The sequence below is a fragment of the Rheinheimera oceanensis genome (assembly GCF_018831085.1).
Taxonomy (GTDB): Bacteria; Pseudomonadota; Gammaproteobacteria; order Enterobacterales; family Alteromonadaceae; genus Alishewanella; species Alishewanella oceanensis.
Genome location: NZ_JAGPNM010000014.1, coordinates 1 through 55,085 on the forward strand (window position 1 = coordinate 1; position 55,085 = coordinate 55,085).

General features: G+C 49.2%; 51 protein-coding genes. 27 read left to right on the forward strand and 24 right to left on the reverse strand.

Going from position 1 to position 55,085, the window contains the following annotated elements; translation table 11 throughout:
- Window positions 1–71: 71 nt before the first annotated feature.
- The 9 genes from J3B89_RS19535 to rpmH form a co-directional block, all read right to left on the reverse strand.
- Window positions 72–1,385 carry an ORC-CDC6 family AAA ATPase gene (locus tag J3B89_RS19535; protein ID WP_215399317.1) on the reverse strand — a complete coding sequence of 438 codons (1,314 nt, stop codon included), beginning with the start codon at window positions 1,383–1,385 and terminating at the stop codon, window positions 72–74.
- A complete protein-coding gene (locus J3B89_RS19540) occupies window positions 1,382–2,293 on the reverse strand; it encodes a phosphoribosyltransferase-like protein (protein ID WP_215399318.1) in 912 nt (303 codons plus the stop codon). The genes J3B89_RS19535 and J3B89_RS19540 overlap by 4 nt, the downstream gene beginning before the upstream one ends.
- 9 nt (window positions 2,294–2,302) lie before the next feature.
- Window positions 2,303–2,959 carry a dUTP diphosphatase gene (locus J3B89_RS19545; protein ID WP_215399319.1) on the reverse strand — a complete coding sequence of 219 codons (657 nt, stop codon included), beginning with the start codon at window positions 2,957–2,959 and terminating at the stop codon, window positions 2,303–2,305.
- 707 nt (window positions 2,960–3,666) lie between these two features.
- Window positions 3,667–4,806 carry a tyrosine-type recombinase/integrase gene (locus tag J3B89_RS19550; protein ID WP_215399320.1) on the reverse strand — a complete coding sequence of 380 codons (1,140 nt, stop codon included), beginning with the start codon at window positions 4,804–4,806 and terminating at the stop codon, window positions 3,667–3,669.
- A gap of 176 nt (window positions 4,807–4,982) precedes the next feature.
- Window positions 4,983–6,359 (reverse strand): tRNA uridine-5-carboxymethylaminomethyl(34) synthesis GTPase MnmE, encoded by a 1,377-nt coding sequence (mnmE, locus tag J3B89_RS19555; RefSeq protein WP_215399321.1) that lies wholly within the window; start codon window positions 6,357–6,359, stop codon window positions 4,983–4,985.
- Window positions 6,360–6,561: 202 nt separating this feature from the next.
- Window positions 6,562–8,199, reverse strand: coding sequence for a membrane protein insertase YidC (yidC, locus tag J3B89_RS19560; RefSeq protein WP_215399322.1), 1,638 nt, complete (start codon window positions 8,197–8,199; stop codon window positions 6,562–6,564).
- Window positions 8,200–8,202: 3 nt separating this feature from the next.
- The gene (yidD, locus tag J3B89_RS19565; RefSeq protein ID WP_215399323.1) at window positions 8,203–8,466 is read right to left on the reverse strand and encodes a membrane protein insertion efficiency factor YidD; all 264 of its coding nucleotides are present in this window, start codon (window positions 8,464–8,466) and stop codon (window positions 8,203–8,205) included.
- On the reverse strand, window positions 8,421–8,789 hold the full coding sequence (gene rnpA, locus J3B89_RS19570; RefSeq protein WP_068237135.1) for a ribonuclease P protein component: 369 nt from the start codon (window positions 8,787–8,789) through the stop codon (window positions 8,421–8,423). Before rnpA ends, yidD begins: the two co-directional genes overlap by 46 nt.
- Before the next feature lie 18 nt (window positions 8,790–8,807).
- Window positions 8,808–8,945, reverse strand: a complete 138-nt coding sequence (gene rpmH / locus J3B89_RS19575; RefSeq protein ID WP_068237138.1) for a 50S ribosomal protein L34 — start codon at window positions 8,943–8,945, stop codon at window positions 8,808–8,810.
- A gap of 439 nt (window positions 8,946–9,384) precedes the next feature.
- Between rpmH and dnaA the strand changes: the two genes are divergently transcribed.
- From dnaA to gyrB, 4 genes are read left to right on the forward strand one after another with little or no spacing between them, the layout of a single operon-like run.
- On the forward strand, window positions 9,385–10,755 hold the full coding sequence (gene dnaA, locus J3B89_RS19580) for a chromosomal replication initiator protein DnaA (RefSeq protein WP_215399324.1): 1,371 nt from the start codon (window positions 9,385–9,387) through the stop codon (window positions 10,753–10,755).
- Between the two features lie 12 nt (window positions 10,756–10,767).
- Entirely contained in the window at window positions 10,768–11,871 is a 1,104-nt protein-coding gene (gene dnaN / locus J3B89_RS19585) for a DNA polymerase III subunit beta (RefSeq protein ID WP_215399325.1), read from the forward strand.
- A gap of 2 nt (window positions 11,872–11,873) precedes the next feature.
- Window positions 11,874–12,992 (forward strand): DNA replication/repair protein RecF, encoded by a 1,119-nt coding sequence (gene recF / locus J3B89_RS19590; protein ID WP_215399326.1) that lies wholly within the window; start codon window positions 11,874–11,876, stop codon window positions 12,990–12,992.
- The gene (gene gyrB / locus J3B89_RS19595; protein ID WP_215399364.1) at window positions 12,976–15,393 is read left to right on the forward strand and encodes a DNA topoisomerase (ATP-hydrolyzing) subunit B; all 2,418 of its coding nucleotides are present in this window, start codon (window positions 12,976–12,978) and stop codon (window positions 15,391–15,393) included. Before recF ends, gyrB begins: the two co-directional genes overlap by 17 nt.
- Window positions 15,394–15,442: 49 nt before the next feature.
- Here gyrB and J3B89_RS21550 read toward each other — a convergent pair whose 3' ends face one another.
- Window positions 15,443–15,985, reverse strand: coding sequence for a winged helix-turn-helix domain-containing protein (locus J3B89_RS21550; protein ID WP_215399327.1), 543 nt, complete (start codon window positions 15,983–15,985; stop codon window positions 15,443–15,445).
- A 162-nt stretch (window positions 15,986–16,147) separates the two neighbouring features.
- Here J3B89_RS21550 and J3B89_RS19605 point away from each other — a divergent pair, with 162 nt between their 5' ends.
- The 6 genes from J3B89_RS19605 to glyS all read left to right on the forward strand — a co-directional run bounded on the left by J3B89_RS19605 (window position 16,148) and on the right by glyS (window position 22,290).
- Window positions 16,148–16,900: a flagellar basal body L-ring protein FlgH gene (locus J3B89_RS19605; RefSeq protein WP_215399328.1), complete on the forward strand. Its 753-nt coding sequence runs from the start codon at window positions 16,148–16,150 to the stop codon at window positions 16,898–16,900.
- Entirely contained in the window at window positions 16,888–17,346 is a 459-nt protein-coding gene (locus J3B89_RS19610) for an LPP20 family lipoprotein (protein ID WP_215399329.1), read from the forward strand. The genes J3B89_RS19605 and J3B89_RS19610 overlap by 13 nt, the downstream gene beginning before the upstream one ends.
- Window positions 17,346–18,515, forward strand: coding sequence for a flagellar assembly protein T N-terminal domain-containing protein (locus tag J3B89_RS19615; protein WP_215399330.1), 1,170 nt, complete (start codon window positions 17,346–17,348; stop codon window positions 18,513–18,515). Before J3B89_RS19610 ends, J3B89_RS19615 begins: the two co-directional genes overlap by 1 nt.
- Window positions 18,505–19,155 carry a hypothetical protein gene (locus J3B89_RS19620; RefSeq protein WP_215399331.1) on the forward strand — a complete coding sequence of 217 codons (651 nt, stop codon included), beginning with the start codon at window positions 18,505–18,507 and terminating at the stop codon, window positions 19,153–19,155. The genes J3B89_RS19615 and J3B89_RS19620 overlap by 11 nt, the downstream gene beginning before the upstream one ends.
- A gap of 157 nt (window positions 19,156–19,312) precedes the next feature.
- A complete protein-coding gene (gene glyQ, locus J3B89_RS19625) occupies window positions 19,313–20,233 on the forward strand; it encodes a glycine--tRNA ligase subunit alpha (RefSeq protein ID WP_215399332.1) in 921 nt (306 codons plus the stop codon).
- Complete coding sequence (gene glyS, locus J3B89_RS19630; protein WP_215399333.1) at window positions 20,233–22,290, forward strand: glycine--tRNA ligase subunit beta; 2,058 nt, start codon at window positions 20,233–20,235, stop codon at window positions 22,288–22,290. The genes glyQ and glyS overlap by 1 nt, the downstream gene beginning before the upstream one ends.
- Window positions 22,291–22,359: 69 nt before the next feature.
- On the opposite strand, the gene J3B89_RS19635 is transcribed toward glyS, so the two are convergent.
- Window positions 22,360–23,412, reverse strand: coding sequence for a GGDEF domain-containing protein (locus J3B89_RS19635; RefSeq protein WP_215399334.1), 1,053 nt, complete (start codon window positions 23,410–23,412; stop codon window positions 22,360–22,362).
- Between the two features lie 380 nt (window positions 23,413–23,792).
- Here J3B89_RS19635 and nirB point away from each other — a divergent pair, with 380 nt between their 5' ends.
- From nirB to cobA, 3 genes are all read left to right on the forward strand, one after another.
- On the forward strand, window positions 23,793–26,354 hold the full coding sequence (gene nirB / locus J3B89_RS19640) for a nitrite reductase large subunit NirB (RefSeq protein ID WP_215399335.1): 2,562 nt from the start codon (window positions 23,793–23,795) through the stop codon (window positions 26,352–26,354).
- 1 nt (window position 26,355) lies between these two features.
- Complete coding sequence (gene nirD, locus J3B89_RS19645) at window positions 26,356–26,718, forward strand: nitrite reductase small subunit NirD (protein WP_215399336.1); 363 nt, start codon at window positions 26,356–26,358, stop codon at window positions 26,716–26,718.
- Between the two features lie 68 nt (window positions 26,719–26,786).
- Window positions 26,787–27,656, forward strand: coding sequence for a uroporphyrinogen-III C-methyltransferase (gene cobA / locus J3B89_RS19650; RefSeq protein ID WP_215399337.1), 870 nt, complete (start codon window positions 26,787–26,789; stop codon window positions 27,654–27,656).
- On the opposite strand, the gene J3B89_RS19655 is transcribed toward cobA, so the two are convergent.
- A complete protein-coding gene (locus J3B89_RS19655; protein WP_215399338.1) occupies window positions 27,653–29,380 on the reverse strand; it encodes a bifunctional protein-serine/threonine kinase/phosphatase in 1,728 nt (575 codons plus the stop codon). The two genes, cobA and J3B89_RS19655, sit on opposite strands and share 4 nt — an antisense overlap.
- Before the next feature lie 2 nt (window positions 29,381–29,382).
- Window positions 29,383–30,237 (reverse strand): formate/nitrite transporter family protein, encoded by an 855-nt coding sequence (locus J3B89_RS19660; protein ID WP_215399339.1) that lies wholly within the window; start codon window positions 30,235–30,237, stop codon window positions 29,383–29,385.
- 439 nt (window positions 30,238–30,676) lie between these two features.
- Between J3B89_RS19660 and J3B89_RS19665 the strand changes: the two genes are divergently transcribed.
- The 3 genes from J3B89_RS19665 to J3B89_RS19675 all read left to right on the forward strand — a co-directional run bounded on the left by J3B89_RS19665 (window position 30,677) and on the right by J3B89_RS19675 (window position 32,967).
- Window positions 30,677–31,957 (forward strand): nitrate regulatory protein, encoded by a 1,281-nt coding sequence (locus J3B89_RS19665; RefSeq protein ID WP_215399340.1) that lies wholly within the window; start codon window positions 30,677–30,679, stop codon window positions 31,955–31,957.
- A 202-nt stretch (window positions 31,958–32,159) separates the two neighbouring features.
- Window positions 32,160–32,408: a hypothetical protein gene (locus J3B89_RS19670; RefSeq protein ID WP_215399341.1), complete on the forward strand. Its 249-nt coding sequence runs from the start codon at window positions 32,160–32,162 to the stop codon at window positions 32,406–32,408.
- A 103-nt stretch (window positions 32,409–32,511) separates the two neighbouring features.
- Window positions 32,512–32,967, forward strand: coding sequence for a hypothetical protein (locus tag J3B89_RS19675; protein ID WP_215399342.1), 456 nt, complete (start codon window positions 32,512–32,514; stop codon window positions 32,965–32,967).
- Window positions 32,968–33,014: 47 nt separating this feature from the next.
- Here J3B89_RS19675 and tusA read toward each other — a convergent pair whose 3' ends face one another.
- The 3 genes from tusA to fadB form a co-directional block, all read right to left on the reverse strand.
- Complete coding sequence (gene tusA / locus J3B89_RS19680) at window positions 33,015–33,263, reverse strand: sulfurtransferase TusA (RefSeq protein ID WP_215399343.1); 249 nt, start codon at window positions 33,261–33,263, stop codon at window positions 33,015–33,017.
- Between the two features lie 521 nt (window positions 33,264–33,784).
- Window positions 33,785–34,948 carry an acetyl-CoA C-acyltransferase FadA gene (gene fadA / locus J3B89_RS19685; RefSeq protein ID WP_215399344.1) on the reverse strand — a complete coding sequence of 388 codons (1,164 nt, stop codon included), beginning with the start codon at window positions 34,946–34,948 and terminating at the stop codon, window positions 33,785–33,787.
- Between the two features lie 16 nt (window positions 34,949–34,964).
- Window positions 34,965–37,118 (reverse strand): fatty acid oxidation complex subunit alpha FadB, encoded by a 2,154-nt coding sequence (fadB, locus tag J3B89_RS19690; RefSeq protein ID WP_215399345.1) that lies wholly within the window; start codon window positions 37,116–37,118, stop codon window positions 34,965–34,967.
- A 199-nt stretch (window positions 37,119–37,317) separates the two neighbouring features.
- On the opposite strand from fadB, the gene J3B89_RS19695 reads away from it, so the two are divergent.
- The 3 genes from J3B89_RS19695 to J3B89_RS19705 are packed head-to-tail and all read left to right on the forward strand — an operon-like array spanning window position 37,318 to window position 42,067.
- Window positions 37,318–39,222, forward strand: coding sequence for a transglycosylase SLT domain-containing protein (locus J3B89_RS19695; protein WP_251372594.1), 1,905 nt, complete (start codon window positions 37,318–37,320; stop codon window positions 39,220–39,222).
- A 45-nt stretch (window positions 39,223–39,267) separates the two neighbouring features.
- On the forward strand, window positions 39,268–40,593 hold the full coding sequence (gene pepQ, locus J3B89_RS19700) for a Xaa-Pro dipeptidase (RefSeq protein ID WP_215399346.1): 1,326 nt from the start codon (window positions 39,268–39,270) through the stop codon (window positions 40,591–40,593).
- 22 nt (window positions 40,594–40,615) lie between these two features.
- Window positions 40,616–42,067 carry a TrkH family potassium uptake protein gene (locus J3B89_RS19705; protein ID WP_215399347.1) on the forward strand — a complete coding sequence of 484 codons (1,452 nt, stop codon included), beginning with the start codon at window positions 40,616–40,618 and terminating at the stop codon, window positions 42,065–42,067.
- Here J3B89_RS19705 and trkA read toward each other — a convergent pair.
- From trkA to def, 4 genes are read right to left on the reverse strand one after another with little or no spacing between them, the layout of a single operon-like run.
- Window positions 42,064–43,440 carry a Trk system potassium transporter TrkA gene (gene trkA / locus J3B89_RS19710; RefSeq protein ID WP_215399348.1) on the reverse strand — a complete coding sequence of 459 codons (1,377 nt, stop codon included), beginning with the start codon at window positions 43,438–43,440 and terminating at the stop codon, window positions 42,064–42,066. The two genes, J3B89_RS19705 and trkA, sit on opposite strands and share 4 nt — an antisense overlap.
- Window positions 43,437–44,753: a 16S rRNA (cytosine(967)-C(5))-methyltransferase RsmB gene (gene rsmB / locus J3B89_RS19715; RefSeq protein ID WP_215399349.1), complete on the reverse strand. Its 1,317-nt coding sequence runs from the start codon at window positions 44,751–44,753 to the stop codon at window positions 43,437–43,439. The genes trkA and rsmB overlap by 4 nt, the downstream gene beginning before the upstream one ends.
- The gene (gene fmt, locus J3B89_RS19720; protein ID WP_215399350.1) at window positions 44,750–45,706 is read right to left on the reverse strand and encodes a methionyl-tRNA formyltransferase; all 957 of its coding nucleotides are present in this window, start codon (window positions 45,704–45,706) and stop codon (window positions 44,750–44,752) included. The genes rsmB and fmt overlap by 4 nt, the downstream gene beginning before the upstream one ends.
- Before the next feature lie 12 nt (window positions 45,707–45,718).
- Window positions 45,719–46,234 carry a peptide deformylase gene (def, locus tag J3B89_RS19725; protein ID WP_215399351.1) on the reverse strand — a complete coding sequence of 172 codons (516 nt, stop codon included), beginning with the start codon at window positions 46,232–46,234 and terminating at the stop codon, window positions 45,719–45,721.
- A gap of 123 nt (window positions 46,235–46,357) precedes the next feature.
- On the opposite strand from def, the gene J3B89_RS19730 reads away from it, so the two are divergent.
- From J3B89_RS19730 to J3B89_RS19745, 4 genes are read left to right on the forward strand one after another with little or no spacing between them, the layout of a single operon-like run.
- Window positions 46,358–47,467, forward strand: a complete 1,110-nt coding sequence (locus J3B89_RS19730; RefSeq protein WP_215399352.1) for a LysM peptidoglycan-binding domain-containing protein — start codon at window positions 46,358–46,360, stop codon at window positions 47,465–47,467.
- Between the two features lie 23 nt (window positions 47,468–47,490).
- On the forward strand, window positions 47,491–48,582 hold the full coding sequence (dprA, locus tag J3B89_RS19735) for a DNA-processing protein DprA (RefSeq protein WP_215399353.1): 1,092 nt from the start codon (window positions 47,491–47,493) through the stop codon (window positions 48,580–48,582).
- 2 nt (window positions 48,583–48,584) lie between these two features.
- On the forward strand, window positions 48,585–49,058 hold the full coding sequence (locus tag J3B89_RS19740; RefSeq protein ID WP_215399354.1) for a DUF494 family protein: 474 nt from the start codon (window positions 48,585–48,587) through the stop codon (window positions 49,056–49,058).
- A 15-nt stretch (window positions 49,059–49,073) separates the two neighbouring features.
- Complete coding sequence (locus J3B89_RS19745; protein ID WP_215399355.1) at window positions 49,074–49,613, forward strand: DNA topoisomerase family protein; 540 nt, start codon at window positions 49,074–49,076, stop codon at window positions 49,611–49,613.
- 16 nt (window positions 49,614–49,629) lie between these two features.
- On the opposite strand, the gene J3B89_RS19750 is transcribed toward J3B89_RS19745, so the two are convergent.
- Window positions 49,630–50,763, reverse strand: a complete 1,134-nt coding sequence (locus J3B89_RS19750; RefSeq protein WP_215399356.1) for a 5-(carboxyamino)imidazole ribonucleotide synthase — start codon at window positions 50,761–50,763, stop codon at window positions 49,630–49,632.
- Window positions 50,760–51,251 carry a 5-(carboxyamino)imidazole ribonucleotide mutase gene (purE, locus tag J3B89_RS19755; protein WP_215399357.1) on the reverse strand — a complete coding sequence of 164 codons (492 nt, stop codon included), beginning with the start codon at window positions 51,249–51,251 and terminating at the stop codon, window positions 50,760–50,762. Before purE ends, J3B89_RS19750 begins: the two co-directional genes overlap by 4 nt.
- A 119-nt stretch (window positions 51,252–51,370) precedes the next feature.
- Between purE and tsaC the strand changes: the two genes are divergently transcribed.
- On the forward strand, window positions 51,371–51,925 hold the full coding sequence (gene tsaC / locus J3B89_RS19760) for an L-threonylcarbamoyladenylate synthase type 1 TsaC (RefSeq protein ID WP_215399358.1): 555 nt from the start codon (window positions 51,371–51,373) through the stop codon (window positions 51,923–51,925).
- A gap of 1 nt (window position 51,926) precedes the next feature.
- Window positions 51,927–52,859 (forward strand): oxygen-dependent coproporphyrinogen oxidase, encoded by a 933-nt coding sequence (gene hemF / locus J3B89_RS19765; protein WP_215399359.1) that lies wholly within the window; start codon window positions 51,927–51,929, stop codon window positions 52,857–52,859.
- Here the strand turns inward: hemF and J3B89_RS19770 are convergent.
- Window positions 52,856–53,278 carry a group II truncated hemoglobin gene (locus J3B89_RS19770; protein ID WP_251372591.1) on the reverse strand — a complete coding sequence of 141 codons (423 nt, stop codon included), beginning with the start codon at window positions 53,276–53,278 and terminating at the stop codon, window positions 52,856–52,858. The two genes, hemF and J3B89_RS19770, sit on opposite strands and share 4 nt — an antisense overlap.
- A gap of 29 nt (window positions 53,279–53,307) precedes the next feature.
- Between J3B89_RS19770 and aroE the strand changes: the two genes are divergently transcribed.
- Both aroE and J3B89_RS19780 read left to right on the forward strand, forming a co-directional pair.
- Entirely contained in the window at window positions 53,308–54,126 is an 819-nt protein-coding gene (gene aroE / locus J3B89_RS19775) for a shikimate dehydrogenase (RefSeq protein ID WP_215399361.1), read from the forward strand.
- The gene (locus J3B89_RS19780) at window positions 54,123–54,359 is read left to right on the forward strand and encodes a DUF1488 family protein (RefSeq protein WP_215399362.1); all 237 of its coding nucleotides are present in this window, start codon (window positions 54,123–54,125) and stop codon (window positions 54,357–54,359) included. The genes aroE and J3B89_RS19780 overlap by 4 nt, the downstream gene beginning before the upstream one ends.
- Here the strand turns inward: J3B89_RS19780 and J3B89_RS19785 are convergent.
- Complete coding sequence (locus J3B89_RS19785) at window positions 54,356–54,889, reverse strand: gamma carbonic anhydrase family protein (protein WP_215399363.1); 534 nt, start codon at window positions 54,887–54,889, stop codon at window positions 54,356–54,358. The genes J3B89_RS19780 and J3B89_RS19785 overlap by 4 nt on opposite strands.
- Window positions 54,890–55,085: the final 196 nt, after the last annotated feature.

Genomic DNA, 55,085 nt, shown 5'->3' on the forward strand with positions numbered 1-55,085 from the left:
AATTCAACGATGGTGTGCCACCGGCAAAAGCGGAAGATCTATCTAATTTACTGTCCGGAATTAGTTGACCACTACACAAGCAGATACCTAATATTTCCATTGGCCAGCGAAACAAAGGTATCCCATCCACAGTAGTGTTTTCTAATTCCCCGCTTTCCTTTCTTTATAGAGTATAAAGAAGCATGAAAGTGGTTATCGAGCTTTTGCCGCCATTCCGAAGAACTAAGTGTCCAACTATTTACATCTTCATAAAATTTATCATTAATACCCTTATTCAAGTACCTAATAAACTGAAGGTAGGCTGGTCTTATTTTCTTAGCTTCCAGAGCCGCTTCCTTAGCTAAACCAGTCTCCAGTGCTTCAATTAATTGCTTCTTATCCTCGCTTCCAAGTAGTATTTCTGCTTCATCAAGCTCTGATAGTGAAGGAAGCAAATTTTGAGGTGTGGATATTTTATCTGGCACATCTGGAAAAGCACTTTCAATCCGTCGTGAAACTACTTTCTCTGCAAATACATTAAAGCGAGAGTCATTAAGCCAATCTGCGATACTAATTCTGGCGTAGTCTGCAGGAGATGTTAATTGCTCATTCGGATTTAAGGTCGCTCTCTGCCGCCAACCTAATTCTCTGACACCAATTTTAAAGGTGTAATGGTTATTAGCGTGTTTTATAATAGTGTTGAGTACACGTTGTTGATAATCTTCGAAATTCTCGAATTCATCGATGAGAAAGAAAAACTTTTTACCTGAAAGCGCCTCTGACGAGACCAGTAAATCAGCTAATACATCTAACGGTGCAGCCAGTGCGGATATTTTATGTGGCCGTGAGTCTGCAATTGTATTTATTGAAGCTTCAAAATCAAGAATGTTGTATTCAATCTCATCAATTAGTTCGTTGATTGAGCTGACTTCTTCAATTCCAAGTGATGCGGTTATTTTTCTTAAACCTTTTTTGGGGATAGTTACGACCTTACCTGTGTGCTTCTCAAACCATTCAACAAAATCTAACAATAACTGACAGAAACTCAAATTTATATAGTGTCCAAAATATGCACACCATTTATCCTCAGAGATTTCTCCGCCCCTGAATGCAGTTACACGGTTTGTGTTTACCCTGTAATAAATTCCGTAATAGTTCCATTGCTCAATTGCGTCGACGCCCCCAGATAAAGCTAGCTGCCCTTCATAGGATAGCCCTCGTAGAACAGTCGTTTTCCCGGTCCCTCTTCCGCCTATGAGGACACATGGTCGGTATGTTCTAAGCTGATCAAAATAAGATGGTTCATCGAATAAGGAATACAATTCTTCATTTAGCCATTCGGCTTTGTATAGGCCAAGAGTTTTGCTAAGGCGTCTGGCTGCATCATTAGTTTCTATTTCGGTCATAACGCCCCCTTTCTAATTAGGGGTTTCCACCCTTTATCTGATGAATAAAAAATTGGTAATGTAGCATCAGGAAATCCATGAGAGAATGCTAAAGCTAACCCGAGCTTATAAAACCCCTGCCAACATCCAACTTGGCCATTTAAATCTGGTATCCCTGCGCGAATACTTGCTTCTTTAACAAAGTTTGGGCCTTCGGTTCTCATGTCGTCACGCCATATGGCCGAATCTGCCGTCAGAGCACTTTGCTTGGAACCAAAATAATGAGCTGGAAGTATTTTTACAGACGAGCATTCTTGATTAATTTTTGATTTTCCTAAATCAGTACAGATTACTGGGCAGTAGAAGAATTTAGTTCTGTTTCTTATTGCGCTACTAATTTCCTTAAATGAGACTGTTCCATTTGACGTTGTGTATGGCCTTTTCCATGTTTCGCAAAACTGATTTCCTGAGCCAACAAAATCGTCTACAAAAAGCACATCCCCTGTACCACCACGCATAAAATAGTCCAGTGCTGTTTCAGGGGAAACAATTCTGCCTTCTGGTAACATTAATATGTCTCTTGCCAAACGTGAGAATGCATAGCCGCTATCAGCGTCGTTTGGTTGTTCGCCCGTAACTCGGACAACCACTAATGAATCGACGAAGTTAATCCAAGACGTTTGGGCAGAGTTTTTGCTTGGTTTATCTCTGACTATTTCTTGTGAAATATTGATAAAAGCGCTTCTAAACATCTGCTTTACCAATTCATCAGAAAAAAAGGTAAAGCCGTCTAGAAGCCTTAATGCCAGCGGGATTTCTTCATCGTGAAAATTAGACATCCAAGATGTTGGATCAAAATTTCCACGTTTGGGCCACAGGCCAGTAGTGACCATATATCGCCATTTGTCTGTTGGCAATTGCGTAGTCATTGCTTGCCCTTAAACTTTTTCAATGTTTTTATAAATATCTTCTAAGCTATTATAAATATGTGTCGGAAAACCGCTAATATTTAAAGGCGTAGATTCTATCAGTGAGGAAAGCCAATAATTATCTTCTTTGCCATCCCAAGTTTTTTGATAGCTACCATCTTTATATCCATGCAGCTGCCTAAATTTATTTAGGATATTTTTTCCAATATATGTTTTATACAGCTCATCAAATGTCATTCCACTTGCTTTTGCTGCTTCAAAAAAACTGCGGCTGTTAAATCCTAGATCAGCTAAAGCGTGCTTTGAAAGGCTTTCAACAGATAAGAGTATTTTTTCTTCATCAATATCATCTTTTATTTCTAAGTGACCGATATTATTTGCTACTTCTTTTATATGTTGTTCTATTGAATCTGCTTTTTCTATCATGTCACTCAGCGCAAAATGCCATATATCCACAAGTTCTAACTTAACCTGAGATATATCAGCTTCTTGAAATTTCCACCATTTCCAGCCTACGTGATCCATTAACTCCGCACACTCAATCCATATAGCTCGATACCATTTATTACCGGCACTTTTCCAATTTGGATTGATAATGCTATTTATCTCATCTTGGAGATTAGCCATTTCCGTAATTTTATTTTCAAAGTATTCAGTCGTATTCATGGTAGTCCCGTCGGAGTGTTAATAATTCGTGGGTACTCGATGGCTTTCTGCTAAAGAGACGCTGATTAACGAACATTTTTTGAGTATTCATTTCGGATCCAACGTTAAAATACCCCAAAATCGCTCGCTATGTCACGACTAAGTTCATAATCACAAATCGTTAGTAGCTGATATTTAGTATTTCAATGGCCCCCTTTAAACCACTCCGTTCAAATCCAGTAAAGCCATAAATCGGAACCCCACGCGGTGGGGCCCCCTTGCTGCGCAACCCTGCGGGCGATTTATAGCTTGACTGGCTTTTCTCTGCGTAGTGCATGTTGGTCATGTGGTATGGCGGGCCTCTAGGCGACAAGCGCCTAAAGGCTCACCAACCACATTTCCATAAGGGGCTAACATGACAAAATCTGAGTTTATTAAAAGAGCTAAAAAAACAAGTTTCAACCAAATAGTCAGGAATGAAGAACCTGTCAGCCAGGTACTGCTAACTCAGGTACTAACCACAGACCGGTGTTACTTGGTTCAGTCAGGTGAAAAGCATCAGTTCTGGATCACCCGAAACAACAAGCTGTGTTTGGTTACTTCAACACTGAAATCAAGTTTTTGTGTAGTAGCCTAAGCCAATTAATGGGAAGGGGAGACAGATATAAAGCTTTAAATTACTGATATTTAAAATACTTCCCTGTTTCCCTATTTTCCCAATTTAATTGCTAATGCCACAGGCTCGGTAACGACTCCATGGCCTCTTTGCGTTTGCTTTCAATAATGTCGGCATATATCTGAGTCGTTTTAAGCTCGGAATGGCCGAGGAGTTTTGATACGGTATAGATATCAGCGCCGTTAGTTAGTAGTCTTACTGCAAAGGTATGGCGGGCACAGTGAAAAGTAATATGCTTGGTGATTCCTGCACGAAGCATCCACTGCAGAATTGCGACGTTTGTATACGTTGAGTATTTAAGCCCCTTGAATACCCTTGTCTCAGGTGCTTCCGGTTCACCCATGAGTTTAATGGCGTCTTTCGGCAGATCCAAATATTGAAGTTTTCTGTTTTTCTTGTGGTTGAATGTGATCCTGTTCACGCCATCACTTAGAAAGACATCCTGCCATTTCAGCTTCTGGATATCGCTCCAGCGAAGGCCTGTAGTACACCCAAAGAGAAAAGCGCGTTTTAGTACGTCGTAGCGGCAATCAGCCTGATAAGCGGCTCTCAGTTCATCCTCAAGTAAGTACTGCCGTTTATTTTGCTCTGGCTTAATAGTTTTAACTTCATTAACAGGGTTTCGGCGAATGATCCCCTCGTGAAATGCTTGGTTTAGCGCCGCTCTTACTTTATTAAAGTACGTAGATGCTGTATTGGAGGATAGTTTTTTACCAGATTTAGTAACAGCTGTTGTTGTCAGGTAAATTCGGAAGTCTTGTAGCAATGTTGTATCAAAGTTGGCAAAGGACAATTGGTGGCCACCGGCAAAACGCTGTAAATGAATCAGTACCGACTCCCAGGTAGACACGTTGGATTTGCCATCAGTTTTCCTTTTCTCCTCGATAATTTGCTGCATAAAGTCGATGAAGCTTTGTTGTTGTTTGGCTTCGTCTTCAAAGTGATATTTGTTATTAGCTAGGTCAACAATTGCCTGAGCCTGAATACGCTCTGCGAGTTCCAAAGTCTTTTTATTGTAATCTCGCTGAGCCTTATCTTTGGGTGTGGCATAGATGAACAGGTCTAAGGATTGGCGCTTGCGCTTTTTAATGCGCTTACCTGATTCGTCGGTATAGGAACCATAGTTACGGGTTAATAGCAGTTGTTGACGACCGGCACGATCTGCTGGTTTTTTCTCAATTGATAACTTCATATGTTACTCCTGTGTAGTGGGCCACTGGTGGCCCACACAAACACAAGTGGTGGGCCATCTAAGGCCCACTTTTAGCAACTATAGGAAAGTAAGGAAAGAGATTTTTAAGCTTAAATATATGAATATATTAGAAATATTTCCTTTTGTTGGATGATTCTTTCCTTTGTTTTACCGTGCTATTTACCGATACAAAACGAGCTGAAAATCCTACCGAGTAAGTCATCTGAGCTAAATTCACCGGTAATTTCATTTAAGTGTTGTTGGGTTAGTCGCAGCTCTTCCGCGAGTATTTCGCCGGCGATAAAGCTGTGCAGCTGCTCCTGACCAATAGCAAGGTGCTCGGCTGCCCGGTCCAGTGCATCTAAATGGCGGCGGCGGGCGAGGAAGCTGTCTTCGACACTGCTGTCAAAGCCAATACATTGCTTTAAGTGCTCGCGCAGCGCATCGATACCGGCACCGGTTTTGGCCGATAAACGGTATACCGGTGCTTTCTGGCTTAAGTCTGCGGTCGACTCCGGATTGAGCATCTCGCCGGTGATATCGGCTTTATTGCGGATAACCGTTACGCCCAAATTGGCGGGCAGGCGGTCAATAAAATCCGGCCAGATATCGTGTGGGTCGGTGGCGTTGGTGGTGGTACCGTCAACCATAAACAATACGCGGTCGGCTTGCTCTATCTCTTTCCACGCCCGTTCTATACCGATTTGCTCGACCTGATCGGTGGCCTCACGTAGACCGGCGGTGTCGATAATATGCAGCGGCATGCCGTCGATATGAATATGTTCGCGCAATACATCACGGGTGGTACCGGCTATTTCGGTCACTATGGCAGCTTCTCGGCCGGCTAAGGCATTTAGCAGGCTGGATTTACCGGCATTAGGCCGGCCGGCTATTACTACCTTCATGCCTTCGCGCAAAATACTGCCCTGGGTGGCCTGCTTTTTTACCGTTGCCAGATAATCAATAATCTCAGCTAAATCAGCAGCGACTTTGCCGTCGGATAAAAAGTCGATTTCTTCATCGGGGAAATCAATAGCTGCTTCAACATACATGCGCAGGTGAATGACTTTTTCTACCAGTTGATGAATACGGTTAGAAAATTCGCCCTGCAGTGATTGCATAGCACTGCGGGCCGCCTGTTCGCTTGAGGCATCAATTAAATCGGCAATGGCTTCGGCCTGGGCTAAGTCGAGTTTGTCATTTAAAAAGGCGCGCTCTGAGAACTCGCCCGGCCGGGCAATACGTACATTCGGCTGGGCTAATACCTGCTTTAACAGCATATCGAGTAATACCGGGCCGCCATGGCCCTGCAGCTCTAATACATCTTCGCCGGTAAAGGAATTGGGGCCGGGGAAATACAGCGCTATGCCCTGATCCAGCACCTGTTTGCTGCTGTCAAAAAACGGCAAATACTCGGCGTAGCGTGGCTTGGGTAGCTTGTGCAGAATAGCCTGGGCAACCGCTTTGGTGTGCGGGCCGGAGATACGGATAATACCGACACCGGCGCGGCCGGGGGCGGTAGCGAGTGCGGCGATGGTGTCGGTAGTAAACATGGGTTGCCTCTTAATAGAAAAAGCCTGTCAGCATTATGCGACAGGCTATTGGTATTGTTCAGGGCATGAACCGGGAAATTCCTGCTTCGCCGCCTTCGACAGCACGTCGCCGCTTTTCGAAACCACGGTGCTGTCTCAGCCTGCGCGGCATCCCTGCCGCTGCTGCGCAGGAACACCCGGTTCACACCTAATGGTGTTCCAATTAAGCTTTCTTGGTATGTAAGCCTTTCTTTTCCATACCTTTGTAGATGTATAACATCTGTGCCAGTGAAATCAGGTTACTGACAAACCAGTACAGTACCAGGCCACTTGGGAACCAGAGGAAGAATACTGAGAACGCCACCGGCATCCACATCATGATCTTCTGCTGCATTGGGTCAGTTACCTGCATTGGCGTTAGCTTTTGCATTAAGAACATACTGGCGCCGAATAGCACTGGTAATACGTAGTACGGATCTTTTGCCGATAAGTCATCAATCCACAGCATAAAGGGGGCGTGGCGCAGCTCTACGCTTTCCACAAATACCCAGTACAGTGCCAGGAAAATCGGCATCTGGATCAGCATTGGTAAACAGCCACCCATAGGGTTAACTTTTTCTTTGCGATACAGTTCCATCATCGCCGGGCCCATTTTTTGCCGGTCGTCTTTGTAGCGTGCCTGCAGCTCTTCAATTTTGGGCTTTAAGTTACGCATCTTCGCCATAGATTCGTACTGCACTTTAGTCAGTGGGTACATAACACCTTTAACGATGATGGTGATACAGATAATCGCCAGCCCCCAGTTCACCACAAAGCCCTGAATGGTTGTCAGTAACCAGAACAGTGGCTGTGAAATAAACCACAGGAAGCCGTAATCTACGGTTAAATCTAAACCGTTGGCCAGTTTTGCCAGATTGTCCTGGTTTTTCGGGCCGGCGTAAAAGGTGCTGCTTAAGGTAGCTTCGGCACCCGGTTCAATATTTACTGTCGGGCCCTTAGAGCCGATAACGCCCTGGCCGCTACGCACCATGCTGTATAGCTGATTGTCAGCTTGTTGATCCGGTACCCAGGCAGAAACAAAGTAGTGTTCCAGCATGGCAACCCAGCCGCCGTTAGTGGCTTCAAGCAGGTTCTTTTTCTGCATATCACCAAAGTCGTACTTAGTATAACGCTCAGAGGTAGTACCAAAGGCTGCGCCACGGTAAATCGGCATCATCATGCTGCTGCTTTCACCGTTATCGATGGTTTGCACCAGGTGCTGGTATGGCTGCACCGTTTTTACTTCGTCACTTTGGTTTTGAATAAAATATTCTACCCGGACATCATATTGGCCAGCGGTAAAGGTAAAACGTTTTTCAATTTGCAGGCCGTTGTGGTTAAACAGTAACGGTACTACTAACTCGGTTGCACCTTCGGCCAGGGTATAGCTATTTTGTGCGCTGCTATAAACCGGGCGAGGGTTGCGGCTGTCGTCCGGGCCATCGCGGCCAATCAGGCCACTTTGTGCCACATACTCAAAACCCGGCAGGCGGCGCATTAAGGGGTAAGCGTCACCGGCACCTTTGTTTAGCTCAAAGGCGGGCAGTTGCAGATCAATAATATCGCCACCACGGCTGTCAATGCTCAGTTGCATCACGTCAGTGCTGATACGGATAGTGCGTGCAGCTGCGGCTACAGCAGTAGCCGGTTGTTCGGCATCAGCGGTGGTTAGCTGTAAATCAGCTGAACTACTGCCAACGCTCTGGCTTTGCTGTGTTACCGGGGCGACTGGTTTTGGTGCAGTGTAAATATTCCACTGCTGCCAAAGTAAAAAACTGACCAGTGCCAGGCCAATAACTAATAAACTACGTTGTGATTCCATGGCTTAGCTTTTCTCATTGTGCTTTTCAGGAACAGGATCATCACCGCCTGCATGAAAGGGGTGACATTTTAATAAACGTTTCGCTGCTAACCAACTGCCTTTTACTATGCCAAAGCGTTCTATCGCAGTAATAGCGTAATGTGAACAGGTTGGATGAAAACGGCAGCTAGGCCCGAACAGTGGGCTAATCAGTCTCTGGTAACCGCGCAGCAGCGTTAACGCTATGCTGACAGCGAAGCGGTGTACTGGCGAGCGATTTTGCGCCATAACTTTTCCAGTTGCCTCTGTAATTCATCATTAGCTGTGTTGCTAATATCACCTTTTACCATCAGTACCAAATCGACACCAGGCAACTCATGTTGATGCAAACGAAAGCTGTTACGCACGCAGCGCTTGATGCGGTTGCGTTGCACGGCTAATTTAACACGTTTTTTTGCGATAGTAAGGCCTAATCGGGGATGAGGCAGATGATTGGCTTTTGCCAGGATGGTGAACAGCGGGGAAGAAACCCGAAAAGGAAGTTGGAAAACGTTATCGAATTGACCGGGAGTTAACAGTCGTAACTCCCGGCCGAATTTCAAGCTGACCACGCAGCGGTTAACAGCTAATTAAGCTGATAAACGCTGACGGCCTTTAGCACGACGACGCGCTAATACCTGACGACCACCTTTGGTAGCCATACGTGCACGGAAACCGTGATTACGCTTGCGCTTTAATACGCTTGGTTGAAAAGTTCTTTTACTCATAATTTCATCCGTCCGGTCGAAATATTTACTAAAGGTTTCTGTGTTTTAGTAAATATACCAAAACGCAGCTGACAAAAATGAGCGCGAATTTTAAGTAGTCTGTAGCTTAAAGTCAATCTGATCCTGTGTTTTATTGCGCTGCGATCATTGTCGATCCTGTTTTTCTTAAAGTTTTCCACAGGTAAGTTGGGGTTACCTGAATAAAGTGTGGGTTATTTTGCTTTTAGCTTAAATTATTTGGGCAAAAAGCAGGGGTATTATGAAAAGGTATAAGAGAAATTAGCTGATATATAACAATGTATTACAGTTATTTTTTTTGCCAATGTGCTAATTTGCAAAAGTCAATATTGAAGTTGTGGATAAGATAGTACCATAATGTGCGCTTCGTTAACTTACGCCAGCCTTTTTAATCATAATAACTAAGGCTTCAGGAGATATGGTGTATCAGTCCGTTTGGCAAAATTGCCTGCAAGCGCTGCAAGCCGAGTTACCCGCGCAGCATTTCAGTATGTGGATCCGCCCACTGCAAGCTGACAGTTCTGACACAGGGCTTACCTTATACGCGCCAAACCGCTTTGTGCTGGATTGGGTGCGCGAGAAGTACCTAAACCGGATCATGGAGCTGATCCACGACTATTGCGGTGATGACGCGCCACGCCTGAAGTTTGACGTAGGTTCAAGCCAGGCTAATAAAGCCCGTTCAAGCACCCCGGCACCGGCACTGGCCGTTGCACCTCAGGCTGAAAGGGTTGTTAAAGAAGTGCCGGAACCGGCACCTAAAACCATTGTTACCAGTAATGTACGTGCCAATTACACCTTTACGAATTTCGTTGAGGGTAAGTCTAACCAACTGGCACGCGCTGCAGCCAGCCAGGTAGCCGATAACCCCGGCACGGCTTATAACCCGCTGTTTATTTACGGTGGTACCGGTTTGGGTAAAACCCACTTATTACATGCGGTAGGTAATGGCATACTGGCAAAAAAACCGGATGCCAAAGTGATTTATATGCACTCTGAGCGCTTTGTGCAGGATATGGTAAAAGCCTTACAAAACAATGCTATAGAAGAGTTTAAGCGTTATTACCGTTCGGTAGATGCCCTGCTTATCGATGACATTCAGTTTTTTGCCAATAAAGAGCGCTCACAGGAAGAGTTTTTCCATACCTTTAATGCGCTGCTTGAAGGTAACCAGCAAATTATCCTTACCAGCGATCGTTATCCGAAAGAAATAGATGGCGTGGAAGACAGGCTTAAATCGCGTTTTGGTTGGGGCTTAACTATTGCTATCGAACCGCCGGAGCTGGAAACCCGGGTGGCGATCCTGATGCGAAAGGCGCACGAAAACCAAATTCGTTTACCCGAAGAAGTGGCATTTTTTATTGCCAAGCGCTTACGCTCTAACGTGCGCGAACTTGAAGGCGCGTTGAACCGGGTTATTGCTAACGCCAACTTTACCGGCCGGCCTATTACTATCGACTTTGTTCGTGAAGCTCTGCGCGATTTGCTGGCATTGCAGGACAAACTGGTTACCATCGAAAATATCCAGAAAACGGTGGCTGAGTATTATAAAATCCGCGTTGCCGATTTACTGTCAAAGCGCCGTTCGCGCTCGGTAGCACGGCCGCGGCAAATGGCGATGGCGTTGTCAAAAGAGCTGACCAACCACAGCTTGCCGGAAATTGGCGATGCTTTTGGCGGGCGCGACCATACCACAGTGCTGCATGCCTGTCGTAAGATCGAGTCGCTAAAAGAAGAAACGCACGAAATAAAAGAAGACTTCCAGAATTTAATCCGTACTTTGTCATCGTAAAGGGACGTGGTCATGCAATTTACTATCAACAGAGATGCCTTACTTAAACCCTTACAAATGGTGTCTGGCGCTATAGAGCGCCGCCATACGCTGCCTATTTTATCTAACGTATTACTGGAAGTAACCGAAGCAGCCTTGTCGCTTACCGGCACCGATTTAGAAGTAGAACTGGTTGCTACTACCGACGCCCTTACTGTACAAAGCCCTGGCCGCATTACCGTGCCGGCAAAAAAGTTGCTCGATATATGTCGCAGCCTGCCGGAAGGTTCGGATATACGGGTACAGCTGCAGGGCGATAACTGCATTCTTACCTGCGGTAAAACCAAGTTTACCTTATCTACCTTAAGTGCCTCGGAGTACCCTAACCTGGAAAGCTGGCAGGGGGAGGTAGATATTCAGCTAACGCGGATGCAACTGCGCAAGTTATTAGACGACACCGCCTTTTCAATGGCGAATCAGGATGTAAGGTATTACTTAAACGGTTTGCTGTTTGAGGTAGATAACGGGGCAGTAAAAGCAGTAGCTACCGATGGCCATCGTTTGGCGTTAAGCGGCCTTGATTTACCGGGCCTGACGGCGCAGCAAAAGCAAATTATTATACCGCGCAAAGGCGTGCTTGAGGTTATGCGTTTACTGGCCAGCGATGACCAGCTTATTACGTTGAGTTTAGGCCAAAACCATATTCGCCTGACAGACAGCAACTATGTATTTAGTAGCAAGCTGATTGATGGCCGTTTCCCCGATTATCGCCGGGTATTGCCGCGTAACAGCAATAAGCTGGTTACCGCGCACCGCAGCGTATTAAAAGATGCCTGTACCCGGGCGTCTATTTTATCGAATGAAAAATACCGCGGTGTGCGTTTTACGCTAACCAGTGGCGAGCTGCAAATTGTAGCCAACAACCCCGAGCACGAGCAGGCCGAAGAAATTATTGAAGTAGAATACCAGGGCGACAACCTGGAAATAGGCTTTAATGTTGGCTACCTGCTGGATGTACTCAATACCTTAGCTACTGATTTAGTGGTGCTACACCTGAATGATGCTAACTCCAGCGCGCTGGTTGAGGGCGTTGGTAATATTGGGGCTTCCTACGTTGTTATGCCAATGCGCCTGTAATTATGTCACTGTTGTCAGTTAGCGCCAGTCAGTTTCGCAATCTGACGGCAGTGTCGTTAAGCGCGCATGCTCAGTTTAATTTAATTATTGGTATGAACGGCAGCGGCAAAACCAGTTTGCTTGAAGCCATTTATTATTTGGCTCATGGCCGCTCATTTCGTACCAGCCGGGCACAGCGTTTAGTGCAGCACGATGCCGAAGCTTTTGTTATTCATGCTAAGGTGTCTGCACAGCAACAGGTGCACAGTTTAGGTTTACAGCGTGATAAGCAGGGTGAGTTGGTATTGCGGCTTAATGGTGCTAACGTAAACCGGCTGGCCGAGTTTGCCAGCTTGTTGCCGGTGCAGCTCATCACACCAGACAGCTTTCGGTTATTTTTTGGTGGGCCAAAAGAACGGCGGCAGTTTTTCGATATGGGATTGTTCCACGTGGAACCTGCTTTTTTCGACAGCTGGCTGCGTTTTAATAAAGTGCTCAAACAACGCAATGCGTTACTGAAAACCAGCCGCCAGTACGACAGCCAGTTCGAGTTTTGGGATCAGCAGTTTGTATTACTGGCGTTTGAACTGCAGCAGCTGCGCCTACAATATGTCAGCCAGCTGGAAGCTGCGTTTCGGCAGCTTACCGGCAGTGATGAATTAATGCAGCAGCTTAGCTTTCAGCTGCAGCAGGGCTGGCCAGAAAAGATAAGTCAGCCTGCAGAACTACTGCAGTTATTGCAACAAAGCTTTAGCCAGGACAGCCGTATGGGGTTTACCCAATACGGGCCGCAGAAGGCTGATTTAAAGATTAAGAAAGACCAATGGGCAGCAGAAGAAGTGTTATCCCGTGGTCAGTTAAAAGTGTTATTATTTGCGCTTAAAATTGCGCAAAACAACGTAATTCGTGACAACGGCCAAAAGCAACCGCTGTTGTTAATCGATGATTTGGCGTCGGAGTTAGATCAAGAATCAACCCGGCAGATTTTTAGTTACTTACGCGATATAAACTCACAGGTTTTTATTACTGCAATTAACGCTGAACAGGTTTCACCTTTTATCACCGCCGGACAATTGGCGATGTTTCACGTGGAACATGGGCAGCTAACAGCACGGACAGATGATGATGGCCGAACAACATAACTACGATTCCTCGAGCATTAAAGTATTAAAAGGACTGGATGCAGTTCGTAAAAGACCAGGCATGTACATCGGCGACACCGATGACGGCTCTGGTTTACACCACATGGTATTTGAAGTCGTTGATAACTCTATCGACGAAACACTGGCTGGCCACTGTTCCGACATCTGGGTAACCATTCACAGCGATGGCTCAGTATCAGTACGTGATAATGGCCGTGGTATTCCAACCGACATGCACGAAGAAGGGGTATCGGCCGCTGAAGTTATTATGACAGTGCTGCACGCCGGTGGTAAGTTTGATGACAACTCTTATAAAGTGTCCGGTGGTTTACACGGCGTAGGTGTATCGGTAGTAAACGCGCTGTCTGACAAACTGGAACTGACCATTCGCCGCAAGGGACAGGTACACCAGCAAATTTATCATCTGGGCGTGCCGCAAGCGCCACTGGCGGTAATTGGTGAAACCGAAGATAAAGGCACTACCATCCGTTTTTGGCCCAGCCCGTCAGTATTTAGCGATATTAACTTCCACTTTGACATCCTGGCCAAGCGCTTACGCGAGCTATCGTTTTTAAACTCAGGTGTTAGCATTATTTTGGCTGACGAGCGCAGCGATAAAAAAGATCACTTTAAATACGAAGGTGGTATTGAGGCCTTTGTACAGTACTTAAACCGCACTAAAACCAGCGTGCACCCTAAGGCATTCTATTTTACCGATCAGCGCGACGACGGCATTTCAGTAGAAGTGGCGATGCAGTGGAACGACAGTTATCAGGAAAACGTATTTTGTTTTACCAATAACATTCCACAACGTGATGGTGGTACTCACTTAGCTGGCTTCCGTGGTGCTTTAACACGGGTATTAAATACCTACATTGAGCAGGAAGGCTATGCCAAAAAAATGAAGGTACAGGCTTCTGGCGACGATGCCCGTGAAGGCCTAACCGCAGTTATCAGCGTAAAAGTACCCGATCCCAAATTCAGCTCGCAAACCAAAGACAAGCTGGTTTCCAGCGAAGTACGCTCAGCAGTAGAAAGCGCAATGGCAGAGCGGTTAAACGAGTACCTGCTGGAAAACCCCGGCGATGCCAAAATTATCGTTGGCAAAATTGTTGATGCTGCCCGCGCCCGCGATGCTGCACGTAAAGCGCGTGAAATGACCCGCCGTAAAGGCGCGCTGGATATTGCAGGCTTGCCGGGAAAACTGGCCGACTGCCAGGAAAAAGACCCGGCGTTATCAGAACTGTATATAGTAGAGGGTGACTCTGCGGGTGGTTCTGCCAAGCAGGGCCGCAACCGCAAAAACCAGGCAATATTGCCGCTGAAGGGTAAAATTCTTAACGTAGAAAAAGCCCGTTTCGACAAGATGCTGTCATCGCAAGAAGTTGGCACTTTAATCACGGCTTTAGGCTGCGGCATAGGCCGTGAAGAATATAACCCGGAGAAAACCCGCTACCACAGCATCATCCTGATGACGGATGCTGACGTCGACGGCTCGCACATTCGTACGCTGCTGTTGACCTTCTTCTACCGTCAAATGCCGGAGCTGATCGAGCGCGGTTATATCTATATTGCCCAGCCTCCGCTGTATAAAGTGAAAAAGGGTAAGCAAGAGCAATATATTAAAGACGAAGCTGCCTTAACCGAATACCTGACCACCCTGGCTCTGGACGAAGCATCACTGCATGTTAATGCGGATGCGCCAGGCATTGGTGGCGCCGCGTTGGAAACTCTGGTACGCCAGTACCACAAGGTGTCGGCCACTATCGTGCGTTTAACACGGAAAATTCCTTATAATCTGTTAAACGAGCTGATCTATGTACCGGCGTTAGATGTCGCCCAGGCCAAGTCGGCCGAGTACAGCGAGCAGTGGGCCAAGACACTGGTACAACGTTTAGATGACAAAGAAGGCGACGGTTCAAGCTACAGCTATGTGGTGCATGAAGACCGCGAGCGCCAGTTATTTTTACCAAAAGTGATTATTCGTCAGCACGGCATCGACAACGAATACCTGCTGCACTACGACTTCGTTACCTCGCGTGATTACCTGAGTATTGCAGCTTTAGGCGACGCCATCCGTGATTTAGTAGAAGAGGGTGGCTATGTTCGCAGGGGTGAGAAGATCAAGCCGGTAGAAACTTTCCTGGAAGCACTGGACTGGCTGATGAGCGAATCAAAACGCGGCCTGTATATTCAGCGTTATAAAGGGCTGGGCGAGATGAACCCGGAGCAGCTGTGGGAAACCACCATGGACCCGCAAAGCCGCCGTATGCTGCAGGTAACCATTGAAGACGCCATCGGCGCCGATCAGTTGTTTGCCACGCTAATGGGCGATCACGTAGAACCACGCCGCGCCTTTATTGAAGAAAACGCGCTCTACGTAGCTAACCTGGATGTATAATCAGATTGTAATCTGATATGTAATCGAAAACGGGCCTGTGGGCCCGTTTCTATTTCTGTCCGATGGTAACTTCGGGTTCGGCGTAGTAATAACCCACACCGTACATGGTATGAATAAACTGCAGTTTGGGATAGAGCTGGCGGTGTTTGGCGCGTAGTTTGCGGATATGGCAATCTATGGTGCGCTCGCAAATATCTGGGTAGTCGCTGTAGCTGCTGTCAATCAGATGGCTGCGGCTAAACACCTGCCTGGGGTGGGTGGCCATTAACTGATGAAAGTTAAATTCCAGTTTGGTTAGCTTTACCGATTGCTGTGGCGAACTTAGCGTAAAGCGCAGACTGTCCATCACCAGCAGTGGTGGCGGTTGTTGGCTGCCGGGTGCAACAACCACTGCAGCCGGGCCTGTCAGAGATTTTAAGTGTGAGCTTAAATCGCCAAGTACACCGTTTAATTCAGTGATTTGTGCTGCCATGCGCTGATAGAGATCTGGCGGAATATCAGATTTACGTACCTGTTGTTCCAGCAGCGAAACCAGCAAAAACGCTTTCTGTGAAAGCTGCGCGCCTTCATGATTATCCGTTTTATCTGTCACTATCATCACACCTCCGGAAAACAACACTATGAACGAAAACTGAATAATGTGAAGGCTATTTTACCTTTATTAACGCTTTTCCCTGATCTTTCCATAATTTTTCCATATTGTTTCGCTAACCTGACACTGGCTGAATACGGCTTGGGTAAGGTACTAATAGCGATGAACAAATATCTTGTTAGCTTAATGCTAAGCATAAATACATTAACGGCGTGCTCTGCTTTTAATGACACAGCACCACCTGCCGGTTTGGAAGACAGAGTAAAGCCTGAAGCCGGCTTGCCAGTGTCAAAACTGGACAAACCGGACCCGGATGATCCTTACTATGCTGCGCTGGAGCCTGAGCCGGAAGTTATGCCGCTAAAAAGAAATGGCTCGTTGTTTAACCCCGACCGGCTGCACAGTTTATATGTTGAGCGCTCGCATTTTAAGGCTGGCGATATAGTGTCAGTGCAGTTGTCGGAATCTACCCGGGCGACCAAAAAAGGCAATACCGAACTAAAGAAAAGCTCAGACTATAACCTGGACCCAATCCAGATCCCCGGTGGTAACCTGAAAATTGCCGGTAAAGAAGTAAACCTGGGCCTAAGCCAGGACCAACGCTTTAAAGGTGATGGCTCAGCCAGCCAAAGCAACGACTTTGAAGGCGAGCTTACGGTAACGGTAATGCGAGTGCTGAATAACGATAACCTGCTGGTGCGCGGCGATAAGTGGATGCTTATTAATAATGGTAAAGAATTCATAAGGTTAACTGGAATAATTCGGGCAAAAGATGTCGATAAAGATAATAAAATTAAATCGACCAAAATTGCCAATGCCCGTATTGAATATTCTGGCACCGGTGCACTGGCTGATAGCCAGCGCCTGGGCTGGTTAACCGAAAAACTGAATAATCCTGAGCTATGGCCATTTTAAACCGTTGCCTGTTGCTGGCCTTAGCGTTGGTACTGCTTAGTGCTTGCAGTTACGAGCGCACGATCAGGTATACGCTGGAGCCACCGGAGCAAACCCTGATACTGGAAGCCACCGGTTATGCCGTGGTGGAATCACAACCTGGTGCCAGTTACGAAGACAAGTTACTACAGGCTATGGCCGCATCGCGCCAGGACGCGTATCGCCAACTGGCCGAGCAGCTTTATGGTAAAAAATTAACGGCCAGCTCCAACGCCGAGCAGTCAGTGCTGCTGGAGGATACAGTGCAAAGCCAGGTGCAGGGTGTAATAAGAGGAGCTGAGCTGGTAGACGCGGCAATTGACGGTAAGTTGTTTGTTACCCGGCTAAAACTGGATACAGCGAATCTGATCACGCTACCGCAAGCCGGGCTGGCTCCGGCCGGCCCCCGGCAGAAGTGGTGGCGCTGATGCGTATAATAGGGTTGCTGCTGGCAGTGTTACTGGCATTTGAAGTTGATGCTGAATGGTATAGCGGCAGCGGCACGGCTGTGGTTTTTGATGATAACCGTCAGTTAGCGCGGCAACAGGCAGCAAAGCTGGCTCTGCGCGAAGTGTTGCTGCAGGCTGATGTATCACTGGCCGCTATGGAGTTGTTTCGCCGGCAAGATCTGGCCGAAGAGTTGTTTACGCTGCATTCTTCGGTACCGGTATCGCAAATTATTATTCAGGAAGAGCATGAGCGTGATGGTCAGTTATCAATAACACTGAAAGCCGATGTCTGGCCGCAGGTAAATTTATGTGACGATCGCAGCATAGCAAAAGCGCTGGTGCTAACGCCGTTTAGTTTGTCGGCCGGTGCAACTCAGGTTGCGTTGGGTAACAACGAACTGAATAAAGAAATAAACAGCCGCTTTCATACCGCTATTCAGCGCAGCCCGGCCGATTTTCTGGTGAAGGCAATCAGTAACGAACCGCTATTTGCCCCTGAACAATTTCAACACAGCAGTGCCCAGCACCAGCTACGTTATATGGCGGAATCAGCACAGGCGCAGTTTATTATCGCCGGGCGGTTACGCAACCTGGCATTTGGCCGTCAGGCGGCGGGCTTGCTAAAAAAAGAGCGCTGGGTACGCCAGTTTGCACTGGAAGTCAGCGTACTTGACGGCGCCAGTGGCCGGCTGATCCAAACTAAACAATATCAAACCCGTGTGCTGTGGCCCTTTGCAATTACCACCGAAGTAAACCCTGCCAGCGACCAGTTGTGGCGTGCTGACTTTGGTGTTGAAGTGCAACGCCTGGTATATGAAGCAGTAGACGATATTGCTGCCGCACTTAGCTGTGTGCGGGTAAAAGCTCAGGTTATCCGCGTGGCGGGCGGCAACGTAACTATCAGTGTTGGCAGCAGGCAAGGGGTAAAGCCAGGAGATACATTCAGCCTGTTACACAGCGACAGCTTTACTGACAGTTGGGGTAACAGCTACGCGGTAACGGCAGAAAATGACAGCCAACTTGAGGTGGTGCGGGTGTATCCGGACCATGCAGAAACACGCCCGGTTAAGGCAAACTATCTGGCTCCGGTGCAGGTGCGGGACCTGGTACAACTAGACAGTGTGAGGGAGAGACAATATGCAAATTAACGGCAATATGTTTAACACCATGACCGACTGGTTAAATGACGGCACAGCAGAAAGCGATAACAATGCTGACTTTATGCAAACCCTGAATTCGGCGCTGAACCCTGACAGCGAAAACGCAGAGCAGCAGGTTGGCCAACTGGTAAGCATACTAAGCGGCCAGACCGATACCACCGCAATGAGCGGCCCGGATGCAATGTTTGCAGCGTTAACACAGAATATGATGCAAAGTATGGTGCAGGCGGCACTGGAACCCACACCTGAGCAAGCTGCAGCAACAGCGGCAGAGCTGGAAAACCCAACCGCTACAGCCTTTGCTAATGGCAGTTCGCCTGGCCTTGCCGACGCGCTGGATATTATTAACCCGCTGCAGCATATACCGCTGGTAAGCCAGTATTACCGCGACTGGACCGGCGATGATATGGGGTATATTTCACAGGTGGCCGGGGGCGCATTCTGGGGTGGCGGTGTGGGTGTTGCTACCTCTTTTGTTAACCTGGGCCTTACCAGTGTAATGGGTAAAAGCCCGACGCAGTACATTCAGCAGCTATTTGCCTCTGACGATGTTACCGACGCAAGTGCTGGCAGCAGCACAACAACAGCTGCAAAAGCAACGGCTACAGTACGCCCGGTTAGCAGCTAACAACGGTTAATTATACTGATTGGGGCCATTATGGCCCCCAATCCTGCACTAACAGCAACCGGGCGGCTAACATTTTTGCCAAAAGCCGGTTCTGACCCTACAGATCGCCGCCACAACCAAGTATACTTTCCAGTCATTTTTTCAGTGAGTCACTCGCATGCATAAGTACGATATTAAAACCTTCCAGGGGTTAATACTGGCCTTACAGGATTACTGGGCGCGGCAGGGCTGTGTATTGGTGCAGCCACTGGATCTGGAAGTAGGTGCCGGCACTTTCCACCCTATGACCTTTTTACGCTCACTGGGGCCGGAACCCACTAATGTGGCCTATGTGCAACCGTGTCGCCGGCCAACAGACGGCCGCTACGGTGAAAACCCGAACCGGTTACAGCACTATTATCAGTTTCAGGTAATTTTAAAACCATCACCGGACAATATTCAGGAACTGTACTTAGGCTCGCTGCGTGAACTGGGTATTGATACCCTGGTACACGATATCCGCTTTGTCGAAGACAACTGGGAATCGCCGACATTGGGCGCCTGGGGCCTGGGCTGGGAAGTATGGTTAAACGGTATGGAAGTTACCCAGTTTACTTATTTCCAGCAGGTGGGTGGCTTAGAGTGCCGCCCGGTTACCGGCGAAATTACCTACGGCTTAGAGCGCCTGGCAATGTATATTCAGGGCGTTGATTCTATTTACGATCTGGTCTGGACCGACGGCCCATTGGGCCGGGTAACCTATGGCGATGTCTTTCACCAGAATGAAGTAGAACAAAGTACTTACAACTTTGAACACGCCGACGTTGCTGCATTGTTTAGTTACTTTGACCAGTGTGAAAAAGAAAGCCAGTACTTAATTGAGCAAGGCCTGGCTTTACCTGCCTACGAAAAAGTGATGAAGGCCTCACACGCTTTCAATATGCTTGATGCCCGCCATGCTATTTCGGTAACCGAGCGCCAGCGCTATATTCTGCGGGTACGGGCACTGGCTAAGGCCTGTGCAGAAGCCTATTACGCCACGCGTGAGAAGCTGGGCTTCCCACTATGCAATAACAACCAGCACAGCAAGGAGGCATAATGTCGGTGCAAGATTTTTTTGTTGAAATTGGCACCGAAGAGCTGCCACCTAAGTCATTAAAAACGCTGGCCAGCGCCTTTGCTGATAACCTGAGTACTGAGCTGGCCAAACTGGAATTAAGCCACGCTGACGTTCTTTGGTATGCCGCACCGCGTCGTTTAGCCGTGCGCATTAATGCGTTAACTGCGCAACAAGCTGATAAGATTGTTGAAAAACGCGGCCCGGCATTAAGCAGTGCCTACGATGCTGATGGCAAACCGACTAAAGCAGCCCAGGGCTGGGCTGCCGGTTGCGGTATAACGGTAGAGCAAGCCGAAAAGCTGGAAACCGATAAAGGCGCCTGGCTGCTGCATAAAGCCAAAGTAGTGGGCGCTGCTACCGTAACGTTATTACCTGAAGTGGTGCAGCAGGCACTGGCTAAATTGCCAATTGCCAAACCAATGCGCTGGGGTAACTCTACGGCTGAATTTATCCGCCCGGTACATACCATTATTATGTTGTACGGCAAAGATGTGGTACCGGCCACTATTCTGGGCCGCGCTAGTGGCAACCAAACCCATGGCCATCGTTTTCATGCGCCGGAAAAAGTCACGGTTAACCATGCTGATGACTATCTGGCAAACTTGCGCAAAGCTTTTGTGGTGGCAGATTTTGCCGAGCGCAAAGCCTTTATTACCGCAGAAGTAGCGAAAACCGCTGCCACGCTTAACGGCCAGGCACTGATGGACGATGCTTTGCTGGAAGAGGTTACCGCCCTGGTAGAATGGCCGGTGGTGTTAGTGGGCAGCTTTGAAGAAAGCTTTCTGCAGGTACCGGCCGAGCCGTTAATTTCTACCATGAAAGACAACCAGAAGTACTTCCCGCTACTGGATCAAAACGGCAAGCTGCTGAACAAGTTTATCTTTGTCGCCAATATTGCCAGTAAAGATCCGCAGCAAATTATCGCAGGTAATGAGAAGGTGGTGCGGCCGCGGCTGTCTGACGCGCAGTTCTTCTTTAATACCGATCGCAAGCAAAAGCTGGAGCAGCGCTTAGACAGCTTAAAAACGGTACTGTTTCAGCAGCAATTGGGCACGCTGGCAGAAAAGTCAGAGCGTATCAGTACGGTCGCCTGTTTTGTTGCTTTGAAAATTGATGCTGACATTCACGCAGCTGGGCGTGCCGGTTTACTGTCCAAGGCAGACTTAATGACCAATATGGTTGGTGAGTTCCCCGAAGTACAGGGCATTATGGGCATGCACTATGCCCGGCTGGATGGCGAAGGCGAAGCCGTAGCACTGGCGTTGAATGAACAGTATATGCCGCGCTTTGCCGGTGACCAACTGCCAACACGGTTAGAAGGTGCCGCCGTGGCCATTGCCGACAAGCTGGATACCTTAGTGGGTATTTTCGGCATCGGCCAGGCGCCGAAAGGCGACAAAGACCCGTTTGCATTGCGCCGCGCCGCCATAGGTGCACTGCGCATTATGGTAGAAAAACAACTGCCGCTGGATCTGGTGGATATTATTGCTGTTAGCCAACAAACCTTTGGCAATAAGTTAAGCAACGCCAAAGTGGCAGAAGAAGTGCTCGACTTTATGCTCGGCCGTTTCCGTGCCTGGTATGAAGCCGAGGGTTACAGTGTAGATGTGATCCAGGCGGTATTAGCACGCCGGCCAACTAACCCGGCAGACTTTGACCGCCGCGTTAAGGCGGTAGCAGAGTTTGGTAAGCTGGACGCTGCAGCAGCCTTAGCCGCCGCCAATAAGCGGGTGGCCAATATACTGGCTAAAGTAGAGGGCGATATTGCCAGTAGGGTAAATAGCGCTTTGCTGCAGGAAAAAGCCGAGCAGGCACTGCACAGCGCCATAGTAGCCGAGCAGGCGTATCAGGCTGGCCGGCACAGCTATGCCGAAGGTCTGGCGCACTTAGCCTCAATGCGTGAGGTTATCGACAACTTCTTCGACAAAGTAATGGTAAATGCCGATGACGCCGCCGTGCGGGCCAACCGCCAGGCGCTGTTAAAGCAATTGCGCGAGTTGTTTTTACAGGTGGCCGATATTTCTGTACTGCAATAAAGCATTGAAATAAATCTGGAAAAGCCAGCATTTAGCTGGCTTTTTTATTGCTGAGAGCCAACGGTTAACTTAATTTACCTGATTGCGGCCATTGTGCTTAGACAGGTACATTTGCTGATCAGCCAGTTTAACCGCGTCCTGAAAGCTGCCGGCGCTATCGCACACAGCGACACCAAAGCTGGCGCTGACCTTATACTCAGGATTATTCGCCAACATGCTGCTGCGCTCAAACTGCAGGCGGATTTTCTCGGCTACTAAAAAGGCATCAGCACGGCTGGTATGCGGTAAAACCAGCAGAAACTCCTCGCCGCCGGTGCGGCTGGCAATATCGTTTTGCCGCAGGTTACGATCAAACAAAGCGGCCACCGCTTTTAATACTTCATCACCGGCGTTGTGGCCAAAGCGATCATTGAGCTGCTTAAAATGGTCGATATCGCACATTATCAGCGCCAGCGGAAAAAACTGACCTGGTTGCTGTGCCAGGCTTGGCAGCAGGCTTGAGTCAATAAAGCGGCGGTTGGCTAATCCGGTCAGGGAGTCAGTATTGGCTTGTATCTCTTTGCTTTGTTGCAGTAAATCCATGGCCTGATGGCTACGCTCACGGTAATGATCGTTAATCCAGCATACGGTAATAACAATTAGCAAAGAGGCAATAAAGCGGCTGGCTTCAGCATCTTTATACTGCGCCAGAATAAGTTCGGGCACAAACAACATTACGCTTAGCACCAGCAGCAACAGCGCATTACTCAGCAGGGCATTACGTACACCCAGTAAACCGAACAAAATAGCCGGAAACGGAAATACCCAGTACAGGGCGGTATTATTAAAACCGCCCTGATATACCAGGCTAAGCACAAAACTGCCCACCAGAACGGCCTCAATGATACAGGCGCGCTCAAGATTATGGCTAAGATGAAACAACAGAATATTCAGCAAAAATGCCAGAGCGGTGCCAAACAGAATAACAGGTAGCAGTGCTTGTTCGGCATGAATGTTTTTAATGCCATAAACAAACATGATAGCGCTGGTGATATAGCTGACAAAAGCCAGAATATAATGCCGTCTGCGGTCGTCAATATTCTGCGCTTGTTTCGTGTAATGCTTACCTGACGATGTTTGCAACTACAGCCCCTGACTTCGGGTTTATATATGATGCTAGCACAAATTTTCGCCGGGTAGTTGGCGAGGCTAGCCCCAATCTGGTGCTTGTTTGCACTATTGCAAGGCAATATAAGTATAAGAAAGTAGCTGGTTAAATATTATGCTAAGTAAATCAATTATATAAAAACTGGCATTCTTTGTGCTGTGCTTGTATGAGTGTTTGATCAGCAATATCAACCCGGGTTGATGCTGAAACAATTTAAATTGAAGTGTCAGGCTTTGCCTGATACGGGCAACGAAGCCCAGGATCTGACCGCCTTTTTTGGTGGCTCAGGCCTGGGTTTTTTTATGGGCAAAATTTACCGGTAGTAATAGCCGCTAAACGCCTTAAGGACTTAAAAATGCAGCAGACCAAACAAATTCTGGTGATTGGCAATGGCATGGTGGGGCACCATTTTGTTGATCAGTTACGCGCTAAAGACCCGTTAGCGCAGATCACCGTGCTTTGTGGCGAAGCTCAACTGGCTTACGACAGAGTGCATTTATCCGGTTATTTCAGCGGCACCAGTGCAGAGCAACTGGCGTTAACTACAGAAGAGGCCTACCAGGCAGCCAATATTCAGTACTGCCTGAACTGCTGGGTGGAGCAAATTAACCGCGAGCAGCAATTGGTAGTGACCAGCCAGGGCGGGCAGTTTTATTACGACGAGCTGGTGCTGGCAACGGGTTCTTATGCTTTTGTACCGCCAATTGCCGGTAATGACCAGCCGCATTGTCTGGTGTACCGCACGTTGCAGGATTTAGAGGCCATAGCGCAAAGCGCTGCGCTCAGCAAAGTAGGGGTGGTTATTGGCGGTGGCTTACTGGGGCTGGAAGCGGCTAACGCACTAAAACAACTTGGCTTACAAACTCATGTGGTGGAGTTTGCACCACAACTGATGGCAGTGCAGCTGGATCAAAGCGGCGGCCAGATGCTCAGGCAGAAAATTACTGAACTGGGTGTACAGGTACATACCGGCAAAGCGACTCAGGCAATAGTAGCTGGCGCGCAGTGCCGTTATCAGTTGCAGTTTGCTGATGGAGACAGTTTAGAGACAGACTTAGTGCTGTTTTCCGCTGGGATCCGGCCTTATGATCAGTTGGCGCGTAGCTGTGGTTTAGCTGTGGGTGAGCGCGGCGGCATAGTGGTTAATAACCGGTGCCAGACTTCCGACCCGCATATTTATGCCATAGGTGAATGTGCTTTGTGGCAGCAAAAGATTTTTGGCCTGGTGGCACCTGGTTACCAGATGGCACGGGTGGTGGTAAGCCAGCTTACCGGTGGCGGGCTGAGCTTTACCGGTGCAGATATGAGCACCAAGCTGAAATTGCTGGGGGTAGAGGTTGGGTCTATTGGTGATGCGCATGCCAGAACGCCCGGCGCGTTAAGTTATGTGTTTATCGACCCTCGTGCCCAGGTGTATAAAAAAATGGTGGTAAGCTTTGACGGTAAGCGTTTGCTGGGTGCTGTGCTGGTAGGCGATACCAGCAACTACGACAACCTGCTGCAATATGCCTTAAATGATATGCCGCTGCCCAAACAACCGGAACAACTGATTTTACCTGCAGCTTCCGGCGCGCCTATAGCCGCGTTAACCTTACCTGACAGCGCCACTATTTGCTCCTGCCATAACGTCGCCAAAGGCGACATAGTCGCGGCGATGGACAGTGGTTGCTGTGATTTAGCCGGTATTAAAAGCTGCACCAGAGCCAGCACAGGTTGTGGCGGTTGTACGGCTTTGCTGAAATCTGTGGTGGATGACGAGCTGAAAAGCCGTGGTGTTGAGGTGAAAAATCATCTGTGTGAACACTTTGCTTATTCGCGTCAGGAGTTGCTGCATCTGGTGCAGGTGGGCGGCATTAAAACCTTTGCTGAACTGTTAAGCCGCCACGGGCAGGGGTTAGGCTGCGATATTTGTAAGCCGACAGTAGCCTCTATTCTGGCATCGAGCTGGAATGATTATGTGCTGAAAAAACCACATGTCGGTTTGCAGGACACCAACGACGCTTTTCTCGCCAATATGCAAAAAGACGGCTCTTATTCAGTAGTACCGCGTATTGCCGGTGGCGAAATTACTGCCGAAAAACTACTGGTAATAGGCCAGGTGGCGCTGGATTTTAACCTCTACACCAAAATTACCGGTGGCCAGCGTATCGACTTATTTGGTGCCCGTTTAGAGCAACTACCTGCCATATGGCAGCGTTTGGTTAATGCCGGTTTTGAAACCGGCCATGCTTACGGTAAGTCGCTGCGCACGGTAAAGTCTTGTGTCGGCAGCACCTGGTGTCGTTATGGCGTGCAAGACAGTGTTGGCCAGGCCATAGCGATTGAAAACCGTTATAAAGGTTTACGGGCACCGCACAAAATTAAAATGGCGGTGTCGGGTTGTACCCGCGAATGTGCCGAAGCACAAAGCAAAGACATTGGCATTATTGCCACCGAAAACGGCTGGAACCTGTATGTTTGTGGTAACGGTGGTATGAGACCACGCCATGCTGACTTATTTGCCACTGATCTGGATACCGAGACGTTAATCCGCTATATCGACCGCATTCTGATGTTATACATCCGCACGGCCGATCGCTTGCAGCGTACGTCAGTCTGGATGGAAAAGCTCGATGGTGGCCTGGAGTATCTGCGCAAAGTTATTATCGATGACGAGCTGGGTATAGCAGCTGAGCTGGAAAACCAGATGGCAGCACTGGTAAATACTTATGCCTGTGAATGGAAAGCCACTTTGCAAGACCCGCAGGCACTAAAACGCTTCCGCCAGTTTGTAAACAGCCCGGATGCCGACGAAAACATCGTTTTTGTTGAAGAACGCTCGCAAATCCGCCCGGCTACAGCAGCAGAAAAACGCCAGTGGTTACAACAAATCCCCATCACAGAACTGCCTGTAAAGGCTTTAGCCGAGGAGAACTAATATGGCCTGGACGGATATTTGTGCTGTTGAAGATTTAGTCGAAAACAGCGGCATTTGCGCTTTGCTCAATGGCCAGCAAGTGGCTGTGTTTTTGCTGGAGTTGCAGCTTCAAGAACGAAGGGTATTCGCTGTGGGTAATTATGATCCGATTGGCGGTGCTAACGTGCTGTCCCGGGGGATTTTAGGCTCTGTAGGTGAGCAGATAGTGGTCGCTTCACCTTTGTATAAACAACACTTTAGCCTGACTACAGGCCGGTGTTTAGAACAACCTGACGTAGTGATCCCGGTTTATCGGGTAAAGCTGCAACAGGGCAGAGTGTGGTTGAATGCCGGACAACAAAATCAACAGGCATCAGCTGCCTGATTAACTAACCTGACATAAAGGGCTGGTTAAAAGGGCAAAGGACAAGGTTAACTGGAAAGGTAAACATAATGAGTGTGATGAGCTATTTTTTACGTTCACCACTAAGCCGTTCTGTAGTATCCGGCTGGAACTGGCGCAGCGCTAAAGCTGAATTACAACAGCCTGATAGCAAGGGCCGGGTAGTACTGATAGGTGCCGGGCCTGGCGATCCTGAACTGTTAACAGTGAAAGCCTTGCGATTATTGCAGCAGGCTGACGTGCTGCTGTTTGACAGTTTAGTATCGGCTGAGCTGCTGGCGTTGGCACCACGGCGTTGCAAAAAGGTATTTGTTGGCAAAAGAGCCGGGCGGCATGCTATGTCACAGCAAGATATAAACCAATTGCTGGTAAAGTACGGCCAGCAAGGTGGTTTAGTGGTGCGGTTAAAAGGCGGTGACCCGGCGATTTTCGGCCGGGTATCTGAAGAGGCCGCCGCTTTGCAACAGGCCGGTATTGCCTTTGCCATAGTGCCGGGTATTACCAGCGCCTGCGCTGCTTCTGCCTATTGCGGTATTCCGCTAACTGTCCGCGGCAGTGCTACATCCGTGCAGTTTTTAACCGCGCAGTTTGCTGATCCGGCCAAACAGCCCGACTGGTCTGGTTATCAGTACCGTATTAACGGTACTAATCCAACGCTGGTGGTGTATATGGGGTTAAACCGCTTGCAGCAATTGTGTGGCGGTTTGGTCTCTGCCGGCTGGCCGGATAATACCCCTATAGCGCTGTTGGATCAGGTCAGTACCACTCAGCAACAGCAGCTACAGGGCACGCTGGCTGATATCAGCCAGCGCTTAGCGGCCAGCCCGCTATGCGGCCCGACCCTGATTGTGATTGGCGAGGTGTTACACCAGCGTATGACAGTAGATGTAAGTTTGCTGCAGGCTAAGGCTGTCGCCTAGCTTGCCAGCAACCATAATATAAGCAGGCATTGCAGCAGACAGCAGCTTTGCCAGAACCACAGCGGATGCAGCTCTATCAGGCTTTGCGGCGTTTGAAACTTAGCATTGGGGTGGCGTAAATCATATAAAAACTCAGACAATGCCTGATACCGCTGGTTGGGGTCAGGCTGCAGGGCTTTTTCCAGTGTCTTATCCAGCCAGGCGGGCAGTTCGCTGTCGGCAGATAACACAGACTGATACTGCAACCTTTTCTGTGCTGTTAAACTTCTGCGCCGGGCAATCTCAGGCCCGTAAGGAAAGCGCCCCGACAGCAGCTGATAGGTTAGCACCGCCAGAGAGTACAGATCTGAGCGTGTACTGCCTGGTGCTCCCAGAAAATATTCCGGTGCACTATATAAAGCGGTGCCCGGAATGTCGCCGGCTACTTCGTCATCTGCTTGTAAACCGGCCAGCCGGGCCGCGCCAAAGTCGATAATGATAGCGCTGCCCTGAGGCGTAACCATAACGTTTTGTGGCCGTAAATCCTGATGCAATATTTCACTGCGGTGCAACGCCTGTAAGCCTTTGCCAATTTGTTCTGTCAGGCTGCGTATTTGCTCCAGTGTGGCTTTGGGATGGTCCAGCTGCCATTGGCGCAGGGTTTGGCCATCAATATATTCAAACAGCGTATACAAGGCGGTGCGTGGTCTGTTGATGCTGGCCGGGCGCAATACGTTAGCACTGTTCACCCGCTTGGCTATCCACTCTTCGCGCAGCAGCCGCTCCAGATAATCGGGCTGCCCGGCTAAATCTATCGACGGTGCTTTTAGCACCAGCAGTGTTGCTGTTGGATTGTCCTGCACCAGATACACATGGCTGCGGTTGCTTTGTTGCAGTGGCCGTATTATTTGCAGACCGTCCAGCGTATCGCCTGGTTGCAGCACCGGCGGTACCGGCAGTTGCTGATCTACGCAGGCCGGTAAACGGCTGTCGGCAGGCAGGGTGTTAATACGCACCAGCTGCAGAGTAATATTATCTTTGCTGCCTGCGGTTAAAGCGGTGTCGGCCAGTTGCTGCGCCAGTTCTGCTAAATCTGCTTGTTCTGCACCCGGTAACTCTGGATTAGGCTGCAAGGGTTCAAGCAGCGCCATTAGCTGCGGCTGTGATAACACTTCAAATAAGCCATCTGTCGCCAGCAGAAATACATCACCTGCCAGCAACGGCAGGCTATGGTAATCGGGCTCCAGCACTGCGCCAGCCCCAAGTGCCTGGCTTAAAAAACTGCTGCTGCCACGCCATACCCGGTGATCCCGCGTCAGTTGTTCCAGTTGCTGGTTGCGCCACAGATAAATCCGGCTGTCACCCACATGCAGTATATGTGCATGGCGTTGCCTCAGGATCAGCGCACTAAAAGTACAAACATAGCCTTTATCCGGATCTGAGCAAAAAGGGCCATTGCGGTTTTGCGCATATAACCAGTTATGGCTGGCCTTTAACACCTGCAAGGCGGCATGCGGCACTGACCAGGCGTCGCTGGTGCAGTAGTAGTCGCTGAGAAAGCTTTTTACCGCCGTTTCGCTGGCAATCTGGCTAACGGTACTGCTACTGATACCATCGGCAACCGCCAGCGCTATACCTTTATTACTTAACTGTGGCTCTGTGGGCAGGCAAGCACCAAACCAATCCTGGTTCAGCGTTTTACGGCCAGCACTACTGTACTGGCCAATGGATACTTGCAATGACATGGTCAGACTTTGGCCAGATCTGTAGTGCTGCGGTTTGCTGCAGTTGGCAGCAGATTACGTTTAGGCGCTGTTTTATAGTGCGTGCTGTACAGTGTCAGGCCGGTAAAAGCCAAACCGCCAACCAGATTACCTAGCGCCGTAGGTATTTCGTTCCAGATCATATAATCCATGATAGAGAAATCACCGCCCATCATCATGGCGAAGGGGAACAAAAACATATTCACCACTGAGTGCTCAAAGCCCATAAAAAAGAACAACATAATTGGCATCCACATGGCAATGGCTTTGCCACTGACATGGGTGGAGATCATGGCGCCAACCACGCCCATTGACACCATCCAGTTACATAACATGCCGCGCAAAAAAATGGTCAGCCAGCCCACGGTGCCATGTTCAGCATAGCCTAAAGTGCGGGCTTCACCGACACCGGCCAGTTTCTGGCCTACTGCATCGGGCTCTAAATGAAAGCCCATGGTTAAAATAAACGCCATCATGGCAGCTACTGTTAAAGCGCCGGCAAAGTTGCCGGTAAATACCAGCCCCCAGTTGCGTAATACCCCTTTGACTGTAACACCGGGGCGGCGGTCCAGTAAGGCCAATGGTGTCAGCACAAAAACACCGGTTAGCAGATCAAACCCCATCAGGTACAACATAATAAAGCCAACCGGAAACAACATAGAGCCAACTAAAAAGGAGCCCGTTTGCACCGCTACGGTTATCGCAAATACTGCTGCTAAGGCCAGGATGGCACCCGCCATATAAGAGCGGATCAGTGTATCGCGGGTAGACATAAAAATCTTCGCTTCGCCGGCATCAACCATTTTGGTCACAAACTCGGCTGGAACTAAATAAGCCATAGGTTCACCTTTTCCCGTTATGTTTAATTATTCAGTTGCTGTTTTTTGCACAACAAAAAAGGCGTCCGGATCATGCTGTATTATCAGCCGATCACGGGACGCCTTTGTCCAGAAACTGTTTTTTTGTCCGGAGGTGCCTGGCACCTCTGCCATATTTAAACAGCAACTTTAATGCCAGCCTGACTTTTTTACTTAATTGGCTAATTTACATTGGTTTTTAATACTGTGCTTTTAACGGGGCGGTAACCGTAGGGGCCATAGCTGTGCATAATCGCCTGCTTTTTGCACTAATTTGGGGCGCTTACCGTTATTTTATTTTGTTATCAACTGGCGCTGATGCAGCCAGAAACGCACGGCTGACAGCAACTGGCAGCGGTTAAATGCGGGTATGGAACAAGCATTGCTAGACCTTAACACCAAAAACTTTATTGTGTGATGTATGAACCCTTCAACCGCGCAGTTTTTGTTGGCCGCGAAACAGGCAGAAATAAAAGCGCTGTTGCAGCTTTCGGCCAGCTGTCAGCTGGTAACCGGCATTAGCGAACTGGTGCACCAGCTACAACGTGAGCGGGGTATCAGCAATATTTTTCTTGCCTCCGGCTGCGGGTTATTTGCCCGGCAGCGCCAGCAACAGTTGCAGCACAGCAGTATTGCAGAGCAGCAGCTACGCGCAGCGCTTGAGCAGCAGTACTTACATGCCCAGCAGCCGTGCAACAGCAGCCGTTTACTCAGCGATATTTGTCTGGCATTACAGGGCATGGATCATCTGGCGGCGCTGCGCGAACAGATACAGCAGCAAAAGATAACCCCGTTACAAGCCACAGAGGCTTACAGCCGGTTAATTGCGGCCTGGCTGGCGGTGGTACTGGAAGCGGCCGATCTGGCCTGTGATGCCAGCATTACCCGCGTACTGGTAGCCTTATTTAACCTACTGCAAACCAAAGAATATGCCGGTCAGGAAAGGGCGTGGGGCGCTATGGGTTTTGCTTCCGGCCAGGTAAGTTCAGAACTGGCCGGGCGTTTATTATTACTGCAGCAGGCACAACAACACAGCGCGGCTGTTTTTCTTGAGTTTGCCAGTAGTGCACAACAGCAGCAGTGGCAACAGCTGGAGCAAAGTAGTGCGGCTAAACAGCTGCAACAACTCAGAACTATGCTGCAGCAACTGCCTGGTTCGACAATGCTGGTGCCGGCAGTCAGCGATCTTTGGTATCAGTTTGCCACCGATCGTATGGACGCCATGCACCAGTTACAGGCGTTGCTGACAGCTGATTTGCAGCAACTCACCTCTGCTACAGTAACCGCCGCTCAGCAGCAGCTACAGCAGCACCGGCATAAGCTAACCGAGCTGACAGACTTGCCAGCCAGCTCTGGTTTAACCTTATTAATCGACCCCAGTATGCCGGGTTTGTATGGCGCCTCGGTTTTACCGCAAACCAGCGAGGAGTACAGCGTAAAAGCTCCCAGCCGTTCGTTTTATCAGTTATTGTCGGAACAAGCACAACATATCCGCCAGATGCATACTGAACTAGCTGATGTACGCCGGGCCATTGGCGAGCAAAAACTGACAAACCGCGCCAAATTATTGTTAATGCAGCATAAAAAACTTACAGAAGAACAAGCTTACCGCCAGTTACAGCAAAGCGCGATGCAGCAACAATGCAAAATAGCCGACGTCGCCGCCGCTGTGGTTAATGCTTTGCATAAAGCAAAAGAATAGAAAGAGTGAGTAACCGATAAAGCGGTTTGGCTTTTATCATTCCTGCCACAGCCGGCCCGAAAATATTGATAATAATCTGCTAAAAAGTCACGATACTGCACACCCTGCCGAAAACGCCTACAGCATCTACAAAAAGTTCGCTAAATTGCGGTTTTTGTGTTTTAATTGTGTTAATTAAAATTAAACATATTGGGGTTTATCTGTGTTAGCTTTAGACGCTAGATCCTTATCTGTCTGTATTCAAGCGCTGCAAACAGCAATTAAATACAATGACTTTTTGTCACAATCAGCCACTGTTGATGCTGACGATTATGAAGAAAGTTCATATATGTTTGAGCTTGAACTAGCGAAGCTTATAGATCTTTATCAGCAAGAGGAAGCTGCCGGTAATGTAAACATTCCGCTTGCTGAGTTACTTAAACCACCATTTGATGGTTCCAGCGGCTCCTGATACATCACCCGAACCTGTCGGTTCGAAAAGCAGGGTCAGCTAAGGCCAACAAACTATACGCAAAGATGTGGCAATTGATGATGCTCACTAAAGTAGAACTAAAATGAATACGGCGGCGATTTCATTACAACCTCTGGTATCAGAACGGCCTGACGGTGTTCCGGTAGCTGAAATTTGGCTGGCTGGCGCTACTACCGCTAAGCTGATCGGCGGGACAGTGCTTGAGGCGGCTTTTCACTGTGAACATGGCTACCTGCTGTTTGTTACCGATGATGTTCCTTTTGAAGACACGCTGAGCATTTACCTGATGGACCGGGATTTTCAAACACTGGATAGTGTTAATATTGGTGTGGCGTATTCTACCGGTAACTTCCATTTACTACGTGAACCATCAGCACGTGAAGTGCAGTTCAGCTTTATTGGCGGCAATAACTGGCGCCTTAGTTTATTAGCTACTCCGGAATTTTGCCTGCCGTTATTTAACGAGCCTGCGGGTGTGCGCCGCAAGCCCAGCTTTAAGCGTTGGTTTAAGCTAAGTTACTCGCGTTTAAATTGTTGAGTTTAATCTGGTGGCTAAAAAATTTATTGATATTGGCGTAACTGGTATTAACCACTAACTTTCTTCACCACATACCTATACGGCAGTTCACTGGTATCACTGCTCACTAGCTCATGATCCATAAAGCGGCAAAATGCAGGGATATCGCGGGTGGTGGCTGGATCGTCGGCGATAATCAGCAAGGTTTCACCCGCCTGCATTTTACGAATTTGCAGCCGTATCATCATTACCGGCTCGGGGCAGCGCATGCCTAAGGCATCCAGGGTGTGATCTGCGCAGCTAAAAATCTGTTCCATTTATACTCCGGTAAAATTGTACATTACAGCACCACGAAGCAGGTACTGAGGTTAAAACACTGACAGCACAGCCACAGACTACGAGCGCAGCGAATGCGACAGGCGAGGCTGCAGGAGCAGCAGCGCCCGGCGTAGCCGTGTCGCACAGTTGCAGGGCAGGATGCCCGTAAACCCGCTGTGGCGAGCATGGCAGTGTTTTAACCGGTGCAGAGTTAACATCAGCAACTTAGCGAAGCTTGTAACACCCGCATATCATTATTCTGCCAACGCCCGGCGCAAATTCCCGCTGTACTCGCCACAGCGGGGCTTCGGGCAATCCTGCCCCTCAGCCGTGCGGCCCGGCTTTGCCGCACGCTGGCGTTCCATACGCCAGCTGTTGCCGCATTCGCTGCGCTCGTGGGTCTGTGGCTGCGCCAGCGGGATTTTCGCCTCTATTTCTTCTGCGTCAATAAATAAGGGCCGTAAAACGGCCCTTATTCTATGCGATTGTGGTTGTTGCTGCCAGCTTATGGCGGCTCAAACTATGGTCGCTCAAACACGGTAGCAATACCCTGACCTAAACCGATACACATGGTCGCCAGGCCAAATTTACCGCCTTTATCTTCCATAACGTTAATCAGCGTAGTGGCGATACGTGAACCCGAGCAACCCAGCGGGTGACCAAGGGCGATAGCGCCACCGTTCAGGTTTACTTTCTGATCGGCTACTTCCAGTAAGCCTAAGTCTTTCATTACCGGTAATGCCTGGGCCGCAAAGGCTTCATTCAGCTCGGCGTAGTCGATATCGTTGATGCTTATGCCTGCTGCTTTTAACGCTTTTTTCGACGCCGGTACCGGGCCGTAACCCATAATAGACGGGTCGCAGCCGGCGACACCCATACCACGCACATAAGCACGGATTGGCAGGCCTAAGGCTTTGGCTTTCTCTTCACTCATGACCAGCATGCCGGAGGCGCCATTAGACAGCGCTGACGACGTACCAGCAGTTACTGTGCCGTTGGCGGGGTCGAATACCGGCCGCAGTTGGCTTAATGCTTCTACTGTGGTTTCCGGCCGGATCACTTCGTCGTAATCCATCAGCTTTAACACGCCGTCGGCGTCGTGGCCTTCGGTGGGGATAATTTCGTTTTTAAACCGGCCCTGCAGGCTGGCTTCCTGAGCTAAACGGTGCGAGCGGGCGCCGAATTCGTCTTGTTGCTGGCGGCTGATGCCGTGCATTTTACCCAGTAATTCTGCGGTTAAGCCCATCATACCTGCGGCTTTGGCTACTGAAGTTGCTAAGCCAGGGTGAAAATCAACACCGTGGCTCATTGGTACATGGCCCATATGCTCCACGCCGCCGATTAAATACACCTCACCCATGCCGGTTTGAATAGCACGCACGGCGTCGTGTAAGGCCTGCATAGACGAGCCACACAAGCGGTTAACGGTAACGGCGGGTACTGAGTGCGGAATACCGGCCAGCAGGGCGGCATTACGCGCTATGTTAAAGCCTTGCTCCAGCGTTTGTTGCACACAACCCCAGATAACGTCATCAATGTCGCTTGGGTTTAATGCCGGGTTGCGCTCAAGCAAAGCGGCCATTACGTGGGCAGACAGCTGCTCAGCGCGCACGTTGCGGTACATACCACCTTTAGAACGGCCCATCGGGGTACGGATGCAATCTACAATAACTGCGTTTTTCATTATTCTGCTCCTGCGCTTAAACCGGGAAGAAACGCTGGCCGGCGGCGGCCATAGCGCGGGTTTTGTCTGTTACCTGATAAATTTCGCCTAAATGGGCGTATTTATCGGCCAGGGCGACAAAGTTGCTTAAGCCTATGGTGTCGGCATAACGCAACGGACCACCGCGGAACGGCGGGAAGCCTAAACCGTAAATTAAGCCCATATCGGCTTCAGCGGCGCTGGCTACAATGCCTTCTTCCAGGCAGCGGATAGTTTCGTTAATCATTGGTACCATCACGCGGGCAATGATCTCGTCGCTGCTAAATTCCTGCTTATCAGCTGCAATCGCGGCCAGCAAGTTAACCGCGGCCGGGTCGATATCTTTTTTCGGCTTGCCTTTGGCATCTTTGCTGTAGGCATAAAAACCTAAGCCATTTTTCTGGCCGTAGCGCTCGTTTTCATACATAGCGGCTACCGGGTCGTTATCCAGCTTGGCCATCCGTGTTGGGAAACCATCAGCCATTACGTCGGTACAGTGGTAGGCGGTGTCTAAACCTACAACATCCAGCAGGTACGCCGGACCCATCGGCCAGCCGAACTGTTTTTCCATTACCTTATCTATCTGAGCAAAGTCGGCGCCGTCTAACACCAGCTTGCTAAAACCGGCAAAGTAGGGAAACAGTACACGGTTAACAAAGAAGCCCGGGCAGTCATTTACCACTATAGGGGATTTGCCCATTTTAGCGGCGTAGGCTACAACGGCAGCAACGGTTTCTTCGCTGGTGTCTTTACCGCGGATAACCTCTACCAGTGGCATACGGTGTACCGGGTTAAAGAAGTGCATACCGCAGAAGTTTTGCGGCCGGCTTAAGTTTGCCGCCAGTGAATCAATTGAAATAGTTGAGGTGTTCGAGGTTAAAATAGCATCGTCACTTAGCAGCGTTTCTACTTCTTTTAACACCGCACCTTTGATTTTCGGGTTCTCTACCACGGCTTCCACCACGATATCGGCGCCTTTAACATTCTCGTTGCTCAGCGTGGGTGTAATAGCGGCGATAACTTTAGCCATACCAACGGCGTCGAGCTTGTTACGCTCAACCTGCTTACCCAGCAATTTAGTCGCTTCAGCCATACCCAGTTGCAGGGCTTTATCGGCAATGTCTTTCATCACTACCGGCACGCCTTTTAATGCCGACTGATAAGCAATACCGCCGCCCATAATACCGGCACCCAGCACTGCCGCTTTTTTCACTGCTTTAGAGGCGGTTTTTGCGGCTTTTTTCGCTTTGCCTTTAATTAACTGATCATTTAAGAACAGGCCAATTTGCGCCGTTGCGGCATCGGTTTTTGCCAGTTTGGCAAAACCGGCGTTTTCCAGAGCTACAGCACCGGCGCGGTCTAAACCGGCTGCTGCTTCAATGGTGCTAACTGCCAGCATCGGTGCCGGGTAGTGTTTACCGGCATTGGCAAATACCATGCCTTTGGCAGTGGTGAAGCTCATGGTGGCTTCGGTTTTGTTTAGTTTTAGCGGTTCTAACTTTACGGCGCGTTTTTTACGCCAGTCCAGTTTACCGGCAATGGCATCTTCCAGCATGCTGAGTGCTGCGGTTTCCAGTTTCTCTGGTGCCACCACCGCATCAATTAAGCCAAACTTTTGTGCCTGCTCGGCACTGTGGTCTTTACCGGTAGTGATCCACTCCATGGCGTTGTCGGCACCAATAATGCGCGGCAGGCGCACTGTGCCGCCAAAGCCCGGCATTAAGCCCAGCTTTACTTCCGGTAAGCCAATGCGGGTCGTTGTGTCGGCTACGCGATAATCGGCAGTAAGTGACCACTCACATCCACCACCCAGTGCAAAACCTTTGAGGGCAACAATGGTAGGGACAGGTAAGTCTTCAGCCAGATCAAAGATGTCAGAAGCCTGTTTAATCCACGGAATAAGCTCTGCTTCCGGCCGTAAAAAGGTGCTTAAAAATTCGGTAATGTCGGCACCGACAATAAAGGTATCTTTATCACTGCAAAAAATAACGCCTTTTAGCGCCTTGTCTGCGTGCAGCAGGTCTAAAGCTGTCTTACAATCAGTCAGGGTTTGTTGATCAAACTTGTTAACTGAGCCCTGTGCATTAAAGGCAAAGCGGACGATACCAGGTTTGAGGTAGGCAACACTGATGTTGTCACTCTGGTAAATCATAATGATGCTCCTTGGTCGCGTATGTTAGGGTTTTTCGCAACTGGTACGATGAGGTTTTCTTGCTCAGTGTGTCGCGGTTCGGAAAAAAATTCAACCGTTATTTAAACGCGTGTTTGAATCCGACTGCGGTGGTCAGCAGTAACTATAGGTGGTATTTTTTCTTTTTCGTGTATTTATCGGGGTTATCACAGTGAAACGTATGGTTTTAATACTGAGTAACCTGCTCCTGATGCCACTGGCTACGGCATCTGTGTCTTCTGAGGCAGCGTTACGCAATGAATTTTTACAGGCCGAGCGCCAGATTGGCAGCCTGAAATCTGAGCAGGCACAAAAAGTGCTGGAAAAGTTTGCTGACTATCCGTTGCAGCCTTATTTGCAGCAACGCCGTTTACAGCAGTTTTTAACTGCTGATGAGCGTATTGCTGCATTTTTACAGCAGTATCAAAAAACACCGATGGACTGGCCATTGCGTAAACCCTGGTTGCTGGATTTAGCCCGCCGGCAAAAAGCGGCTACTTACCTGGCCAATTATAACGGCTCTAACGATGCCGAGCTGGAATGTCATGCGGTGCGCTTTAAACTGGCAGACAAAGATGCAGATAGCAAAGCCCTATGGCCTGAAGTGACCCGCTTGTGGGTGGTGGGTAAATCTCAGCCTAAAGCCTGTGATCCGCTGTTTTCAGCCTGGCGCAAAGCTGGCCAGCAAACCGCTGAGCTGGTATGGCAGCGTATCCGCCTGGCTGCCGAAGGCGGCGATTCGGGCTTGATCCCCTACCTGAAAACGCAGTTACCTGCAGATCAGCAGTATATGGCTGATATGTATTTAAAAGCGCGGCAAAACCCGTTGGTAATTAGCGCACCACAATTTTTTCCGTTGAAAAAAGTGCATGAACGTGATGTGCTGGCATATGGCCTTAAACGGCTGATCTGGCGGGATCCTGATAAAGCCCTGGCATTATGGCAAAAGTTTAGTAACGACCCGTATTTTACTGAGGCGCAGCGGCTGGATGTACGGCGCCAGTTTGCGATAGCATTGGCCAGTAAAGGTGATGAAAGAGCCGCTGTCTGGTTTAAACAACTGCCGCCGGAGCTTATTGATAACATGCTGGCACACTGGCAGGTAAGCCATGCACTGGCGCAGCTGGACTGGCCTAAAGTACAGCAGGTTATTGAAGCCTTCCCGGCCGATATTGCCAAAGACAGTAGTTGGCGCTATTGGCTGGCGCGGGCGTATGAGCAACAGGGCCAGGCAGATAAAGCCAAACCGCTGTTTGAAGCACTGGCATTACAGCGGCATTTTTACGGTTTTATGGCAGCCGCTAAACTAGGTTTACCGCCCAGCCTGGCACATGCACCTGTCACTGTATCTGAGGATGAGTTAAAAACACTGAAACAGCACCCGGCGGTAAAACGGGCACAAGAGTGGCTGGCACTGGGGCGTTTAACCGAAGCCCGGCGCGAATGGAACCACCTGCAGGACACCTCAGACGAGCAGCAAAAACTGGTATCGGCCAAGCTGGCGCATCAGCTGCAATGGTACGAGCGGGCGATATTCTCACTGGCCGATGTAGGCTACTGGGACGATGTTGAACTGCGGTTTCCGCTGGCATATCAGGATGAAATAACGCAGTCGGCCGCTAAAGTGGATATAGAATCTGGTTGGGCTATGGCGATAGCCCGGCGCGAAAGTTCTTTTATGGCAGACGCCAACTCGCCGGTAGGAGCCCGTGGCCTGATGCAACTTATGCCGGCTACTGCGCGCGAAATTGCCAAAAAGCCGGTGCAGCTTACGCAACTGTATAACCCGGTGATCAATATAGATTACGGTACCGATTATCTGAATTACCTGCGTAAACGTAACGACGGTAACCTGTTAATGGCTACGGCTGCCTATAACGCCGGCTATAGCAGGGTTAAGCAATGGATCCCGAAAACCCATGCGCTACCGGCTGATGTTTGGGTAGAAACTATCCCATACCGTGAAACCCGTGACTACGTAAAGGCGGTAATGGCGTATTACCAGATTTATAATATACGGCTAAATACCCCGACAGATGTGTTTAAACCACTGACTACGATGCAGATTGGGGTCGTGGTGGAATAATGTTATGATGCCCCGCATATTTTTCAGCCAACAGGTCAGACACTTATGACAGCTTCTTATCAAAGCCTGTATCAGGCCCATATTACAGAATTACAGCAGCGTACCCGCCGGTTGTTAGAGCGCGAAAATCTGGACGCGCTGGTGATCCATTCCGGCCAGACCCAGCGCAAGTTTCTTGATGATATGGATTATCCGTTTAAAGCCAATCCGTTATTTAAAGCCTGGTTGCCGGTGATTGATAATCCACACTGCTGGCTGATTGTCGATGGCGTAAATAAACCTAAGCTGATTTTCTACCGGCCGAAAGATTTCTGGCATAAAGTGCCGGACGAACCACATGATTTTTGGGCTGAGTATTTTGATATTCAGCTGCTGGACAAAGCCAACAAGGTAGAAACCCTGCTGCCATATGATAAAGCGCGGTTAGCGTATCTGGGTGAATACCTCGAAGTAGCGCGTGCATTGGGCTTTACTGAAATTAACCCCGAACCGGTGCTGAATTTTATTCATTTTTACCGTGCCTACAAAACGCCGTATGAACAAGCCTGTTTGCGTATTGCCAATAAAATGGCAGTGGCGGGACACAATGCGGCAAAAGCGGCTTTTTATGCCGGTGGCACTGAGTTTGATATTCAGTTGGCTTATTTAGCCGCGGTAGGACAAAGTGAAAACGAAGTACCGTATGGCAATATTATTGCCCTGAACCAAAACTGCGCCATTTTACATTACACGGCGCTGGAGCGAAAATTACCTAAACAGCGGCATTCATTTTTAATTGATGCCGGTGCAGAGTTTCATGGCTACGCCGCTGATATTACCCGCACTTACAGTTTTAACCCGCACGACGAGTTTGGCAGTTTAATTACTGCAGTAAATGAAGCCGAACTTAAACTGGTTGCGGGCTTAAAACCTGGCCTGAAATACGGCGAGCTGCATATTCAGTGTCATCAGCAGATCGCAGAAATTTTGCATCAGTTTGATTTTGTTAAGTTGGCGCCAGAAGCTATTGTTGAAAGCCAGATCAGCCGTACTTTTTTCCCGCATGGTTTAGGGCATCACCTTGGCCTGCAGGTGCATGATGTTGGCGGTTTTATGGCCGATGAGCGTGGTACCCATGTCGCAGCACCGGACAGCCACCCGTATTTACGCTGTACCCGCACTATTGAAGCCGATATGGTATTTACTATTGAGCCGGGCCTGTACTTTATCGACAGCCTGCTGGCAGATTTAGCCGCAACCGAGTTTGATAAATACATTAACTGGCAAAAAGTAGATGCGTTCCGCCAGTTTGGTGGTATTCGTATAGAAGACAATATTATTGTTCACCGCGATCGCAACGAAAATATGACCCGTGATCTGCAACTGGCTTAAGTCACAGGGACGCCGCTAAGGTATGCAATACCGCTCGATAATCCGGATCCTGGGGTTGCTGATTGGCATTTTCAGCATCACCATGATCCCGCCGGCATTTGTCGCCTATTGGTATAAAGACGGTGCCGGCGTGCCTTTTATATTGTCCTTTTTACTGAGTTTGTTTATTGGTTTTGTGATCTGGTACCCCAACCGGCAATACAAAGCCGAGCTAAAAGTGCGCGACGGCTTTCTTATCGTGGTGTTGTTCTGGACGGTGCTGGGTGCTGTGGGTGGTATACCGCTGATGCTGGCCGACAACCCGCAGTTAAGTATGGCTGGCGCCATGTTTGAAGCATTTTCCGGCCTGACAACAACAGGTGCTACGGTACTTACCGGTATAGAGTTTCTGCCCAAAGCCATTCTATTTTACCGCCAGCAACTGCAATGGCTGGGAGGCATGGGTATTATCGTACTGGCTGTGGCCATACTGCCAATGCTGGGCGTTGGGGGGATGCAGCTGTACCGCGCTGAAACACCGGGGCCGGTGAAAGATAATAAAATGACGCCACGCATAGCCGATACCGCCAAGCACTTGTGGTATATCTACCTGGCGTTAACGCTAAGCTGTATGCTGGCGTTTTATCTGGCGGGGATGAACTGGTTCGATGCCATCTGTCATGCGTTCTCAACAGTAGCAATTGGTGGTTTTTCAACTTACGATGCCAGTATCGGCCATTTTCAAAGCCCGGTTATTAATGCTATTTGTGTCATCTTTTTATTGCTAAGTGCGGTAAATTTTCCGCTGCATTTTGCCGCCATTCGCGGCAAAAGTGTCAGCACCTATTTTCGCGATCCGGAATTTAAAGCCTTTTTAATTATTCAGGCTACTTTGGTGCTGATTTGTTTTGTGGTGTTACTGGAAACCAATGTTTATAGCACAGCAGCAGAAGCGCTGAATCACGGCGTATTTCAGGCGGTGTCGGTATCTACCACCGCTGGATTTTCTACCGATGGCTTTGCGGTCTGGCCATTGTTTTTACCAATAATGTTGATTTTTTCCAGTTTTATCGGCGGTTGCGCCGGCTCTACCGGTGGTGGTTTAAAAGTAGTGCGGGTATTGCTACTGTTTTTACAGGGGCGGCGTGAGCTAAACCGGCTTATCCATCCGCGTGCAGTTTACGCGATTAAACTGGGCCGTCGTGCAGTACCTGATCGGATTGTTGAAGCGGTCTGGGGCTTTTTTGCGGCTTATGCGCTGGTTTTTGTTGTCATTATGCTGCTGCTGTTGCTGACAGGGCTGGATAACATTACCGCCTTTACCGCTACGGCGGCCTGCTTAAATAACCTTGGCCCTGGCCTGGGCGAAGTTGCAGCTAACTTTGGTTCTATACCTGACAGCAGCAAGTGGATCCTGGTTGTGGCCATGGTATTTGGCCGGCTGGAAATTTTCACCCTGCTGGTGTTATTTACCCCGGCTTTCTGGAAAGATTAAATAAAAATAGCACTAACCTGAAACAGCTTTTCTACTTCAACAATGTGTTTTTTGTCTACCATAAACAAAATAATGTGATCATTAGTTTCAATAACAGTGCTGTCGTGGGCGATAACCACTTCATCGCCGCGTACTATGGCACCAATAGTGGTACCCGGTGGCAGTTTAATACTGCCGATAGCCTTACCCACTACTTTGCTGGTATTGCTGTCGCCATGGGCAATAGCTTCAATAGCCTCGGCGGCACCCCGGCGCAGCGAATATACATTAACAATATCACCCCGGCGGATATGGGTTAGCAATGCAGAAATGGTGGCCTGCTGCGGAGATACGGCAATATCTACTTCACCGCCTTGCAGTAAATCAACGTAGGCGCCGCGTTTAATCAGCACCATGGTTTTTTGCGCTCCCATCCTTTTAGCCAGCATGGCCGACATAATATTGGCTTCATCATCGTTGGTCACAGCGATAAACACATCAACCTGTTCAATGTTTTCTTCTTCCAGCAGCTCGGGGTCTGATGCATCGCCGACATATACCACGGTGTTATCCAGCGCGCTGGATAAAAACTCAGCCCGCTCTTTGCTACGTTCAATCAACTTAACGCTGTGGGTTTTCTCCAGTGCACGGGCCAGGCCAAAGCCAACATTACCGCCACCGGCAATCATAATGCGGCGGTAGCTGCGCTCCAGTTTTTGCAGTTCGCTCATTACTGCGCGGATATGTTTGGTGGCTGCGACGAAAAACACTTCGTCGTCGGCTTCAATAATAGTAGTACCCAGCGGTTTAATTGCGGTGCCGCGGCGGTAAATAGCGGCTACCCTGGTTTCGATATTCGGCATATGCTCTTTTAACGCTGATAAGGCATGGCCTACCAGTAAGCCACCATAATAAGCTTTAACGGCCACCAGGCTGACTTTGCCACCGGCAAATTCCACTACCTGCAATGCACCGGGGTAATCAATAAGACGGCGAATATAGTTGGTAACCAGGGCTTCCGGGGCGATAAAGTGATCGACCGGCATATCGTCTTTATGAAACAATTGATCGCGGTATTTCAGGTACTGGTTGGTGCGGATGCGGGCTATTTTAACCGGTGTATTAAACATGCTGTAGGCAACCTGGCAGGCGACGATATTCACTTCGTCACTGTTGGTTACTGCTACTATCATGTCGGCATCTTCGGCACCGGCTTTTTTCAGAATATCGGGGTGCGAGCCATGGCCGTGCACTACCTGCAAATCGTAGCGGTCCTGCAGGGCACGCAGCTTATCTGCATTGCTATCAACAATGGTGATGTCGTTTTGCTCACCAACCAGGTTTTCTGCCAGTGTGGCACCAACCTGACCTGCACCCAGAATAATTATTTTCATGCTTTCTCGTTGTTGGTCATTTTCTTCAGCCGGGCATAGAAAAAGCCATCCATGTCCTGTTCACCGGGTAGCAGTTGCCAGCCGTAGGGCTGATCTGCATGCTGCTGTGGCAATTTGTCCAGCTTAGCATCACTGTGTTGCTGTAAAAACAGTTCAATTTGCTGGTTGTTTTCTGCAGGTAAAATACTACAGGTTGCATAAAGCAGTGTGCCACCCGGCGCCAGCAGGCTCCAGCATTGGCGCAAGATACGCTGCTGCAGTTCAGCCAGTACTTCGATATCAGCCTTTTTACGTAGCCAGCGGATATCCGGATGACGACGGATCACACCGGTGGCGGAGCAAGGCACATCCAGCAAAATACGATCAAATAATTTGCCCTGCCACCAGCTGTCGGGCTGGGCGGCATCTGCGGCAATAACATTAGCATTTAAGCCCAAACGGGCCAGGTTTTCATGTACCCGCTGCAGGCGTTTGGGTTCTTTATCCAGCGCGGTAACTTCAGCTTCAGGTGCCAGTTCCAGTATATGACAGGTTTTCCCACCGGGGGCGCAACAGGCATCCAGAATATGCTGGCTGCTGTTCACATCAAGCAAGGTGGCGGCATATTGCGCCGCAGCATCCTGTACTGAGAACCAGCCTTCGGCATAGCCGGGCAGGGTGGTGACATCCTGCGCCTGCGCCAGTTTAATTGCCGCCGGCAAAGCGGCAACCGGCCGGGTGTATTCAATATTCTGGCGGGTTAACGCGGCGGCATAGTCTGTCGGGTTAATTTTGCTGACATTTACCCGAAGCCACAGCGGTGCTTTTTGCTGGTTGGCGTCAAGTATCTGTTGCCATTGGTGCGGATAAGCCTGTTGCAGTGCGCCAATAAGCCAGCCGGGATGATTAAACTGCACCGCGGCCGGTGCTGTAGCAAAGTTAAATAACTCGGGTTGACGTTGCACATTGCGCAGCACGCCGTTAATCAGTTTGGTGAGCGATTGGCCTTTTAATTCTCGTGCAGCATCGACGGTTTCGCTGATAGCGGCATGGTCAGGTATGCGCATAAACTTAAGTTGGTAAATACCCACATACAGCAAAAACTGCAAAGGGCGCAGTTGTTTGATCAGTGGCTTACTCATTAACTGGCTACAAACGGCTTCCAGTTGCGGCAGGTAGCGCATTACGCCAAAGCAGATTTCCTGCAGCAGAGCTTTATCCAGCGGGTTATCCAGCAGAGCCTGCGCTTTGGGCAATACCTCAGACAATGACATACCCTGATCGACTACATCAAAGCAACTGCGGGCAGCAAGCACACGAACATTATAACTCATAGCACCTGGCCAATAATTGTACCCGGGCTTAACCAGTCTGCACGGCCATTCAGAAAATCGGCGGCGGCCATAGCTTTTTTACCCGGCGGCTGTAACTGGGTAATGAGCAATGCGTCTTCAGCACAGGCAATGCAGATGCCGTGTTTGTCGGCACTTAACACTGTACCTGCGGCTTTACCGTTATTGCTGCTTTGTACGCTTGCCTGCCATACCTTAATACTGCCTTGTGCCAGCTTAATATAGCTTACTGGCCAGGGGGTAAAGGCTCTTATTTCACGCTGCAGGGCGCTGGCTGGTTTGTTAAAGTTAAGCAGGGCTTCGTCTTTATGCAGTTTATCAGCGTAATTAGCCTGGCTGTCGTCCTGCACTTGTGCCTGTTGTTGCAGTACCGGTAAATTGGTCAACGCTGCTAACAGGGCTTGGGGTCCCAGTACGGCCAGTTTGTCGTACAATGTGGCGCTGGTGTCGGTGTTGTCAATATCGCAACTGACGGTGCTTAACATGGCGCCGGTATCTAGGCCTGCGTCCATTTGCATAATGGTTACGCCGGTTTGGGCATCACCGGCCCAGATAGCGCGCTGAATCGGTGCAGCACCACGCCAGCGCGGCAGTAAAGAGCCGTGCACGTTAATACAGCCAAGGCGGGGAGTATCCAGTACCGCTTGTGGCAAAATCAAACCATAGGCAACAACGATCATTAAGTCGGCGTTTAATGCCGCCAGCTCTTGTTGTGCCGGAGCTTTTTTCAGGGATTTAGGCTGATATACAGCCAGATTATGCCGCAGGGCCAATTGTTTTACCGCACTGGGTTGCAGTTGCTGGCCCCGGCCGGCAGGCCTGTCGGGTTGAGTGTAAACACCGACAACCTGATGTCCGGCATCTAACAGAGCTTGCAGATGGCGCGCCGCAAAGTCGGGCGTGCCGGCAAAAATAATACGTAGAGGAGTGGTCACTGTATATCCTGCTTAAAGGGCGTGGCGTTGTGCCAGTTTGGCTTCTTTTTCCAGCTTTTTCCGGATCCGCTCACGCTTTAACGGCGACAGATAATCAATAAATAATTTGCCGACCAGATGGTCCAGCTCGTGTTGCAGACAAATTGCCAGCAGGCCATCAGCATCTAATTCAAACCAGTTGCCGTTTCTGTCTTGTGCCTTTACGGTTACCTGGGCTGCACGCTCTACTTTGGCGTAGTTTTGTGGCACAGACAAACAGCCTTCTTCATAGCTGGTTTCACCACTGCGGGCGGTAATTTCCGGGTTAATAAACACCATGGGTTCGTTGCTGTCTTCAGACAGATCAATAACCACCACGCGCAAGTGCACGTTTACCTGAGTTGCGGCCAGGCCAATACCATTTTCGTCGTACATGGTATCGAGCATATCGTCGACCAGTTGTTGGATCTCTGGCGTAACAGCTTCAACAGGTTTTGCTACTGTACGAAGCCTTTCATCGGGGTAATGTAATACATGTAAAACGGCCATAATACCTACAAAAATATGCTTTGTTTCAAAGGTTGTGATATGTTTTAATTTTAGCCATTAATGCGCTGTATTAACAGCTTAGTGTGCAATAATTACAACAAGAACGAGCTCAAGGATGCCGGCATGCTGAAAAAACTCGCTGCTATTGTCACTCTGGTGGTTATGAGTGGCTTTTTTAATGTGTTTGCCGATGTATTAAAAATTCGTGACGATGCCCCTGCCAGCTATGTTGTTAAGAAAGGTGATACTCTGTGGGATATCTCCGCTTTATATCTGAGTGAACCCTGGTTATGGCCACAGCTGTGGCAAATGAACCCTCAGGTTGACAACCCGCACCTGATATATCCCGGCGATACATTAACGCTTACTTATGATGCGCAGGGCAGGCCACGCCTGGCAGTAAATGATAAAGTAAAGCGTCTGTCGCCCACCGCGCGCAAAACGTTAAAAAGTGCCGACGCGGTGTCTACTTTACCGCTAAGTATGATTCGGCATTACCTGACATTTGAACAATCGCTGTCGGACGAACAAATTCAGGCTCTGCCCTATATTCTCGGTTCTAATGCCAATGTAAAAAACTCCGTCAGTGATCATATTATTTATGCTAAAGGTGTGCTGGACACCGGTGCCTCTTATGGTGTGTATCGCAAAGGCAAACCTTATGTTGATCCGGAAACTGAAACGGTATTGGGTTATGAAACCACATTGGTAGCCACTGCCCGGGCGTTCAGGCCCGGACATGACGCAACTGAAAATAAGCCGGCAGAAGCATCATCATTGAATGTGCTCAGTGTGAAACGCGAGATTAAACAAGGTGATCGCCTGATGCCTGCATTGGAAGGCCAGGCGTTACCGGCTTTTTTTGTGATGGCTAAACCGGAGTTTGATATCGCCGGAACCATTATTGATACCACGTCAAATCTGCGTGAGTTTTCCAAGTGGGATATAGTGGTATTAAACCGTGGCAATTTACAGAGTTTAAAAGCCGGCCATATGTTGGGAATTTACCGCAGTTCACCGGTTGTTATCGATGGTAAAAATGGCCCGGTGTATGTTGAAGATGCGAGCAAGCTGCAAAAAATGTTTAAGAACTTCGGTGACAGTACTATAGCGTTACCACGTGAAAAAGTGGGTGAGCTGATGGTATTTAAAGTGTCAGAGCAAACCAGCTTTGCTATTGTCACCAAAACACAACGTCCAATCCGGGTTGGAGATTTAATCGCTAACCTGTAACTCAAGTATGGAGCCAGTTTGTCATGGAGGATATCCGCAACTGGCTCGCTTTAGCCACTGTGCATGGCCTTGACGGCCTGAAGTTCCAACGTCTGAGCGAGCAAATATCGGTTACCGAGCTGGTAAAATTACCGGCCAGCACCTTAAGAGATATTGGTTTTACCGAGCGTCAGGCACATATACTGGCTTATGAGTCAAAAGCCAGGGTAGATAGTGCGTTGCAATGGCTGGCGCAGGCTGATAATCATCATGTTATTACTTATCTTGATCCACGCTATCCGGCATTACTAAAGCAAACCAAACAACCACCATTGTTATTGTTTGTTAAAGGCAACCCGCAGATCCTGGCACAACAGCAGTTAGCTATGGTGGGTAGCCGCCAGCCTACGCCAACCGGGCGTAAGGTGGCACAAAGTTTTGCGGCAGAATTGTCGCAGCAGGGCTATGTGATTACCAGTGGTATGGCACGTGGTATCGATAGTGAAAGCCATAAAGGTGCCTTGCAAGCCGGTGGCTTAACTATTGCTGTGCTGGGCCATGGTTTAAAGCAGGTGTATCCTGCTTCCAACAAAGCGCTGGCAGAAGCGATAACAGAGCAGGGCGCTCTGGTGTCAGAGTATTTTCCTGATGTGCTGGCGCGGGCAGAGTGGTTTCCGCAACGTAACCGTATTGTTGTTGGCTTAAGTATCGGCACTATAGTGGTAGAGGCAGGCTTAAAAAGCGGTACTTTGATCAGTGCTAACTTGGCAGCAGAATACAGCCGCGATGTATTTGCTGTACCCGGATCCGTGTATAGCCCGCAATCTGCAGGTTGCCATGCACTCATTCAGCAAGGCGCTAAACTGGTGACCTGCGTGGCCGATATATTAGAGGAATGGAGCTTTTTTCAGAAAAGTTGTCTAACAACTGAGCCTGAATCGGAAAAAAGTACTGAAACAGACTTGTTTGCCAGCCAGTTGTTGGCTAACGTAGGAGATGAAGTTACCGCAGTTGATTTGATTGCACAGCGCGCCGGTCTGGTGATTGCCGATGCAACTATAGCGTTGTTACAACTGGAGTTGGCTGGTGAAGTAGCAGCGGTTCCCGGTGGCTACATTAGAGTGAGGAGTGCCTGAGTATGTTTGATATCCTCGTTTACCTGTTCGAAAACTATATCCACAACGAATCTGACATTTACGTTAATCATGCCGATCTGACCAAAGAGTTAAGCCGGGCGGGTTTTCATGACGACGATATCTTCAAAGCGCTAAAATGGCTCGACAACCTGTCTGCGCTGCAGGAAAGTCATGTTAAGCCATACTTGTCAAAAGGCACCTCCAATGCCACCCGCATCTATTGCGCGGCGGAATTGGCTAAAATGGATGTTGAGTGCCAGGGCTTCTTGCTGTTTCTGGAACAAATTAATGTGTTGGATGCGGTTACCCGCGAGATGGTTATCGACAGGGTGATGGATCTGGACAGTAACAGCATTAGCCTGGAAGATTTAAAATGGGTGGTACTGATGGTGCTGTTTAATGTACCTGGCCGTGAAAATGCGTATGCCCAAATGGAAGATTTAATTTTTGATGAACCTGAAGGGCCGCTGCACTAAGCGGCCTTAACCTTTATGACCGATGATTCCGCGTTATTTGCGCTGCCGCAACAGCAGCAGTTATGTCCGTTGTGCCAGCAGCCGCTGGTAATCAAGTCTGGTAAAAATGGCCCTTTTCTCGGTTGCAGTGCTTATCCGGCCTGCAACTATATCAAAGCCTTACACCAGCATGAAACCAGCATAGTAAAAGTGCTGGATAGCGAAGCTTGTCCGCAATGCGGCAATGCACTGGCAGTTAAAAACGGCCGTTACGGCATGTTTATTGGCTGTACCGATTATCCGCGTTGTAATTTTGTGGTGCATGAACACAGCGAACAACCAGACGCGGAGCGCCTGGCTTGCCCTAAATGTAAACAGGGCCAGTTGACCGAGCGGGTAAATAAATTTGGTAAAGTGTTTTGGGGTTGCGATAGTTACCCAAAATGCAAGTTTTTGCTGAATGACAAACCTGTTGCAGGTAGTTGCATGGTGTGTGGTTTTGGTTTGCTGATGGAGAAGAAAGGCGTGTTGTACTGTGCAGATAAAAAGTGCGGCGAAAAACAGCCGGCAGCTTAAGCTACCGGCCTGCTTATTAGTTTAACCGCTTTGCCATTTGAGCCAGCTCAGGAAAAGCAGCCTCAGGCAATAGCATGATCAATTGCTCAAAACGCTGCTTCAACTGAGTATTATCTGCCGCAGATAAATTAATATGGCCCATTTTACGGCCAGCGCGTTTGCTTTTTCCATACCAGTGCAGGTGCAGCCCCGGTAGCGCCAGTATTTGCTCCGGCACAGTGTCCTCGCCAAGGATATTTACCATCAAACTTGGACGAACCAGAGCCGTGCTGCCCAGCGGTAAACCGCATACGGCACGTAAATGTTGCTCAAACTGGCAGACATCGGCACCTTGCTGGGTCCAGTGGCCGGAATTATGCACCCGCGGTGCTATTTCATTGACCAGCAACTCACCGTTAACATCAAAAAACTCAATTGCCAGTACGCCGACATAGTTCAGCTGATTTGCTACCGCAGTAAACATTTGTTGCGCCTGCTGTTGCAGCTGTTCGTTGCCGCTAATAGCTAATGATACGCTAAGTACACCATTAACATGATGGTTTTCGGTTAGCGGATATACCTGTATTTCACCTTTGCTGTTACGGGCGCCAATCAGTGACACTTCACGTGAAAACGGAATAAACTGCTCAGCCACTATGGCTTGCTTGCCATCCGCGGCCAAAAAGGCACTGATCTCCTGCCACAGCGCCGCGGCTTGCTCTGGTTGCTTTAGCCGCCACTGGCCTTTACCGTCATAACCGGCCAGTGCACTTTTAAATACCAGTGGCAAGCCCAGCTTGCTGATAGCATTACTAAAATCGGTTTCATTATAAATAATGTGGTAACTGGCAGAGCGCACCCCGGCGCTGTCCAGCAACTGTTTTTCTAACCGGCGATCGCCACCGGCTTTAATTGCCGCCTCACCAGGGAAAAACTTACCGCTTTGCTGACACTGCGCCAGTACCGGCAGCGGAATGTGTTCAAACTCGGCGGTTACTACGTCGGCATCGGCTATCGCATTGGCAAGGCCTTTGCCGAGATCCTGCTGTGTTAGCGGGTGCACTATACTATCGCTGTTAACATCATACGCACTGATACTAATGTTCAGCGGTGCTCCGGCCAATGCCATCATCCGTGCCAGTTGACCGGCACCCAGCACTAATACCTTCATAACGGCACCTGTGACGGATCGGGCTGGCTTAACACCATATCGGTTTGTGCCTGGCGGAAGGCATCAATTTTTGTCATTAGCTCAGGACTGTTTGTAGCCAGAATTTGCGCCGCCAACAAGCCAGCATTGGCCGCGCCGGCATCACCAATGGCCAGGGTGCCTACCGCTACACCTTTAGGCATTTGCACAATTGACAGCAAAGAGTCCAGGCCTTTAAGGGCTTTCGATTGCACCGGCACCCCCAATACCGGCAGGCTGGTAAAGGCGGCAGCCATGCCGGGTAAGTGCGCTGCACCACCTGCACCGGCAATAATGACCTTTAAACCACGGCTGGCGGCAGTATTAGCATAATCGGCCAGCAACTGTGGTGTGCGATGTGCGGAAACAACTTTGGTTTCATAGGCAATACCGAACTTATCCAGCATATCAGCGGCGTGCTTCATAGTAGGCCAGTCTGAGGTTGAACCCATGATGATGCCAACTTGCATTGTTGTTTCCTTCTGTACGTGATGAACTAAAAGCGTGAAGGCGCTATTATAGCCAGTTGCGCAACTGAAGAAAATTTTAACTGTGTTTTTCGTCTAATTATCCGGAGTAGTAGCAACAAATGACAGAACAGCAGCTGGTTTTACAGGCCTTGCAACAAGGTGGCGTTATCGCTTACCCCACCGAAGCCGTTTATGGTTTAGGTTGCGACCCGGATAACGAGGCGGCAGTATTGGCGCTGCTGGCAATTAAACAGCGGCCGGTGGAAAAGGGCCTGATTTTAATTGCTGCTAACTATTCGCAGTTGTTGCCCTACGTTGATGACAAAGCCATACCGCAGGAAAAGCGCTACCAGATATTCTCCAGTTGGCCCGGCCATGTTAGTTGGGTGTTGCCAGCCAGCAAAATGGCCCCTAAGTGGATCACCGGTCAGTTCGACACTATTGCGGTGCGGGTCAGTGCTCATCCGGTGGTGCAGCAGCTGTGCAGTGCTTATGGCAAACCGCTGGTATCAACCAGTGCTAATTTATCCGGTCAGCCGGCCATTACCGACAAAGCTGAGCTGGAGCAAAGCCTGGGTGATAAGTTGTCTGCTATTATGCCCGGGCCTTTGGGCGGTGCCACGCAACCCAGTCAAATTCGTGATGCCTTAAGCGGCAATATAGTAAGGAGTTAAGGTGACCAACAGCCAACCTCAGCATCATCTGGCAGCTGTGCAACAGTTTTTACAGCAATTGCAGGACAATATTTGCGCTGCGTTGCAGCAGGCAGATGGCAGCGCACACTTTGTTGAAGATGCCTGGCGGCGGCCTGAAGGCGGCGGCGGTAAAAGCCGCGTGCTCACCGGTGGTAAGGTATTTGAGCAGGCCGGGGTGAATTATTCGCATGTATTTGGCGCCAGTATGCCAGCGTCGGCTACTGCACACCGGCCTGAGCTGGCAGGGCGCAGCTTTAATGCCTGTGGTGTGTCGCTGGTGATCCACCCGAATAATCCGTATTTGCCAACAACGCATGCCAATGTACGCTTTTTTATTGCAGAAAAACCTGGCGAGCCAGCAGTGTGGTGGTTTGGCGGCGGTTTTGATTTAACCCCTTATTACCCGTTTGAAGACGATGTTGTACATTGGCACCAAACGGCTAAAACAGCCGTTGACCCTTTTGGGGCCGACTATTACCCTGCGTATAAAAAATGGTGTGATGAATACTTTTATTTAAAACACCGCGGCGAAACCCGTGGTGTTGGCGGGCTGTTTTTTGATGATTTAAACGCGCCCGGTTTTGAACAAAGCTTTGCCCTGATGCGTGCTGTGGGTGAGGCCTTTATTCCGGCGTATTTGCCAATAGTTGAGCGGCGTAAAGATACGCCCTATGGCGAGCATCAGCGGCAGTTCCAGTTGTACCGCCGTGGCCGTTATGTTGAATTTAATCTGGTGTACGACAGGGGCACCTTGTTTGGCCTGCAAAGTGGTGGCCGCACCGAGTCGATTTTAATGTCAATGCCGCCGTTGGTGCGCTGGCAATATGGCTATCAGCCCGAGCCTGGCAGTGCCGAAGCGTTATTGTACGAGCGTTATCTTAAACCGCAGAACTGGCTGAAGCTTCAGGCCTAGCAATTAATCATATGGCTCGCCAGTTGACCTATCGACTGGCGAATGCCGTCTCGTAGCATTTTGTTTTCTATTACTTCATCCAGCGCTTTATTCATACAAAACATCCACTGATCACGCAGTTTTTCATCTACCGGGAAAGGTAAATGCCGGGCGCGCAGGCGGGGATGGCCATACTGTTGTTCAAACAATGGTGGGCCGCCAAGCCAGCCGGATAAAAACTGGAAAAACTTCTGCCGGATAGTATCCAGCGGCAACGGGTGGATAGCATATAGCTCAGCAGCTTCGGGCGCGGTTTCCATCACATCATAGAAACGGTTTGCCAGCCTACGCACGGTGTCTTCACCGCCCATCATAGCGTAGGGGGTTTGCTGCGGCGTAGGGTGCGGCTTGCTATTTGGCGTGGTTTTATTAAAAATCATCTGTATTAACTTCTTAATGGACATTACTTGTGGACCGCTATGCTGTATTCGGTAATCCGATAGGCCACTCAAAGTCGCCCTTTATTCATAATCAGTTTGCTGCCGCACTTGGCGAAAAACTGCAATACGACGCCATTTTAGCACCGCTTGATGGCTTTGCCGACAACTGGCATAGCTTTGTTGCTGCCGGCGGTAAAGGTGGTAATGTCACAGTGCCGTTCAAAGAAGCCGCCTATCAGTTGGCTGAAGCGTTATCGGGTAGGGCACAACAAGCTGGCGCGGTAAATACACTTTATATAGATAGCAAAGGTAAGCTTTGCGGTGATAATACCGATGGTATTGGCCTGGTGGCTGATCTGCAACGATTAGGCGTAAATCTGCAGGGCATAACGGTATTGTTGCTTGGTGCCGGTGGGGCCAGCCGCGGTGCCATTGGCCCATTGTTGGATGCAGGTGTTAAACAGCTGGTGCTGGCTAACCGCACAGTAAGTAAAGCGCAGGCGATTGCTGCAAATTTTGACCCGTGTGTTAGCGCTTGTGGTTATGCTGACATTCCATTACAACCTTATCAGCTAGTGATTAATGCCACCTCTTCCGGTTTAAGCGGTGAGCGGCCGTTAATCGCCGCACAGCATTTACAGCATTGCCAACTGGCATACGATATGTTGTACGGCGCAGCACCAACGCCATTTTTACACTGGGCAAAAGAGCAGGGCGTGCCTCTGCAAGCGGATGGTTTAGGTATGTTAGTGGCACAGGCGGCTGAAGCTTTTTATATCTGGCGTGGCAAACGACCAGACGTGACGCCGGTACTGGCGTTATTACAGCAGCAGTTACAAGCAGTATGAACCAACAGCTTATTTTTAATAATGATTTCGTGCTAGACAGCGCCAGACAAGCAGTGCGTTTTAGCTGTCTGGTCAGCGGCTTAAAAGTGTATTGCTTTATCCCACTGCCAGCAGAGCAGCCGCCTGACAACTTTTTACAGCAGATAAAGGCTGATGCCTTTCACTGGGAAGACGCTGCCGAGCAGGCGATAGCGGACGACTCTTATAATACAGCAGGCGAGATCTGGCTTTAAGCTTCAGCCAGATACTCGTTTTTCAATATTACATAGTTCGCTGCTGATTCAGTTAAAAAGGCTTTTTCGGCATCATTCAGCGGCCGCGCATGCTTCGCCGGGCTGCCAACATATAAGTAGCCACTTTGCAGCCGCTTACCCGGCGGCACTAAACTGCCGGCGCCGATAATCACCTCATCTTCTACTATTACATCGTCCATCACTATAGCGCCCATACCAACCAAAATGCGATTGCCCAGAGTGCAGCCATGCAGCATCACTTTATGGCCTACGGTAACATCCTCACCGATAATCAGCGGCGAGCCAGCGGGTTTGCCCCGGCTTGGCCTGGATAAATGCAATACAGAGCCATCCTGTATATTCGTGCGGGCACCAATACGGATATAGTTCACATCACCACGTGCTGCGACCAAGGGCCAGATACTGACATCTTCTGCCAGTTCAATATCGCCAACCAACACGCTGGATTCATCTATGTATACCCCTGGGGCCAGTTTCGGCGTTATACCTTTATAAGCTCGTATCGTCATAATGTCCTCCAATGCTGCGTTATTATGCAGCAAATGTATTAAAAAAGCGCTTTTCGACTAATTTTTCTGCGAACGATCTTAAAAACATAAGTTTTCTCAAATAACCGCTTGCAGGTATTCCAAAAGGCCCTATAATGCGCGCCATGCCACGGGGTAGCGCTGATGCGGTGCTTCGGGTGAGTTAAAACGGGCCGCA

Bases quoted from the DNA above. Each gene is read 5' to 3' on its own strand.
- def (WP_215399351.1), bottom strand. From the start codon at position 46,234: ATGGCCGTTTTACATGTATTACATTACCCCGATGAAAGGCTTCGTACA.
- J3B89_RS19730 (WP_215399352.1), top strand. From the start codon at position 46,358: ATGCTGAAAAAACTCGCTGCTATTGTCACTCTGGTGGTTATGAGTGGC.
- tsaC (WP_215399358.1), top strand. From the start codon at position 51,371: ATGACAGAACAGCAGCTGGTTTTACAGGCCTTGCAACAAGGTGGCGTT.
- pepQ (WP_215399346.1), top strand. From the start codon at position 39,268: ATGACAGCTTCTTATCAAAGCCTGTATCAGGCCCATATTACAGAATTA.
- J3B89_RS19675 (WP_215399342.1), top strand. From the start codon at position 32,512: ATGAATACGGCGGCGATTTCATTACAACCTCTGGTATCAGAACGGCCT.
- cobA (WP_215399337.1), top strand. From the start codon at position 26,787: ATGAGTGTGATGAGCTATTTTTTACGTTCACCACTAAGCCGTTCTGTA.
- trkA (WP_215399348.1), bottom strand. From the start codon at position 43,440: ATGAAAATAATTATTCTGGGTGCAGGTCAGGTTGGTGCCACACTGGCA.
- glyQ (WP_215399332.1), top strand. From the start codon at position 19,313: ATGCATAAGTACGATATTAAAACCTTCCAGGGGTTAATACTGGCCTTA.
- yidC (WP_215399322.1), bottom strand. From the start codon at position 8,199: ATGGAATCACAACGTAGTTTATTAGTTATTGGCCTGGCACTGGTCAGT.
- yidD (WP_215399323.1), bottom strand. From the start codon at position 8,466: ATGGCGCAAAATCGCTCGCCAGTACACCGCTTCGCTGTCAGCATAGCG.
- J3B89_RS19655 (WP_215399338.1), bottom strand. From the start codon at position 29,380: ATGTCATTGCAAGTATCCATTGGCCAGTACAGTAGTGCTGGCCGTAAA.
- J3B89_RS19605 (WP_215399328.1), top strand. From the start codon at position 16,148: ATGAACAAATATCTTGTTAGCTTAATGCTAAGCATAAATACATTAACG.
- J3B89_RS19785 (WP_215399363.1), bottom strand. From the start codon at position 54,889: ATGACGATACGAGCTTATAAAGGTATAACGCCGAAACTGGCCCCAGGG.
- nirD (WP_215399336.1), top strand. From the start codon at position 26,356: ATGGCCTGGACGGATATTTGTGCTGTTGAAGATTTAGTCGAAAACAGC.
- J3B89_RS19745 (WP_215399355.1), top strand. From the start codon at position 49,074: ATGACCGATGATTCCGCGTTATTTGCGCTGCCGCAACAGCAGCAGTTA.
- J3B89_RS19610 (WP_215399329.1), top strand. From the start codon at position 16,888: ATGGCCATTTTAAACCGTTGCCTGTTGCTGGCCTTAGCGTTGGTACTG.
- J3B89_RS19545 (WP_215399319.1), bottom strand. From the start codon at position 2,959: ATGAATACGACTGAATACTTTGAAAATAAAATTACGGAAATGGCTAAT.
- J3B89_RS19535 (WP_215399317.1), bottom strand. From the start codon at position 1,385: ATGACCGAAATAGAAACTAATGATGCAGCCAGACGCCTTAGCAAAACT.
- dprA (WP_215399353.1), top strand. From the start codon at position 47,491: ATGGAGGATATCCGCAACTGGCTCGCTTTAGCCACTGTGCATGGCCTT.
- fadB (WP_215399345.1), bottom strand. From the start codon at position 37,118: ATGATTTACCAGAGTGACAACATCAGTGTTGCCTACCTCAAACCTGGT.
- purE (WP_215399357.1), bottom strand. From the start codon at position 51,251: ATGCAAGTTGGCATCATCATGGGTTCAACCTCAGACTGGCCTACTATG.
- recF (WP_215399326.1), top strand. From the start codon at position 11,874: ATGTCACTGTTGTCAGTTAGCGCCAGTCAGTTTCGCAATCTGACGGCA.
- J3B89_RS19695 (WP_251372594.1), top strand. From the start codon at position 37,318: ATGGTTTTAATACTGAGTAACCTGCTCCTGATGCCACTGGCTACGGCA.
- J3B89_RS19620 (WP_215399331.1), top strand. From the start codon at position 18,505: ATGCAAATTAACGGCAATATGTTTAACACCATGACCGACTGGTTAAAT.
- J3B89_RS19615 (WP_215399330.1), top strand. From the start codon at position 17,346: ATGCGTATAATAGGGTTGCTGCTGGCAGTGTTACTGGCATTTGAAGTT.
- glyS (WP_215399333.1), top strand. From the start codon at position 20,233: ATGTCGGTGCAAGATTTTTTTGTTGAAATTGGCACCGAAGAGCTGCCA.
- dnaN (WP_215399325.1), top strand. From the start codon at position 10,768: ATGCAATTTACTATCAACAGAGATGCCTTACTTAAACCCTTACAAATG.
- gyrB (WP_215399364.1), top strand. From the start codon at position 12,976: ATGGCCGAACAACATAACTACGATTCCTCGAGCATTAAAGTATTAAAA.
- rpmH (WP_068237138.1), bottom strand. From the start codon at position 8,945: ATGAGTAAAAGAACTTTTCAACCAAGCGTATTAAAGCGCAAGCGTAAT.
- J3B89_RS19540 (WP_215399318.1), bottom strand. From the start codon at position 2,293: ATGACTACGCAATTGCCAACAGACAAATGGCGATATATGGTCACTACT.
- mnmE (WP_215399321.1), bottom strand. From the start codon at position 6,359: ATGTTTACTACCGACACCATCGCCGCACTCGCTACCGCCCCCGGCCGC.
- J3B89_RS19550 (WP_215399320.1), bottom strand. From the start codon at position 4,806: ATGAAGTTATCAATTGAGAAAAAACCAGCAGATCGTGCCGGTCGTCAA.
- J3B89_RS19770 (WP_251372591.1), bottom strand. From the start codon at position 53,278: ATGATTTTTAATAAAACCACGCCAAATAGCAAGCCGCACCCTACGCCG.
- J3B89_RS19705 (WP_215399347.1), top strand. From the start codon at position 40,616: ATGCAATACCGCTCGATAATCCGGATCCTGGGGTTGCTGATTGGCATT.
- J3B89_RS19660 (WP_215399339.1), bottom strand. From the start codon at position 30,237: ATGGCTTATTTAGTTCCAGCCGAGTTTGTGACCAAAATGGTTGATGCC.
- J3B89_RS19665 (WP_215399340.1), top strand. From the start codon at position 30,677: ATGAACCCTTCAACCGCGCAGTTTTTGTTGGCCGCGAAACAGGCAGAA.
- nirB (WP_215399335.1), top strand. From the start codon at position 23,793: ATGCAGCAGACCAAACAAATTCTGGTGATTGGCAATGGCATGGTGGGG.
- J3B89_RS19780 (WP_215399362.1), top strand. From the start codon at position 54,123: ATGAACCAACAGCTTATTTTTAATAATGATTTCGTGCTAGACAGCGCC.
- J3B89_RS19750 (WP_215399356.1), bottom strand. From the start codon at position 50,763: ATGAAGGTATTAGTGCTGGGTGCCGGTCAACTGGCACGGATGATGGCA.
- rsmB (WP_215399349.1), bottom strand. From the start codon at position 44,753: ATGAGTTATAATGTTCGTGTGCTTGCTGCCCGCAGTTGCTTTGATGTA.
- tusA (WP_215399343.1), bottom strand. From the start codon at position 33,263: ATGGAACAGATTTTTAGCTGCGCAGATCACACCCTGGATGCCTTAGGC.
- J3B89_RS19740 (WP_215399354.1), top strand. From the start codon at position 48,585: ATGTTTGATATCCTCGTTTACCTGTTCGAAAACTATATCCACAACGAA.
- fadA (WP_215399344.1), bottom strand. From the start codon at position 34,948: ATGAAAAACGCAGTTATTGTAGATTGCATCCGTACCCCGATGGGCCGT.